Annotated in this window: 48 protein-coding genes (2 of these 48 running past the window's edge); 28 read left to right on the forward strand and 20 right to left on the reverse strand. The window is 73.8% G+C overall.

Going from position 1 to position 57,671, the window contains the following annotated elements; all coding sequences use genetic code 11:
• Together ACIPPS_RS26445 and ACIPPS_RS26450 are read right to left on the reverse strand one after the other, a co-directional pair.
• Positions 1–890, reverse strand: partial view of an AAA family ATPase gene (locus ACIPPS_RS26445; RefSeq protein WP_401436708.1) — the start only. It extends 1,003 nt beyond the left edge of the window; only the first 890 of its 1,893 coding nucleotides appear in the window; its start codon is at positions 888–890; its stop codon lies off the left edge, out of view.
• Between the two features lie 364 nt (positions 891–1,254).
• Positions 1,255–1,899: a uridine kinase gene (locus tag ACIPPS_RS26450; RefSeq protein ID WP_401436710.1), complete on the reverse strand. Its 645-nt coding sequence runs from the start codon at positions 1,897–1,899 to the stop codon at positions 1,255–1,257.
• Between the two features lie 312 nt (positions 1,900–2,211).
• Here ACIPPS_RS26450 and ACIPPS_RS26455 point away from each other — a divergent pair, with 312 nt between their 5' ends.
• The 3 genes from ACIPPS_RS26455 (at position 2,212) to ACIPPS_RS26465 (ending at position 5,163) form a co-directional block, all read left to right on the forward strand.
• Entirely contained in the window at positions 2,212–3,564 is a 1,353-nt protein-coding gene (locus tag ACIPPS_RS26455; RefSeq protein WP_401436713.1) for a peptidase C39 family protein, read from the forward strand.
• Positions 3,565–3,638: 74 nt separating this feature from the next.
• Positions 3,639–3,785 (forward strand): SCO1431 family membrane protein, encoded by a 147-nt coding sequence (locus ACIPPS_RS26460; RefSeq protein ID WP_401436715.1) that lies wholly within the window; start codon positions 3,639–3,641, stop codon positions 3,783–3,785.
• 205 nt (positions 3,786–3,990) lie between these two features.
• Positions 3,991–5,163 (forward strand): acyl-CoA dehydrogenase family protein, encoded by a 1,173-nt coding sequence (locus tag ACIPPS_RS26465; RefSeq protein ID WP_401436718.1) that lies wholly within the window; start codon positions 3,991–3,993, stop codon positions 5,161–5,163.
• Here the strand turns inward: ACIPPS_RS26465 and ACIPPS_RS26470 are convergent.
• Positions 5,126–5,413: a hypothetical protein gene (locus ACIPPS_RS26470; RefSeq protein WP_401436720.1), complete on the reverse strand. Its 288-nt coding sequence runs from the start codon at positions 5,411–5,413 to the stop codon at positions 5,126–5,128. The two genes, ACIPPS_RS26465 and ACIPPS_RS26470, sit on opposite strands and share 38 nt — an antisense overlap.
• Positions 5,414–5,614: 201 nt before the next feature.
• Here ACIPPS_RS26470 and ACIPPS_RS26475 point away from each other — a divergent pair, with 201 nt between their 5' ends.
• Together ACIPPS_RS26475 and ACIPPS_RS26480 are read left to right on the forward strand one after the other, a co-directional pair.
• Positions 5,615–6,736, forward strand: a complete 1,122-nt coding sequence (locus ACIPPS_RS26475) for a hypothetical protein (RefSeq protein WP_401436723.1) — start codon at positions 5,615–5,617, stop codon at positions 6,734–6,736.
• Between the two features lie 134 nt (positions 6,737–6,870).
• A complete protein-coding gene (locus ACIPPS_RS26480; protein ID WP_401436725.1) occupies positions 6,871–7,962 on the forward strand; it encodes a phosphotransferase family protein in 1,092 nt (363 codons plus the stop codon).
• Between the two features lie 46 nt (positions 7,963–8,008).
• Here ACIPPS_RS26480 and ACIPPS_RS26485 read toward each other — a convergent pair whose 3' ends face one another.
• The gene (locus ACIPPS_RS26485) at positions 8,009–8,377 is read right to left on the reverse strand and encodes a hypothetical protein (RefSeq protein WP_401436727.1); all 369 of its coding nucleotides are present in this window, start codon (positions 8,375–8,377) and stop codon (positions 8,009–8,011) included.
• A gap of 247 nt (positions 8,378–8,624) precedes the next feature.
• Between ACIPPS_RS26485 and ACIPPS_RS26490 the strand changes: the two genes are divergently transcribed.
• From ACIPPS_RS26490 to fxsA, 4 genes are all read left to right on the forward strand, one after another.
• A complete protein-coding gene (locus ACIPPS_RS26490; RefSeq protein WP_401436730.1) occupies positions 8,625–9,065 on the forward strand; it encodes an Lrp/AsnC family transcriptional regulator in 441 nt (146 codons plus the stop codon).
• Positions 9,066–9,159: 94 nt separating this feature from the next.
• Positions 9,160–10,782 (forward strand): amidohydrolase, encoded by a 1,623-nt coding sequence (locus tag ACIPPS_RS26495; RefSeq protein WP_401436732.1) that lies wholly within the window; start codon positions 9,160–9,162, stop codon positions 10,780–10,782.
• Positions 10,783–11,247: 465 nt separating this feature from the next.
• Positions 11,248–12,027, forward strand: a complete 780-nt coding sequence (locus ACIPPS_RS26500; RefSeq protein ID WP_401436735.1) for a polyprenol monophosphomannose synthase — start codon at positions 11,248–11,250, stop codon at positions 12,025–12,027.
• Between the two features lie 78 nt (positions 12,028–12,105).
• The gene (fxsA, locus tag ACIPPS_RS26505; RefSeq protein ID WP_401436738.1) at positions 12,106–12,690 is read left to right on the forward strand and encodes an FxsA family membrane protein; all 585 of its coding nucleotides are present in this window, start codon (positions 12,106–12,108) and stop codon (positions 12,688–12,690) included.
• Between the two features lie 140 nt (positions 12,691–12,830).
• On the opposite strand, the gene ACIPPS_RS26510 is transcribed toward fxsA, so the two are convergent.
• The 4 genes from ACIPPS_RS26510 to ACIPPS_RS26525 form a co-directional block, all read right to left on the reverse strand.
• Complete coding sequence (locus tag ACIPPS_RS26510) at positions 12,831–13,205, reverse strand: RNA polymerase-binding protein RbpA (protein ID WP_026278069.1); 375 nt, start codon at positions 13,203–13,205, stop codon at positions 12,831–12,833.
• 256 nt (positions 13,206–13,461) lie between these two features.
• The gene (locus ACIPPS_RS26515; RefSeq protein WP_401436741.1) at positions 13,462–14,817 is read right to left on the reverse strand and encodes an MFS transporter; all 1,356 of its coding nucleotides are present in this window, start codon (positions 14,815–14,817) and stop codon (positions 13,462–13,464) included.
• A gap of 41 nt (positions 14,818–14,858) precedes the next feature.
• Complete coding sequence (locus ACIPPS_RS26520; RefSeq protein ID WP_401436743.1) at positions 14,859–15,623, reverse strand: glycerophosphodiester phosphodiesterase family protein; 765 nt, start codon at positions 15,621–15,623, stop codon at positions 14,859–14,861.
• Positions 15,620–16,336 (reverse strand): YitT family protein, encoded by a 717-nt coding sequence (locus ACIPPS_RS26525; protein WP_401436745.1) that lies wholly within the window; start codon positions 16,334–16,336, stop codon positions 15,620–15,622. The genes ACIPPS_RS26520 and ACIPPS_RS26525 overlap by 4 nt, the downstream gene beginning before the upstream one ends.
• Before the next feature lie 64 nt (positions 16,337–16,400).
• Between ACIPPS_RS26525 and ACIPPS_RS26530 the strand changes: the two genes are divergently transcribed.
• The gene (locus ACIPPS_RS26530) at positions 16,401–17,900 is read left to right on the forward strand and encodes a PLP-dependent aminotransferase family protein (protein WP_401436748.1); all 1,500 of its coding nucleotides are present in this window, start codon (positions 16,401–16,403) and stop codon (positions 17,898–17,900) included.
• 146 nt (positions 17,901–18,046) lie between these two features.
• On the opposite strand, the gene ACIPPS_RS26535 is transcribed toward ACIPPS_RS26530, so the two are convergent.
• Both ACIPPS_RS26535 and ACIPPS_RS26540 read right to left on the reverse strand, forming a co-directional pair.
• Positions 18,047–19,930, reverse strand: coding sequence for a hypothetical protein (locus ACIPPS_RS26535; protein WP_401436750.1), 1,884 nt, complete (start codon positions 19,928–19,930; stop codon positions 18,047–18,049).
• A gap of 37 nt (positions 19,931–19,967) precedes the next feature.
• Positions 19,968–20,162, reverse strand: a complete 195-nt coding sequence (locus tag ACIPPS_RS26540; protein WP_401436752.1) for a hypothetical protein — start codon at positions 20,160–20,162, stop codon at positions 19,968–19,970.
• A 344-nt stretch (positions 20,163–20,506) separates the two neighbouring features.
• Between ACIPPS_RS26540 and ACIPPS_RS26545 the strand changes: the two genes are divergently transcribed.
• The 6 genes from ACIPPS_RS26545 to ACIPPS_RS26570 all read left to right on the forward strand — a co-directional run bounded on the left by ACIPPS_RS26545 (position 20,507) and on the right by ACIPPS_RS26570 (position 29,965).
• Positions 20,507–20,899, forward strand: coding sequence for an ankyrin repeat domain-containing protein (locus tag ACIPPS_RS26545; protein WP_401436754.1), 393 nt, complete (start codon positions 20,507–20,509; stop codon positions 20,897–20,899).
• Positions 20,900–21,165: 266 nt separating this feature from the next.
• The gene (locus tag ACIPPS_RS26550) at positions 21,166–22,581 is read left to right on the forward strand and encodes a HEAT repeat domain-containing protein (protein WP_401436756.1); all 1,416 of its coding nucleotides are present in this window, start codon (positions 21,166–21,168) and stop codon (positions 22,579–22,581) included.
• Between the two features lie 364 nt (positions 22,582–22,945).
• On the forward strand, positions 22,946–24,073 hold the full coding sequence (locus ACIPPS_RS26555; RefSeq protein ID WP_401436758.1) for a glycosyltransferase family 4 protein: 1,128 nt from the start codon (positions 22,946–22,948) through the stop codon (positions 24,071–24,073).
• Positions 24,070–25,248, forward strand: coding sequence for a glycosyltransferase (locus ACIPPS_RS26560; RefSeq protein ID WP_401436761.1), 1,179 nt, complete (start codon positions 24,070–24,072; stop codon positions 25,246–25,248). Before ACIPPS_RS26555 ends, ACIPPS_RS26560 begins: the two co-directional genes overlap by 4 nt.
• A gap of 269 nt (positions 25,249–25,517) precedes the next feature.
• Complete coding sequence (locus tag ACIPPS_RS26565) at positions 25,518–26,381, forward strand: SGNH/GDSL hydrolase family protein (protein ID WP_401436764.1); 864 nt, start codon at positions 25,518–25,520, stop codon at positions 26,379–26,381.
• On the forward strand, positions 26,378–29,965 hold the full coding sequence (locus tag ACIPPS_RS26570; RefSeq protein ID WP_401436766.1) for a hydantoinase B/oxoprolinase family protein: 3,588 nt from the start codon (positions 26,378–26,380) through the stop codon (positions 29,963–29,965). Before ACIPPS_RS26565 ends, ACIPPS_RS26570 begins: the two co-directional genes overlap by 4 nt.
• A 29-nt stretch (positions 29,966–29,994) precedes the next feature.
• On the opposite strand, the gene ACIPPS_RS26575 is transcribed toward ACIPPS_RS26570, so the two are convergent.
• The 4 genes from ACIPPS_RS26575 to ACIPPS_RS26590 are packed head-to-tail and all read right to left on the reverse strand — an operon-like array spanning position 29,995 to position 33,519.
• Entirely contained in the window at positions 29,995–30,858 is an 864-nt protein-coding gene (locus ACIPPS_RS26575) for a biotin-dependent carboxyltransferase family protein (RefSeq protein ID WP_401436768.1), read from the reverse strand.
• Positions 30,855–31,481 (reverse strand): 5-oxoprolinase subunit PxpB, encoded by a 627-nt coding sequence (gene pxpB, locus ACIPPS_RS26580; protein WP_401436770.1) that lies wholly within the window; start codon positions 31,479–31,481, stop codon positions 30,855–30,857. The genes ACIPPS_RS26575 and pxpB overlap by 4 nt, the downstream gene beginning before the upstream one ends.
• Positions 31,478–32,242, reverse strand: coding sequence for a LamB/YcsF family protein (locus ACIPPS_RS26585; RefSeq protein WP_401436772.1), 765 nt, complete (start codon positions 32,240–32,242; stop codon positions 31,478–31,480). Before ACIPPS_RS26585 ends, pxpB begins: the two co-directional genes overlap by 4 nt.
• A complete protein-coding gene (locus ACIPPS_RS26590) occupies positions 32,239–33,519 on the reverse strand; it encodes an MFS transporter (protein ID WP_401436774.1) in 1,281 nt (426 codons plus the stop codon). Before ACIPPS_RS26590 ends, ACIPPS_RS26585 begins: the two co-directional genes overlap by 4 nt.
• A gap of 173 nt (positions 33,520–33,692) precedes the next feature.
• Here ACIPPS_RS26590 and ACIPPS_RS26595 point away from each other — a divergent pair, with 173 nt between their 5' ends.
• The 5 genes from ACIPPS_RS26595 (at position 33,693) to ACIPPS_RS26615 (ending at position 42,508) form a co-directional block, all read left to right on the forward strand.
• Entirely contained in the window at positions 33,693–34,406 is a 714-nt protein-coding gene (locus ACIPPS_RS26595) for a GntR family transcriptional regulator (protein ID WP_401436777.1), read from the forward strand.
• A 125-nt stretch (positions 34,407–34,531) separates the two neighbouring features.
• Positions 34,532–36,067: a hypothetical protein gene (locus ACIPPS_RS26600; protein ID WP_401436780.1), complete on the forward strand. Its 1,536-nt coding sequence runs from the start codon at positions 34,532–34,534 to the stop codon at positions 36,065–36,067.
• A complete protein-coding gene (locus tag ACIPPS_RS26605) occupies positions 36,064–36,777 on the forward strand; it encodes a hypothetical protein (RefSeq protein ID WP_401436782.1) in 714 nt (237 codons plus the stop codon). Before ACIPPS_RS26600 ends, ACIPPS_RS26605 begins: the two co-directional genes overlap by 4 nt.
• Positions 36,774–37,670, forward strand: a complete 897-nt coding sequence (locus ACIPPS_RS26610) for a hypothetical protein (RefSeq protein ID WP_401436785.1) — start codon at positions 36,774–36,776, stop codon at positions 37,668–37,670. Before ACIPPS_RS26605 ends, ACIPPS_RS26610 begins: the two co-directional genes overlap by 4 nt.
• Before the next feature lie 47 nt (positions 37,671–37,717).
• Positions 37,718–42,508, forward strand: coding sequence for a hypothetical protein (locus ACIPPS_RS26615; RefSeq protein ID WP_401436788.1), 4,791 nt, complete (start codon positions 37,718–37,720; stop codon positions 42,506–42,508).
• A 69-nt stretch (positions 42,509–42,577) separates the two neighbouring features.
• Here the strand turns inward: ACIPPS_RS26615 and ACIPPS_RS26620 are convergent, their stop codons facing one another.
• Positions 42,578–43,048, reverse strand: coding sequence for a hypothetical protein (locus tag ACIPPS_RS26620; RefSeq protein ID WP_401436791.1), 471 nt, complete (start codon positions 43,046–43,048; stop codon positions 42,578–42,580).
• 441 nt (positions 43,049–43,489) lie between these two features.
• On the opposite strand from ACIPPS_RS26620, the gene ACIPPS_RS26625 reads away from it, so the two are divergent.
• The 4 genes from ACIPPS_RS26625 to ACIPPS_RS26640 are packed head-to-tail and all read left to right on the forward strand — an operon-like array spanning position 43,490 to position 47,846.
• Complete coding sequence (locus ACIPPS_RS26625; RefSeq protein ID WP_401436794.1) at positions 43,490–46,333, forward strand: nitrate- and nitrite sensing domain-containing protein; 2,844 nt, start codon at positions 43,490–43,492, stop codon at positions 46,331–46,333.
• A complete protein-coding gene (locus ACIPPS_RS26630; protein ID WP_401436796.1) occupies positions 46,330–46,770 on the forward strand; it encodes a roadblock/LC7 domain-containing protein in 441 nt (146 codons plus the stop codon). Before ACIPPS_RS26625 ends, ACIPPS_RS26630 begins: the two co-directional genes overlap by 4 nt.
• 13 nt (positions 46,771–46,783) lie before the next feature.
• The gene (locus ACIPPS_RS26635; protein ID WP_401436799.1) at positions 46,784–47,263 is read left to right on the forward strand and encodes a DUF742 domain-containing protein; all 480 of its coding nucleotides are present in this window, start codon (positions 46,784–46,786) and stop codon (positions 47,261–47,263) included.
• A complete protein-coding gene (locus ACIPPS_RS26640) occupies positions 47,244–47,846 on the forward strand; it encodes a GTP-binding protein (protein WP_401436802.1) in 603 nt (200 codons plus the stop codon). The genes ACIPPS_RS26635 and ACIPPS_RS26640 overlap by 20 nt, the downstream gene beginning before the upstream one ends.
• Positions 47,847–47,963: 117 nt before the next feature.
• Here ACIPPS_RS26640 and ACIPPS_RS26645 read toward each other — a convergent pair whose 3' ends face one another.
• The 3 genes from ACIPPS_RS26645 to ACIPPS_RS26655 form a co-directional block, all read right to left on the reverse strand.
• Positions 47,964–49,151 carry a lipid-transfer protein gene (locus tag ACIPPS_RS26645; protein WP_401436804.1) on the reverse strand — a complete coding sequence of 396 codons (1,188 nt, stop codon included), beginning with the start codon at positions 49,149–49,151 and terminating at the stop codon, positions 47,964–47,966.
• On the reverse strand, positions 49,148–49,675 hold the full coding sequence (locus ACIPPS_RS26650) for a Zn-ribbon domain-containing OB-fold protein (RefSeq protein ID WP_401436807.1): 528 nt from the start codon (positions 49,673–49,675) through the stop codon (positions 49,148–49,150). Before ACIPPS_RS26650 ends, ACIPPS_RS26645 begins: the two co-directional genes overlap by 4 nt.
• A gap of 101 nt (positions 49,676–49,776) precedes the next feature.
• The gene (locus ACIPPS_RS26655; RefSeq protein WP_401436810.1) at positions 49,777–50,664 is read right to left on the reverse strand and encodes a M15 family metallopeptidase; all 888 of its coding nucleotides are present in this window, start codon (positions 50,662–50,664) and stop codon (positions 49,777–49,779) included.
• Between the two features lie 59 nt (positions 50,665–50,723).
• On the opposite strand from ACIPPS_RS26655, the gene ACIPPS_RS26660 reads away from it, so the two are divergent.
• Positions 50,724–51,224 (forward strand): NUDIX domain-containing protein, encoded by a 501-nt coding sequence (locus ACIPPS_RS26660; protein WP_401436813.1) that lies wholly within the window; start codon positions 50,724–50,726, stop codon positions 51,222–51,224.
• Between the two features lie 138 nt (positions 51,225–51,362).
• Here the strand turns inward: ACIPPS_RS26660 and ACIPPS_RS26665 are convergent, their stop codons facing one another.
• Positions 51,363–53,717, reverse strand: coding sequence for a glycoside hydrolase family 31 protein (locus tag ACIPPS_RS26665; RefSeq protein ID WP_401436816.1), 2,355 nt, complete (start codon positions 53,715–53,717; stop codon positions 51,363–51,365).
• 217 nt (positions 53,718–53,934) lie between these two features.
• Here ACIPPS_RS26665 and ACIPPS_RS26670 point away from each other — a divergent pair, with 217 nt between their 5' ends.
• Positions 53,935–55,905, forward strand: a complete 1,971-nt coding sequence (locus tag ACIPPS_RS26670; protein ID WP_401436818.1) for an acetoacetate--CoA ligase — start codon at positions 53,935–53,937, stop codon at positions 55,903–55,905.
• 87 nt (positions 55,906–55,992) lie between these two features.
• Here ACIPPS_RS26670 and ACIPPS_RS26675 read toward each other — a convergent pair whose 3' ends face one another.
• The gene (locus tag ACIPPS_RS26675) at positions 55,993–57,321 is read right to left on the reverse strand and encodes an aminotransferase class I/II-fold pyridoxal phosphate-dependent enzyme (RefSeq protein ID WP_401436819.1); all 1,329 of its coding nucleotides are present in this window, start codon (positions 57,319–57,321) and stop codon (positions 55,993–55,995) included.
• A gap of 48 nt (positions 57,322–57,369) precedes the next feature.
• Between ACIPPS_RS26675 and ACIPPS_RS26680 the strand changes: the two genes are divergently transcribed.
• On the forward strand, positions 57,370–57,671 hold the 5' portion of the coding sequence (locus ACIPPS_RS26680) for an MFS transporter (protein WP_401436821.1). It continues 1,012 nt past the right edge of the window; the window shows 302 of its 1,314 coding nt (coding positions 1–302); the start codon lies at positions 57,370–57,372; the stop codon falls past the right edge of the window.

The following is a 57,671-nucleotide window of genomic DNA, read 5'->3' on the forward strand; positions in this document are numbered from 1 at the left end:
CCGAGCCGGAGGCCGTCGGGGGCGGGGCCGTCGACGTCGGTCTGCGCGGCGTCGGCGGCGGTGTCCTGGCCGATCCCGCCGAGGACCACGGTCGCGAGCCCCGCTGCCTCGTCCGGCCCCTCGAACCCGTCGTACTCGGTGATCGCGGCCAGCCGGGCGGCCGTGTCCATGAAAGCGGGGTCGATCCGGTGCACCGCCCGGTAGAGGGGGAGGGCCGCGGCGCTACGGCCGGTGCCCTCGTGGGCCCTGGCCAGCCAGTAGCGCAGCTCCTTGCGCTGCGGCTGTTCGCTGCGACAGCGCATCAGGGCCGCCGAGAGCAGCGGCTCGGCCTGGGTGTACATCTCCAGCCGGACCCGGGCCATCCCGCCGAAGAGGCCCGCCTCGATGCCCAGCAGGGGATCGTCCACCAGGGTCTCGGTGTGCCGGACCAACTGGTCCCAGTCCTTGACCAGATAGGACCGGCAGGCGTGCAGGAAGCGGACCTGCGGATCGGTGTCGACCGGCGGCAGCCCGGCCAACGCCCGGTCCAGCTCCGGCACATGGCGGCCGTCGAGCCAGTGCGAGGCGTGCGCGAGGAGCAGGTCGCGCGGGGTCTCCAGGACGGGCTGGACCCACCAGCCCAGCCAGTACCAGGAGTTCAGGGTGCGGCGGTGGCGTGCGCGCTGTTCGCCGAACCGGTCGCGGTTGCGGTACATGCGCAGCAGGGCGGTCGTGGTGTCCACCCGCAGCGCGTGCAGCCCGAGCCAGGCGTCCGCCATGGCGGGGTCGATCCGTACCGCCGCCCGGAACTCCTCCTCCGCCTGCGGATAGGCGCCCATCGTGTAGGCGTCGACTCCCCGCAGCCAGGCGAGCTCGGCCGGGGCCGGTCCGCCCTGCGTGCCGATGTCCATCGGGTCCCCCACAAAACGTGCCCCCGTTGCTGTCCCGGCGGGCGGGCGCCCGCCGGAAGCCGTACAGAACCGCCTTCTCGTGGACGGGAATTGACCCCACCGAGGGGCATCGTACCTGCGCAGAGGGGGCGCCACTAAGGAGAAGCGCATGATCCGGTAGCCGTGACCCTGGGTGAGCATCAAGGTCGTCGACGGCTCGGAGAAAGGGATGATCGGGGCAGAACGAAGCCCCCGATCACGGGGGAACAACCGGGGGCTTCGTGTCCGCGGCGGCTCCGAAAAGCCGCACATTGGAAACGTAAGACCTGTACGCCCCCGGGGTCAAGCGGAGTTGAGGCACTTGCGGAAGTCGACTTTCGGCTGCTCAATTCCGCGTACGGGAGCCGTCACGTTCCGTGATGGACTGGTCCGAGCCCGCTGTCACCGACGGCCCAGGAAGCCATTCGTAACCCCCTGGACACTCCCGTATCAGGGTGTCGGCGAAGGGTCGCGAGGGGTCCGTGGAGAAGTGGCGAGTCTCCGCCATCGTCCACCCGTCCCAGAAGGCCGCCTGCGCGGGCCCGTCCCGCCTCCGGCCGCGCAGCCAGGACTCTTCCGGGCCCCGCTCCATCCAGAGCAGCGCCGCGAGGAACGGCCGCAGCGCCCGTCGCCCCGCCCCGACGCCCTCGACCAGGACGACCGGAGCAGGCGGCAGCTCCCGGTGCGCGCCGAAGGTCCGCAGATTCCAGTCGTACGGGTGATAGCGCGCGACCTCGCCCCGGGAGAGGGGCAGGATCACCTGGTCCCGCATCCGCTCCGTCCAGGCGAAGAGCTCCTCGTGGCTGGCGAGGTCGTCGAGGTGGAGGACGGGGGCGTCGAGCCGGGCGGCGAGGCGCGCGGCGAAGGTCGACTTGCCCGAGCCCGCGTGACCGTCGACCGCGATCAGCCGGACGGGCCCCACGGAGGGCGGCAGCGCGCGCAGCGCGGCGGCGGCGCGGTCGAGGCCGGTCACGTCAGTCCCGTCGGTCATGGGCCAAGCGTAACGATTCCGCGTGGCGGCGCCGCAGGTCAGGGGCGTCGCGATGCCATTGGTAGAGACCCATATCGGTGCGGCGACGCGTGCCGAATCGCTGGCCGAAGCGCCCAGGGAGCCGCGATAGTGGACCCACGCTCCCGCCCGTCGCAGTCGCTCCCGCCCGTCGCAGTCGCTCCCGTCCGTCGCCGTCGTCACTGTCTTCGTGCGGCACTGCCGTCGTCCACCGTGGTCAACCGTCGCTCGCCGCTCTCGCTGATCGCTCGCCGCTCTCGATGCTTCGCTCCCGACTGGAGGTCGTCACCGCTCATGACCGACTCCGCTCCGCGCAGAACCGTCCTCGCAGCCGCTCTCGCCGCCGTCGCGGGGACGGCCGTGGCATCCGCCGCGCCGGCCGCCGTCGCGGGCGACCGCGGCCACGCGCCGCAGCCCGAGCTCGTCGACAACCGCTTCTGGGTCTCCTGGGCCGACTGGCGGTCCGGCACCCGCACCGGCACCCGGGCCGTCCTCGCGTCCCGTCCCGGTCTGGTCATCGCCACCCCCGCCGGGCTCACCGACTACACCGACCCGCACACCGGCACGACCTCCACCTGGGAGTACGCGAGCTGGACCTCCCCGGTCCACACCTCCGCGGTCCCCGCCACCGAGGTCATCGCCTCCTGGAACGCGGCGACCCCGCCCGGCACCTGGATCCAGATCGAGCTACGGGGCACCTACAGCGACGCCACCACCACGCCCTGGTACGTGATGGGGCGCTGGGCGTCCGGCGACGGGGACATCCGGCGCACCTCGGTCGACGACCAGAGCGACGGCAGGAGCTCGGTCTGGACCGACACCTGCGCCGTGGACGACCCCGCGAGCGGGCTCCGGCTGACCGCGTACCAGCTCCGGCTGACTCTCCACCGCACCCCCGGCACCCGGCTCACGCCCACCGTGTGGCGGCTCGGCGCGATGGCCTCCGACCTCCCCGACCGCTTCACCGTGCCCGCCTCCACGCCCCGCCTCGCCCGCGAGCTGGCGGTGCCGCGCTACTCGCAGAACACCCACGTCGGCCAGTACCCGGAGTACGACAACGGCGGCGAGGCCTGGTGCAGCCCGACCTCCTCGCAGATGATCGTCGAGTACTGGGGGCGCCGGCCGAGCGCCGAGGACCTGGCCTGGGTGAACCCGGACTTCGCCGACCCCCAGGTCTGCCACGCGGCCCGCTTCACCTTCGACCACCAGTACGACGGCTGCGGTAACTGGCCCTTCAACGCCGCCTACGCCGCCACCTACCCCGCCATGAACGCGGTGGTCACCCGGCTCCGCTCGCTCACGGAGCTGGAGACCCTGATCCGCGCGGGCATCCCGGCCATAACGTCGCAGTCCTTCCGCAAGGAGGAGCTGACCGGCGCCGGCTACGGCACCTCCGGCCATCTGATGACCGTGATCGGCTTCACCGAGGCCGGCGACGTGATCGCCAACGACCCCGCCTCGCCCAGCAACGAGGCCGTCCGCCGGGTCTACCCGCGGCGCGAGTGGGAGAACATCTGGCTCCGTACCAAGCGGTACAACGCGAGCGGCGCTGTGGTCTCCGGCACAGGAGGGGTCTGCTACCTCTACTTCCCCGAGCGCCCCACAGCCGCGCAGCGCAAGGCCCTGGCGGCCGTCGGCGTCCGCTGACGCGCGCCGTACGGCCCCGGGAGCGTGACCGACGTCCTACTCCGGGGCCGTACCCGGCTGGCACTGTGGTCGCCATGACCGCTTTCACCCATTCCGCCACCCGCTCCCGTGCCCGCACCGGAGGCCCCAAGGAGGACGGCCCCAAGATCCTGGAGCACGTCCTCGGCTGGACCCTCGTCGTCGTCCTCGCCATGTTTGTCACCCAGGTCGGCCTGATCTGACCCCGTCCTCTCGGCGCCGCTGACGCTCCAGGGCGTCGCCCGGGGTGACCGGGCGCCGCCGAACGGGCATACTCCCCGCGCCACGGGCGCCGGGCGTCCCCGCGCGCGAACCGTCGGGGGCAGCATCGGCGCAGCAGTGATCACCGGTGGCGCCGCGTGACCCGCGCGCACCGCCGCACTGCCCGAGAGGGAGGAGTGCGCCGCCATGCCCGACCGCGAACCGCAGGGAGTGGAACGCAGGCTGCCGACCGACGAGGCCCGGGAGCTGCTCGCCCTGGTCCGGGAGATCGCCGCGCGGGAGATCGCGCCGCGCGCCGCCGAGGAGGAGGCCGAGGGTCACTTCCCGCGCGAGCTGTTCTCGCTGCTCTCCGACTCCGGTCTGCTCGGCCTGCCGTACGACTCCGCGTACGGCGGCGGCGACCAGCCGTACGCCGTCCACCTCCAGGTCCTCGAAGAGCTGGCCGCCGCGCGCCTCACCGTCGGGCTCGGCGTCAGCGTCCACTCGCTGTCCTGTCACGCCCTCGCGCGGTTCGGTACGGACGAGCAGCGGGCCGCCCATCTCCCGGCGATGCTCGGCGGCGGCCTCCTCGGGGCGTACTGCCTCTCCGAACCGGCCTCCGGCTCCGACGCGGCCTCGCTGCGCACCACGGCGGAACGCGACGGCGACGACTGGGTGCTCACCGGCACCAAGGCGTGGATCACCCACGGCGGGGTCGCCGACTTCTGCACGGTCATGGCCCGCACCGGCGGAGAGGGCCCGAAAGGGATCACCGCGTTCCTGGTCCCCGGGGACGCGCAGGGGCTGAGCGCGGCCCCGCCCGAGCGGAAGATGGGGATGAAGGGCTCGCCCACCGCCCAGCTCCACCTCGACGGGGTACGGGTCCCCGACGCGCGGCGGATCGGCGCGGAGGGGGAGGGGTTCGCGATCGCGCTCTCCGCCCTGGACTCGGGGCGGCTCGGCATCGCCGCGTGCGCGGTCGGGGTCGCACAGGCGGCGCTGGACGTCGCCGTGGCGTACGCCCGCGAGCGGCGTCAGTTCGGCCGGCCGATCGCCGACTTCCAGGGGCTCCGCTTCCAGCTCGCGGACATGGCCACCCGGATCGAGGCGGGCCGCGCGCTCTATCTGGAGGCGGCGCGCCTGCGCGACGAGGGGCGGCCCTTCGGGCGCGGCGCGGCGATGGCGAAGCTCTTCTGCTCGGACGCGGCGATGCAGGTCACCACGGACGCTGTGCAGGTGCTCGGCGGCTACGGCTACACGGCGGACTTCCCGGTCGAGCGGTACATGCGGGAGGCGAAGGTGCTGCAGATCGTCGAGGGGACGAATCAGATCCAGCGGATGGTCATCGCACGCCACCTTGTCGGACCAGAGTCCCACTGACCAGGGTCCCGCTCACGCCGCTCGCCCGCACCGTCCGGTCCGCCCACACGGGTGCGGCGGTCAGCCGGTTCCACTCGTGGTCGGCGCGGCCCGGCAGGGTCCTGCCGTGGCTGGCCCACTGGCTGATCAGGGCCTTGTAGATGGGCGGGTCGGCGAGGAGCGGCGGCGGCTGCGGAACCGATTCTTCATAGCGCGGCTCGGCGAGGCGCCGCCGTCCGCTGCCGATGGGGGCGGTGTACAGCGTCGTCATGCCTCTCCCAACGCGCCCCGCCGGGCCCGGGTCACCGGCGGGCGAATTCGAGGAGGCGTTCGAGGGCTACCCGGGCCCGGGGGCGAGCCCCGCGCCCGCCGCGCCGCCGGGCGGGCGCGTGCGATCGGGCCCGCACGACTCTGGTCTCCGACAGGACTTCTGACTTACCGTCAGATTTCGCTGTCGACCAGGAGGTCACACGTGTCAGACGACCGGCCCGTCCCGCTCGACGAGTACCCCGTGCATCAGGCACCGCTCTCGATGAAGCACCACGTCAGCGGTGACCGCAACGCCTACGACCGGTGCATCTTCCACGTCTTCGACCACCAGGGCCGCGCCCTGCTCATCGCCGGCCTCGGCGTCTACCCCAACGCCGGGGTCGTGGACGCCTACGCGACCCTCCGCACCGGCGACCGGCTGCACGCCGTCCGCGCCTCCGACGCCCTCGGCGACGACCGGACCAACCTCGCCGTCGGCCCGCTCCGCATCACCGTGGACGAACCCCTGAGGACCCTCACCCTGCGCTGCGACCCCGACCCGGCGGACCCCGAGGGGCTCTCCTTCGACCTCACCTGGACCGGCGACTTCCCACCCGTCTGGGAGCCCCACCACACCCAGCGCCGTGGCGACCGGCTCACCCTGGAGGGCCGCCGCTTCGTCCAGGCGGGCCACTGCGTCGGCACCGTCCGCGCGGGCGGTGAGGAGTTCGCCGTCACGGCGGGGGAGTGGACCGGCACCCGCGACCGCAGCTGGGGCGTCCGGCCCCTCCCCGGCGAGGAGCCCGGCCGGGCCGACGAGTTCCGGCCCGAGGGCTTCCACTGGCTCTGGATACCCATGCGGTTCGACGACCGCTTCCTCATGGTCATCGCGCAGGAGGACGCCGACGGCTACCGCACCCTGAGCGAGGCCCTACTGGTACGCAACGGGCAGCGCGACGCCCAACTGGGCTGGCCCCGCACCGACATCACCTACCGACCCGGTACCCGTCACCCCGAACGAGCCGTCGTCCACCTCGCCGACCCGGCCGGGAAGCCCCTGGAGGTCGAGGTCGAGATCCTCGCCTCCTCGCCGCTCGCCGTCGGCGCGGGCTACCCGCCCGCCACGGACTGGCAGCACGGCACCTGGCAGGGCCGCGACTGGACCGACCGCAGGGTCTACGACCTCTCCGACCCCGCCGCCCACCCCATGGCCGCCTACGGGGTGACCGACCACGCGGCCCGCTTCACGCTCGAAGGCCGCACCGGCTACGGGATCTTCGAGCACGGCTCCTTCGGCCGCCACGACCCGAGCGGCTTCACGGACCACACCTCCACCGCCGACTGACCCGTCCCGCAGGCGACCGAACCGCCCGGCAGCCGGCGCCCGCAGGCGCACCGAACCGCCCGGCAGCCGGCCCCCACAGGCGCACCGAACCGCCCGCAGGCGCACCGAACCGCCCAGAAGAAGGGAGTGCGTCCATGGCCACCGCCCCCCGTCCGCGCACCAGCACCCGCGACCCCGAGGAGCTGGGCGACCGGCTCACCCGCTGGCTCGACCCCCGGCTGCCCGGCGCCCGGATCACCGGGCTCGCCGTCCCCGGCTCCAACGGCATGTCCAGCGAGACCCTGCTCTTCGACATCGAGCACCCCGAAGCCCCCGTACGCGGCTGTGCCCTGCGGCTGGCCGCCGACCCCGCCGCGTACACGATCTTCCCGGTCTACGACATGGAGCGGCAGCACCGGGTCATGCGCCTGGTCGGGGAGCACACCGACGTACCCGTCCCGCGCGTCCTGTGGCTGGAGAGCGACCCGGAACCGCTCGGCGCCCCGTTCTTCGTGATGGCGCGCGCCGAGGGCCGGGTCCCGCCGGACGTCATGCCCTACACGTACGAGGGCAACTGGCTGCACGCCGCCACCGACGCCGAACGCGCCCGTCTGGAGGCCGAGTCCGTCTCCGTACTCGCCCGGCTGCACGACCAGTTCCCCGTGAAGGAGGCCGAGTTCCTGCTGCCCGACGGCCCGGGAAGCCCGCTGCGGCGCCATGTCGACGCCCAACGCGCCTACTACGCCTGGGTCGTGCGGGACCTCGCGCGCTCCCCGCTGATTGAGTCTGCCTTCGACCGGCTGGAGGCGCTCTGGCCCACCGACGAGGGGCCCGCCGCCCTCAGCTGGGGCGACGCGCGCATCGGGAACATCGTCTACGACGGGTTCCGGCCGGCGGCCGTCCTCGACTGGGAGATGGCCGGCTTCGCCCCGCGCGAGGTCGACCTCGGCTGGACCGTCTATCTGCACCGGTTCTTCCAGGACCTGACCGTCGGCTTCGGCCAGCCCGGGCTGCCCGGCTTCCTGCGCCGCGACGCGGTCGAGCGGCGGTACGCGGCCCTCACCGGGCACACGCCGCGCGACATGGACTTCCACACCCTCTACGCGGCGCTGCGGCACGCGATCGTGATGCTCAGAGTCGCGTACCGCCAGGCGCACTTCGGAGAGGTCCAGGTGCCGGAGAATCCGGACGGTCTCATCCTGCACCACGCCTCGCTGGAGGCGATGGTGCGAGGGGACTACTGGTAGCCACCACCACCGGCGGCCGGCGGGGCGTCGGTGGCGGCGTCGGCCGTCAGGCCGCGCGCCGCATCTGCGGCACCTTGATCGGACGCGAGCCCGGACCGCCGACGTGCGAGAAGGGCTGCGTCCGCCAGTCGAGCCCCTGGGGGAGCGTCAGGAGCAGGGCGGTGTCCTGCTCCTGGACCTCCAGCGTCTCGTCGGCGGGGCGCGCGTCCGAGGCGGCGCGACCCGTGCCCGGGCAGACCGTCAGCACGAACGGGTTCCAGGGTGACGGGCACAGCGCGTGCTCCGGCAGCGTGTCCTCGTCCGCGAGCAGCGCGATCGGCTGGACACAGTCCGGGCAGATGACGCGGTACATCTCGAATGTGTCGTACGCGTCGAGCTCGTCGGTCGTCTCGACCGAATCAACAGGCTCCTGCATGGAGAATCTCCCCCTCGGGTGGGTCGACCGAAGTACGTATGGCCTCGACCACAGCAAGCAATTCCCATACGGCCGCCCGCATAACCGTGAGGTCTCGATCGAGCCCGCCACGAACCTGTGGCGTTCGTCACATGCCCTTCGCAGGTGCCCCGAGGATGCCCATAGCCGTCTATAGCGACAGGGCGGAGACGAGACGGCGACGTACCCCCGCTGTGCCGAAGGACCCCCGGGGCAATAGGTTGACCGCATGGAGGAGCTGGATCGTCAGATCGTCGAATTGCTCGTCAGGGACGGGCGCATGAGCTACACCGACCTGGGCAAGGCCACCGGCCTGTCCACCTCGGCCGTACATCAGCGCGTCCGCCGACTGGAGCAGCGTGGGGTCATCCGCGGCTACGCCGCCGTGGTCGACCCGGAGGCCGTCGGCCTTCCGCTGACCGCCTTCATCTCGGTCAAACCCTTCGACCCCAGCGCACCGGACGACACCCCGGACCGGCTGGCGGACATCCCGGAGATCGAGGCCTGCCACAGCGTCGCGGGCGACGAGAACTACATCCTCAAGGTGCGCGTCGCGACCCCGCTGGAGCTGGAGCACCTGCTCACCCGCATCCGCACCCAGGCGGGCGTCTCCAGTCGGACGACGGTCGTCCTCTCGACCCCGTACGAAGCCAGGCCGCCGCGCGTCTAGGACCTGATCCGTGGGCGGCCCCAGGGTGCGGCGGACGAGCTCACCGCGGGCCCGGCGTCCGGTCGGGCGCCGGCGCGCATCTAGCCTGGTCACCATGAGCGAGACCTCCATCGAGACCGAGCACCGTACCGTCCTGCTGCGCGGCGGAGACGTCCACAGCCCCGCCGACCCCTTCGCCACCGCCATGGTGGTGGAGCGCGGACACGTCGCCTGGGTGGGCTCGGAGGGGGCCGCCGACGCCTTCGCCTCCGGGGTGGACGAGGTCGTCGACCTCGAAGGCGCCCTCGTGACCCCGGCGTTCGTCGACGCCCATGTGCACACCACGGCCACCGGTCTCGCGCTGACCGGCCTCGACCTGTCCTCGGCCGGCTCGCTCGCCGAGGCGGCCGACCTGATCCGCGCGTACGCCGCCGCCCGGCCCGCCGACCGCATCCTGATCGGACACGGCTGGGACGCCGCGCGCTGGCCCGAGCGGCGGGCGCCGCGCCGCGAGGAGCTGGACGAGCTGACCGGCGGCCGCCCGCTCTACCTCACGCGGATCGACGTCCACTCGGCCGTCGTCACCACCGCCCTGCTGGACCTCGTCCCCGGCGTCCGCGACCGCACCGGCTTCCGCGACGGCGAACCGCTCACCGGCGACGCCCACCACGCCGTCCGCGCCGCCGCCTACGCCGCCCTCTCGCCCGCGCAGCGCACCGAGGCCCAGCGCGCCGCCCGCGCCCACGCCGCCTCGCTCGGCATCGGCACCCTGCACGAGTGCGGCGGGCCCGAGATCTCCTCCGAGGACGACTTCACCGGCCTCCTCGACCTCGCCCGCTCCGAGCCCGGCCCGCGCGTCGTCGGCTACTGGGCCGACCTCGACGTCGCACGGGCCCGCGCCCTCGGAGCCGTCGGCGCGGCCGGCGACCTCTTCGCCGACGGCTCGCTCGGCTCCCACACCGCCTGTCTCCACGAGGCGTACGCCGACGGCGCCCACCGGGGCGTCGCACACCTCGACGCGGCCGCGGTCGCCGCCCATGTCGTCGCCGCCACCGAGGCGGGCCTCCAGGCCGGCTTCCACGCCATCGGGGACGCCGCCGTCGGCGCCGTGGTCGACGGTGTCCGGGCCGCCGCCGAGAAGCTCGGCCTCGCCCGGATCCGCGCAGCCCGCCACCGCGTCGAACACGCCGAGATGCTCACCCCCGAGACGATCGCCGCCTTCGCCGAACTCGGGCTGACCGCCTCCGTCCAGCCCGCCTTCGACGCGGCCTGGGGCGGCGAGGGCGGCATGTACGCCGAGCGCCTCGGCGCCGAGCGGGCCCGCACCCTCAACCCGTACGCCGCCCTGCTGCGCGCCGGTGTGCCGCTGGCCTTCGGCTCCGACAGCCCGGTCACCCCGCTGGACCCCTGGGGCACCGTCCGGGCCGCCGCCTTCCACCGCACGCCCGAGCACCGGATCTCCGTCCGCGCCGCCTTCACCGCCCACACGCGGGGTGGCTGGCGGGCCGTCGGGCGCGACGACGCCGGCACCCTCGTGCCCGGCGCCCCGGCCGACTACGCGATCTGGCGGGCCGACGAGCTGGTGGTCCAGGCGCCGGACGACCGGGTGGCCCGCTGGTCGACCGACCCGCGCTCCGGAACGCCCGGTCTGCCCGATCTGACCCCGGGCGGCGAGCTGCCGGTCTGTCTGCGCACGGTGGTCTTCGGACAATCGGTTTTCGTGCGCCCGAATGCGTGACGTCCGGACATTCCGTACCGCCGATCGATGATCATCCGGCGGGTCGGGCAGCTCGCCACCTTCCCCACTGACCTGCCGGTATCGGTCATCCTCCCAGCTCAAGCGGGTGTTGACAGTGAGCCTCGGGGGGCGGGTAGGTTCTCCGCGTCCACCACAGGACGTCCGACCGGTTTCAAACCTCAGGTTCTGCACCCGCGCCTCGGGGGCGAGGGAAGGTTTTTTCCGGCGGAGGGTGCGACCCGGGTGGGGCCCGGACGTCCAGTAGACAACGGCTCTCGGTCGACCCGCAGCCAGCGGGTTCCAGGTCGGCCCGAAGGGCGCCGGGCCCCGATCCGCACGCCACGCGTGGAGCCGTCCAGGCTGTCCCGAAGGCGTCCCCCCGACGCGCGACGAGCCCCGCCGCGACCGAGCCGCGGGACGGGCTCGCTATGGTGGGGGTTCGCGTAGGTATCCGAAGGGGCAGTAGTGAACGACGGTGGCCAGAGGCGTTACGGCCCGCTCGGCAGAGCCTTGGTGATCATTCCGACCTACAACGAGGCGGAGAACATCAAGCCGATCGTCTCGCGTGTACGGGAGGCCGTACCGGAGGCGCACATCCTCGTCGCCGACGACAACAGCCCCGACGGCACGGGCAAGTTCGCCGACGAGATCGCCGCCGAGGACGACCACGTCCACGTGCTGCACCGCAAGGGCAAGGAGGGGCTCGGCGCCGCCTACCTCGCCGGCTTCCGCTGGGGCATCGAGAACGGCTACGGCGTCCTCGTCGAGATGGACGCCGACGGCTCGCACCAGCCCGAGGAGCTGCCCCGGCTGCTGACCGCCCTCAAGGGCGCCGACCTCGTGCTCGGCTCCCGCTGGGTCCCCGGCGGCCGCATCGTGAACTGGCCCAAGTCCCGCGAGATCATCTCCCGCGGCGGCAGCCTCTACTCGCGCGTCATGCTCGACGTGCCGATCCGCGACGTCACCGGCGGCTACCGGGCCTTCCGCAAGGAGACCCTGGAGGGCCTGGGCCTGGAGGACGTGGCCTCGGCCGGCTACTGCTTCCAGGTCGACCTGGCCCGGCGCGCGGTCGCCGCCGGCTTCCATGTCGTCGAGGTCCCGATCACCTTCGTGGAGCGCGAGATCGGCGACTCCAAGATGAGCCGCAACATCGTCGTCGAGGCGCTGTGGCGGGTCACCGGCTGGGGTCTGACGGCCCGTGCGAACAAGGTCGGCAAGATCCTCGGCCGCGGATCCGCGCGCTGAACACGTCCGGTACGACCGACCGTTCCGGCTGATCATTTCTTTACGACGTTCCGGCGGGGCGCCAGGCACACTGGGGGCATGACGACCGGCGCACCGCCTCCCCTCGCCCCCAAGCGCTCACGCGCGCGTACGTTCCTCCCGCCGGCCCTGGCCGTCTGGATGGTCCTGGAGATCTGGCTGCTCATCGTGGTGGCGGACGCGGCGGGCGGACTGACCGTCCTCGGCCTGCTGGTCGGTGGCGCCGTCCTCGGCGCCGTGGTGATCAAGCGCGCCGGGCGCCGTGCCTTCAAGAACCTCACCGAGACCTTCCAGCAGGCGCAGGCGGCGGCGCGGACGGGGGTCGCGCCGACCGCCACCGAGCGGGCCGGCGCGGGCGACCGCAACGGCTTCCTGATGCTCGGCGGCCTGCTGCTGATGATCCCCGGCCTGATCTCGGACGCGGCCGGTCTGCTGCTGCTCGTCCCGCCGGTCCGCTCCGTCCTCGGCCGGTACGCGGACAAGCTCGCCGAGCGGCGCATGGCCGCGGCTCCTCCCGGCAGCCTCCAGGACGCCTTCCAGCAGGCCCGTATGCACCGGCCGGACGGCAAGGTCGTCCAGGGTGAGGTCATCCGCGAGGACGCCCCTCAGGGCCCGCAGGAGCCCCGCCCCCCGTTGACGCACTGAACGGCGCAGATCCCGCGACCCCCTCGAACCGCAGCCGGAAACCGGACGAGGAATGGGGAACGAGGAACGAGAAACGCCGCGGGGCCCGGTACACAAGATGTGTACCGGGCCCCGCGGCGTCGTGTCGGCCGCGCCGTCCGTCAGGCGGACTTGCGGCTGTCTCGCGGATGCACGGCGATGTTCATGGCGCCGGAACGAAGGACCGCCAGCCTCTCGGCCAGGACCTCCTCCAGCTCCTCGCGGGTGCGCCGCTCCATCAGCATGTCCCAGTGCGTGCGCGCCGGCTTGCCCTTCTTCTCCTCGGGGCCGTCCCCGTCCACCAGGAGTGCCTGGCTGCCGCAGACCTTGCACTCCCACTCCGGCGGAATTTCCGCTTCCACCGAGAAGGGCATCTCAAAACGATGGCCCTTCTCGCATGCGTACTCCACGGCCTGGCGCGGGGCCAGATCGATGCCGCGGTCGGTCTCGTAGCTGGTCACCACGAGGCGCGTGCCGCGAAGAGCTCGCTCACTCATGAATCGTGCCTCCCGGGCTTGTCGCCCACAGGACAGGTGTCGCTGTCGTCGTCATCCGGTCAACGTCCGGTCGGCGGTAAAGATTCCCGTTCCGGGTCAGTGCGTCGCCCGTCGTGCCGCCCCTTGTTCTACCCACCAGTGCCCGGTTTGTCACATCTGGCATGAGATGTCACCCAGCGTCTTCACCGAAGCAGCACGCAGTAACGGTCCGCCTGGCAGGCCAAAGGCGTACACTACCGGCCTTTCACTTCCAGGTCTAAATCCGCTCCGGAACCGGGTTGCCCGCGGCCGCCACCGCACGCCGTACGGGTACCCGCGCGAGCAGGATGAAACCGGCCGCGAAGAAGATCACCAGAGAGATGATGGCATCCCGATAGCTGCCGGTCAGCTGATACGCGAGACCGAACACGAGCGGCCCCAGCCAGCTCAGGCCCCGGTCGCTCATCTCGTAGGCCGAGAAGTACTCCGCCTCCTTGCCTCGCGGCACCAGATGTGAGAACAGCGAACGCGACAGCGCCTGGCTGCCGCCCAGCACCAGGCCGATCGCCGCCGCCAGACAGAAGAACGCCACCGGCGCGCCGGCCGGCAGGAAGTACCCGGCGGCCAGGATCAGGGTCCAGACCGCCAGCGACCCCAGGATCGTGCGCTGGGCACCGTACGAGCGGGCCAGCCGGCCCATGCCGAGGGCGCCGGCCACCGCGAGCACCTGGACCAGCAGCACGGCCACGATCAGCGTCGTCTGGTCGAGCCCCAGCTCCTTGGAGCCGTAGATCGAGGCCTGCGAGATCACCGTCTGCACCCCGTCGTTGTAGACGAGGTACGCGAGCAGGAACGACAGCGTCAGCGGATGGCGGCGCATGTCCCGCAGCGTCGCGATCAGCTGCCGCCAGCCACCGCCGACCGCCCCCTCGCCGCGCGGCTCCACCCGCCGGTCGCGCAGCCGCCGCAGCGGTACGAGGGTGAAGGCGCCCCACCACAGTCCGGCCGAGGCCAGGCAGATCCGCACCGCGGCCCCCTCGGAGAGCCCGAAGGATGCGTGCCCCGAGTACAGGACCAGGTTGAGGATGAGGACCAGGGCCCCCGAGGTGTAGCCGAACGCCCAGCCGCGCGAGGAGACCGCGTCGCGCTCCTCGGGCCCGGCGATCTGCGGCAGGTACGCGTTGTACAGCACCATCGAGACCGCCAGCGAGGCGTTCGCCACGATGAGCAGGAACGCGCCCAGCAGATACCGGTCGCCGCTCAGGAAGAACATGCCCCCGGTCGCCGCCGCGCCCGTGTACGCGGCGACGGCGAGCAGCGGCTTCTTGCGGCCCGTCCGGTCCGCCACCGCACCCACCAGTGGCATCACCAGGACCGCCACGATGATCGAGGCCGAGACGGCGTACGCGAAGAGGGAGCCGGAGCGCACCGGTATGCCCAGCGGATGGACGAAACCCTCCGCGTCCGCCGCCGCGTCGGCGACCGACGTCAGATAGGGGCCGAGGAACACCGTGAGCACGCTCGTCGAGTAGACCGAGCAGGCGAAGTCGTAGAAGTACCAGCCGCGCTGCTCGCGCCTGCGGTCGGCCGGATCGGCTGCGGACCGCTCCGGCTCGGTGGTGTCGGCAGTCAAGACCGCGGCCCCCTCGTTCGTCCCCGTGGCGGGACGCCCGCTCAGACCCACACGCCCCGCTCGGTCAGGACTGTGCGCAGCGTCTCCAGATGATCGGTCATGATGCCATCCACCCCGAGGTCCAGGAGAGTGTTCATCCGCTCCGGATCGTTGACCGTCCACACGTGCACCTGGAGCCCCCGGGCATGGGCCTCGCGGACGAAACGGCGGTCCACCACCGGGATTCCGCCCTGGCTCTCCGGGACCTGCGCCGCGACCGCGCCCGCGCGAACCGCCGCCGGAATGCCGAGCGACCGCAGCCGCAGCCCGAGGACGCCCCTGACGCCGTACGAGGTCGCGAGCCGCGGCCCGGCGAGGCGCTGCGCGCGGGCCACCCGGCTCTCGGTGAAGGAGCCGACGCAGACCCGGTCCCACGCGCCGGTCCGGTGGATCAGGTCGACCAGCGGCACCAGGGACGACTCGGCCTTCAGGTCCACGTTCCAGCGGGCCTCGGGGAACTCCTCCAGCAGCTCCTCGAAGAGCGCCAGCGGTTCCTTGCCCGCGACGCGCGCCTCGCGGACGGCGTCCCAGGGGAGGTCGCGGATCCGGCCGGTGGCGTCCGTCACGCGGTCGAGCGTGGAGTCGTGGAAGGCGACCAGGGCGCCGTCCGCGGTGGTGTGCACATCGGTCTCGAAGTACCGGTAACCGGCCTCCGTCGCCCGCCGGAAGGCGGCAGCGGTGTTCTCCAGGCCGTCCGCCGTGCCGCCGCGGTGGGCGAACGGGATGGTGGACGGGTGGTCCAGGTAGGGATGGCGTACGCGAGTCACGGCCGCAGTATCGCCTGTTCCGGTGTCCCGGAGGCGACGACGGTGCTGCTCGCGTCCTCCTCGGGGACGGCGAACCGGCGCAGGAAGAACTGCGCGAGGGGGCCGATGGCCAGCGCGTACAGGACCGTGCCGACGCCGACCGAGCCGCCCAGCAGGAAGCCGGTGGCGACGACGGCGATCTCGATCGCCGTCCGCACCAGTCGGATCGAGCGGCCGGTGAGCCGGTGCAGCCCGGTCATCAGGCCGTCGCGGGGGCCGGGGCCGAAGCGGGCGGCGATGTACAGCCCGGTCGCCACCCCGTTGAGGACGATGCCGAGGGCGAGGAGGGGGATCCGCACGGCGAAGGCCTGGACCTCCGGGACCATGGCGAGGGTCCCGTCCATGGCCACGCCGATCACGAAGACGTTCGAGACCGTGCCGAGGCCGGGCCGCTGCCGTAGGGGAACCCACAGGAGCAGGACGGCCGCCCCGACGATGATCGAGACGACTCCGATGGTCAGCCCGGTCCGCTCGGCGAGACCCTGGTGGAGGACGCCCCACGGTTCCAGGCCGAGCCCGCCGCGCACAAGAAGCGCCGAGCTGATCCCGTACAGCGTCAGTCCGACGTACAGCTGGGTGAGCCGGCGCGGCAGATGGCGGGCGGTGAGCCGGCCGCGGAGGCCGGTGGCGATGGACAAGGTGGTGCCCCCTGTGGTGGTGGTGGACTGACTCATGACACTCTGTGGCGGGGGATCGGATGCCAACCATGGCCAATTCGAGGAAGGTGGACTGAATTCCATGGCTCAGTGGACCTCGGCCGTCGGGCCGGCTCAGCTCGCCCGACAGCTTCAGGCGCAGCAGCCCCGCCCGGCCGGACCGGGCACCCGCAAGCCGCCCGCCTACCGCGCGCTGGCCGACGGGATCCGCCTCCTCGTGCTGGAGGGACGGGTGCCGGTCGCGGCCCGGCTGCCCGCCGAGCGCGAGCTCGCGGTCGCCCTGACGGTCAGCCGTACGACGGTGGCGGCGGCCTACGAGGCGCTGCGCGCCGAAGGGTTCCTGGAGTCGCGGCGCGGGGCCGGCAGCTGGACCGCCGTACCTGCCGGGAACCCGCTGCCCGCGCGCGGCCTTGAACCGCTGCCCCCGGAGTCGCTCGGCTCGATGATCGACCTCGGCTGCGCGGCGCTGCCGGCCCCCGAGCCGTGGCTGACCCGGAGCGTGCAGGGCGCCCTGGAGGAGCTGGCGCCCTATGCCCACACGCACGGCGACTACCCGGCGGGGCTGCCCGCGCTCCGGCAGATGCTCGCCGACCGGTACACCCGGCGCGGCATCCCGACGATGCCCGAGCAGATCATGGTCACCACCGGCGCCATGGGCGCGATCGACGCCATCTGCCACCTCTTCGCGGGGCGCGGCGAGCGGATCGCGGTCGAGTCGCCCTCGTACGCCAACATCCTCCAGCTCATGCGGGAGGCGGGCGCCCGTCTGGTGTCGGTCGCCATGGCCGAGGGGCTGGCCGGCTGGGACCTGAACCGCTGGCGCCAGGTCCTGCGGGACGCGGCGCCCCGCCTCGCGTACGTCGTCGCCGACTTCCACAACCCGACCGGTGCCCTGGCCGACGAGGACCAGCGACGGCAGCTGGTGGACGCGGCGCGCTCGGCCGGCACGGTCCTCGTCGTCGACGAGACCATGTCCGAACTGAGCCTGGACGACGGTCTGACGATGCCCCCGCCGGTCTGCTCCTTCGACCCGTCGGGCGCCACCGTGCTCACGGTCGGTTCGGCCAGCAAGGCGTTCTGGGCGGGCATGCGGATCGGCTGGGTCCGGGCCGCGCCCGACGTGATCCGGTCACTGGTGGCCGCGCGGGCCTACGCGGACCTCGGCACCCCGGTCCTGGAGCAGCTCGGCGTCAACTGGCTGATGCGCACCGGCGGCTGGGAGCAGGCGGTCGCCATCCGCCGGACCCAGGCGCGCGAGAACCGCGACGCGCTGGTGGCGGCGGTGCGGACGCAGCTGCCGGAGTGGGAGTTCGACGTCCCGGCGGGTGGACTCACGCTCTGGGTCCGCACGGGCGGGCTCTCCGGCTCGCGGATCGCGGAGGTCGGCGAGCGCGTCGGCGTCCGGGTGCCCTCGGGGCCGCGGTTCGGCGTCGACGGCGCCTTCGAGGGGTACGTGCGGCTGCCGTTCACGGTCGGCGGCCCGGTCGCCGAGGAGGCCGCGACCCGCCTGGCGGCAGCGGCCCGCCTGGTGGAGTCGGGCGCGGGCACGGGCAACGAACAGGCGCGGGCGTTCGTGGCGTAACGGGTGACCCGGGGGAGGCAGGTGACCGGGGGAGGGGGCGGGCCTGTCCGGGTGGGCTTCCGGCATCGATGGGGGCGCGTCCGGGTGGGCTTCCGGCGTGGGTGGATGGCGCCTTGCCGGCCCCCGCGCGGGGGCCCGGCGGTCGGTCAGCCCTCTGCGGGGACCGGGGCGTGGCCGAGGTCCAGGGTCGAGCCGGGCCTCGGGTCCGGTGCCTGGGTCGGTGCCGGGGGCGGAGGCGGTGCCTGGGCGGGTGCCTGGGTCGGCGCCGGGGGCAGTGAAGGCGCCTGGGCAGGCGCTTGGGCCGGGGCCGGGGCCTGGGGCAGAAGCGGAGGCTGGGCCGGCGCCGGGGGCGCCGCTGCGGCCGGTGCCGGTGCCGGCGCCTGGGCCGCGGCCGGGGGCGGGGGCGGGGTCTGGGCCGGGGGCACCCCCGCAGCTGAGGCAGGGGCCGGGGCCGGTGCCGGGACCTGGTCCGGGGCCGGGTCCGGGGCTGAGCCCGGGGCCGGGGGGACCGTCGCCGCCGAGGCGTTCTGGGGCTCCGGGAGCAGGGCCAGCACCGCCTGCCGGTGCGCCTCGCTCGTCGCCTCGTCGTACGGATCCGGCGTCGCCGGCACCTGGAGCCGCAGCACCGGCCCCGTACCGAGGCGGGCGTACCCGCGTCCCGGCGGGACGGCCGGGGTCGGGGTCGTGTGCGGCGGGACGCCGAGGACCGCCTCGATCTGCGCGGGCGACGCGGGACCGAGCACGACCCGGGCGCGGGTGTGCGTCCGTACCGTCTCGCCGAGCGTGTCGACGCCGTCGAACTGCTCCGCCACCACCACCGTGACCTGCGCGGCCCTGCCGTGCCGCAGCGGCACCTGGAGCAGGTCCTGCGGGTCGGGACGCCCGTCGGCCGCGGCCAGGTGACCGAGGATGCTCGGCCGGTCGAGCAGGATCCAGAGCGGGCGCCGGGTGTCGTCGGGCGCGGGACGGCCCGCCTGCCGGGCCCGGTTCGCGGCGATCAGCCGCCGCTCGGTCTCGTGCGCCGCCCACTCCAGGCTCGCCAGCGCGCCCGCGAGTCCGCACTCGACGGCCAGGACGCCCGTACGGCCGGTCAGGCAGGCGTACTCGCCGGTGCCGCTGCCCTCGATGACCAGCACGTCGCCGTACGGGAGGGTCTGCAGGGCGAGGGAGCGCAGCAGCGAGGTCGTGCCGCTGCCGGGCTGGCCGACGGCGAGCAGATGGGGTTCGGTGGCGCGCGGGCCCGTCCGCCAGAGCACCGGGGGCGCGTCCGACTCTCCGTCGGCGGCGACGACCGGCACCGTCCGCTGGACGGCGTCCGCGTCGGTGAAGCCGAGGACCGTCTCGCCGGGCACGGTGACGAAACGCTGGGCGGCGATCGTGGTGGGCAGGGCGGGCAGCACGCTCATGACGAGCTGGTTGCCCTCCTCGTCCCAGTCGAAGAGGTACTCGCGACCACGGCCGGACTTGGCGTGCAGCAGCTGTTCGATCCGGGCCCGGGAGTCCGCCTCGCCGTCCGTGAAGTACGCGGGGTACCGGATGCGCAGCTGGGTGAGGCGCCCGCCCTCGTCGAAGGTGAAGTCCCCGAAGGCGGCGTTCCAGTCGCCCCCGTGGGCGAAGAGGGGGGCGGGGTCCTCGGGGACGGCGAAGTACGGCACCAGCGCCTCGTAGAGGCCCTTGAGCCGCTCGACCTCGGCGTCGTCGGGCCCGGTCTTCACGACCGGACGCTCACGCCCCTTCCACGCGGCCGCTGCCATCACCGAGACGAGCGCGAGGAGCGGCCCGTACGGAGCGAGGGCGACGACCAGGACGCAGGCCGCGACCAGGAGCAGCGTGGGACCGCGCCGTTCCTTGGGGGTCGCGGCCCACTTGGCGCGCGCGAGCGCGGCCAGCTTCCGCAGACCACGCGAGATGGTGATCAGCGGATGGAGCACATCGGTGGCGCTGTCGGCGGCCGTGCGCGCGATCTCTCGACTGCGAGCGATCCGGTCGCTGCCGCTGGTCAGAATGCGGGGGAGTGGTCGCCGGGCCACGTCGTACTCCTGGAGTTGTGGAAGGGGCAGTGGAGCGTCAGAAGTTGATCCCGCCCAAGAGGCTGGCCAGGCTCTGGCCGCCCGCGGTGATGCTCGGTGCGATGGCGGTGCCCGCGAGGTAGAAGCCGAACAGCGCGCTGACGAGGGCGTGGGAGGCCTTCATCCCGTCCTTCTTGAAGAACAGGAAGCAGATGATGCCGAGCAGGACCACGCCTGAGATGGACAGGATCATGAGGTGTTCTCCTGGGTGAGGGGACAGTCACCATGAGTCCTTCCAGGTTCACAGCAAGTATCTATGCGATTAAAGGTGCATACGGGTGAAAGTCGGGCGATTTCACTTGACTGGCCGACGTGGAGGGGTCGCCCGAGTGGCGATACGCGCGGAGCGCGCTAGCGCGAGCGACCTTTCCGCCCGGGTGAGCTGCGGTGATCTTCGGTGATCTTTGCCTTGGACGCCTCACGTCATGTCGGCGGACGGGCAGTACCCTGTCGATTCACTCGTACGGCTCCGATTGCCGTGCGCAGATCAAGGTGGAACGTCCAGGGTTCCGAGGAACGAAAGGCGGGTAGGTCGGGATGAGCGAGACTCCGGACCCCGAGGTCATCGAGCTGGCGAGCAAGGTCTTCGACCTGGCGCGCACCGGGGACGCGGAGGCGCTGGCCGCCTATGTCGACGCGGGCGTCCCGGCGAACCTCACCAACGACCGGGGTGACTCGCTCGTCATGCTCGCTGCCTATCACGGCCACGCCGACGCGGTCACCGCCCTGCTGGCCCGTGGCGCCGACGCGGACCGTGCCAACGACCGGGGCCAGACCCCCCTCGCGGGTGCGGTCTTCAAGGGCGAGGACGCCGTCGTGCGTGCGCTGCTCGCCGGCGGCGCAAATCCGGAAGCGGGGACTCCGTCTGCCGTGGATACTGCTCGGATGTTTGGGAAGGCAGAACTCCTGGAGCTCTTCGGCGCCTCGTGAGCATTCCGGTGAAGATCCGGGTGAACGGGCACTGAACCCCAGGTGAGAGCGGTGTCGTAAATGTGGTCGCGGTGGCGAAATGGCTGGGTCATCATGACGTCGGGCCCGCAGCGGGCCACCGACGAGAGGCAGAGGAAGATGGTCAACACCAAGCGAAGGACGACGGGCGGCCCCACATGTTGCTGTGCGGCGTAGGCGATCACCAGTTCCCGGTATCCACCCGGTACTCCCCGGTCGTGTCGACAGCTTGATGTGAGGCGTCTTCCATGTTCGATCCAGTCATAGCGCCGAGCGGCACCCTGCTCGGTCTGCTGCAGAGGGGCCGCGGCGACGGCACCCTGCACGCGCTCGCCGCGCCACGTGCCGAGGCCCTCGCGGCCCTGAACCACTGCGTTCTCAGCGACCCCCGCCACGACTGGCAGGTCGAGAACCGCTCCCTCTACTACGCACGGCTCTACCTCGACCTCGCCGGCGGGCTCGACGAGATCGAGGGCCACCTCTTCGGGGCCGAGGACCACCTCGACACCGAGGAGAACCGGACCGGCCTCGCGCTCGCCGTCCTCGGGCACCTCGCCTCCTACGGCCGCCGGGACGCCCTGACGCTGCTCCGGCGGTACGCCGCGACCGGCACCAACTGGGCGTGGGCGCTCGACGAGCTCGCCCTGCGCGACGACGACACCGGGCTGCGCTCGCTCGCCCTCCCCGTCCTCGCCCGCTTCCCGGCCGACCCGGAGGGCGACGCCGAGCTGGCCACCGCCGTACGGGACGCCTTCGAGCCCCGGCCGTGGCGGTTGTGGGCGGAGGACCAGCGGGACGCCGTGGGCGCCCGGGTCAGGGCCGCCCAGGAACAGGGCTCCTTCGACCGCTGGCAGCGCCAGATGCGACCGAGCGGCCCCCGGCCCGGCTGGAGCGTCCAGGCGGTCTTCGACTGGGCCCAGGAGGGCCTGGAGCGCGGCGCCGCGCTGCACGGCCCCGCCGCGCGCTGCCTGACCGCCGTCGCCGGCCCCGAGGACCGGCCGCGGATCGTCGAGGCCGCCCGCAGCGGACCCGACGGCGCGCGCTGCGCCGCCCTGCACTACCTCGCGGAGGCACGGGACCCCGCCGTCCTCGACCTGATCGAGGCCGCGGCCGGCAGTGACTCCCGTACCGTCGCCGAGGTCGCCGTCGCCGCGTTCGAGCGGATGTGCGGCGAGGCCGCCGTCGACCGCGCCCGGGGCTGGGTCCACCGGCCCGACGCGCTCGGCGCCGCCGCCGGTGCCGTCCTCGCCTGCCGGGGCGGGGTCCAGGACTCGCTCCTCGTCCTCGGCGCGCTCCGCGAGACCGTCCGGGCCGAGGGCCCCGACGCGACCGCCCTCTACACCCTGGTCGACGGCGCCGGACGGCTCGGCATCGGCTGCGCCGCGCCCGTGCTGCGCCACGTCTACCGGGAGACCGCCTCCTCCCAGCTCCGCGGCAGGACGGCCCGCGCCCTCGCGGCCACCGACCCGACCTTTCCGACGGGCTTCGCCGTCGAGTGCCTCTGGGACTGCGAGGAGACCACGCGCGAGGTCGCGGCCCTGCACGCCGAGACGGGTGACGTCCGCGTCGCGGACCGCCTGCGCCGGCTGGCCGCCGACCCGGCCGAGGAGGCCGAGGTGCAGACCGCGGTACGCAACCGGATAGGGCCGGACCTCCAGGTCTGAACCGGCCGGCGGACGGCGCCCGTCGGCGGGCGGGGCCCATCGGTGGGCGGGGCTGGTGGGCGGGGCTGGTGGACGGCGCCCGTCGGTGCACGGCGGGCGCCGGGCCGGTCGGGCGCCGGCGTCGGTCGGGCGCCGGCGTCGGTCGGGCGCCGGGTCGGTCGGGCGGTGGCTCGGCGGGCTGGGTGAGGCTCGCGCGGAGCGCCGAGGGGCGGTCCGGCGGACGGGGGTCCCCGGCTCCCTACGAGCCGGCTCGGCACCGGGCCACGGGCGGCCCGCCGGGCCGGGGGCAAACGCTCATGGGACGTTCCCCGGCCGTCCAGATCCTCGTCGGCGGGAACACGCCGGGCGCGACGACAACACGGGTATGCGTGTCGTCATCGTCACCGAATCCTTCCCACCCGATGTCAATGGTGTGGCGCACTGCGCCCAGCAGACCGCGCGCCACCTCGTACGCCGCGGACATGACCCGCTCGTCATCGCCCCGGCCGGCGCCGGAGCCACCGACACCCCGGACGCCGACGCGCCCTGCCCCGTCGTACGCGTCCCCTCCCTCCCCCTCCCCGGCTACCCCCAGGTGCGCGTCGCGCTTCCCAGCCGCCGCCTCGCCACGGCCATCGCCGCGCACCGGGCCGACGTCGTCCACCTCGCCGGCCCCTTCGTGCTCGGGGTGCGCGGCATGGCGGCCGCGACCCGCCTCGGACTGCCCGCCGTGGCCGTCTACCAGACCGACCTCGCCGGATACGCCCGCACCTACGTGGGCACCGGGGAAGGGGCCGCCTGGCGCCGGCTCCGGGCCGTCCACGGCGCCGCCGACCGCACCCTCGCGCCGTCCACCGCCGCCGCCCGCGACCTGGAGACGCACGGCATCGGACGCATCCGCCTCTGGCGGCGCGGCGTCGACACCGTCCGCTTCCGCCCCGACCTGCGCGACGAGGCCCTGCGACGCGAACTCGCCCCGAACGGCGAACTCCTCGTCGGCTACATCGGCCGCCTCGCCCCCGAGAAGCACGTCGAACTGCTCTCCGGGGTCTGCGGACTCCCCGGCATCCGGGTCGTGGTCGTGGGCGACGGCCCGAGCGAACCCGCCCTGCGTGTCGCCCTGCCCGGCGCCGTCTTCCTCGGCCGCCGCACGGGCGACGACCTGGCGCGGATCTTCGCCTCGCTCGACGTGTTCGCCCACACCGGCCCGTACGAGACCTTCTGCCAGACCGTCCAGGAGGCCATGGCCAGTGGCGTTCCGGTCGTCGCGCCCGCCGCCGGCGGTCCGCTCGACCTGGTCGACCACCGCAGGACCGGTCTCCTGGTCCCGCCGGACGACATCACGGCCCTACGGGACGCGGTGGCCTCCCTCGCGGAGGCACCGGCCCTGCGCGGCGCCTACGGGCGGGCGGGCCGGACGGCCGTCGAGGGCCGGACCTGGGAGGCCGTCGGCGACGAGCTGATCGGCCACTATCTGGAGGTCCTGCGCGAGCGGACGGCGGTGGCGGCATGAGAGGCCCCGCGACAGCCCGCCCGCTGCGCATCGTCCGGCTCGCCAACTTCGTCACCCCCACCTCGGGGGGCCTGCGCACCGCCCTCGAACAACTCGGTCGCGGCTACCTCGCCGCCGGGCACGAGCCCGTCCTCATCGTCCCCGGCGACGAGGAGAGCGACCGGATCACCGACCAGGGCCGGGTCATCACGCTGCCCGGGCCCGTCCTGCCCGGCACGGGCGGCTACCGCGTGCTCGCCGACCGGCGCCGCGTCCGCCGGATCCTGGAGCGACTCGCCCCGGACCGCATCGAGGTCTCCGACCGCACGACCCTGCGCTGGACGGGGGAGTGGGCCCGCCGCGCACGGGTGCCCTCGGTGATGGTCTCCCACGAGACCACCGACGGCGTCCTGCGGACCTGGGGCGTGCCGACGGCCGCCGCCTCCCGCGCCGCCGACCGGCTCAACCGCCGTACCGCGTGGGCGTACGCGCGGATCGTCTGCACGACGGAGTGGGCGGAGCGGGAGTTCGTACGGATCGGGGCGAGCAACGTCCTGCGCGCCCCGCTCGGCGTGGACCTGGCGCGCTGCCGGCCGGGACGGCACAGCGCCGACCTGCGGGACCGGCACGCCGCCGGCGAGGGGGTGCTGCTACTGATGTGCTCACGGCTCTCCGTCGAGAAGCGCCCGGGAACGGCCCTCGACGCCCTCGCCCACCTGCGGGGCCTCGGGATCAGGGCCACGCTCGCGGTGGCCGGCGAGGGGCCGCTGCGGGGCGCGTTGGAGCGTCGGGCCCGGGAGGAACGGCTCCCGGTCCGCTTCCTGGGACACGTGGCCGACCGCGAGGCCCTGGCCGACCTCCAGGCCTCCGCCGACCTGTGCCTGGCCCCCGGCCCCGCCGAGACCTTCGGGCTCTCCGCCCTGGAGGCGCTCGCCTGCGGAACTCCGGTGGTGGTCAGCGCCTCCTCGGCGCTCCCGGAGGTCATCGGCGACGCGGGCGCGTCCGCCGCGGACGACGGGGCCGACTTCGCCGCGGCCGTGCGCGCCCTGCTCGACCGCCCGGAGCCGCTCCGCCGCGAGGCGGCACGCGCGCGTGCCGAACTCTTCGGCTGGGACCGCTCGATCGCCGCCTTCCTCCACGCCCACGACGCGGTCCCGGCCCCGGTCCTCGTCCCGCCGCAGGAGGTGCGGACATGACGACCGGAGGCGCGGACCTGACGACCGGTCCGGCGCCCGCCCCGAACCGCGCCCCGGTCCCGGTCGCCGACCGGACTATGGATCCATCCCCTCGGACAGTGGAGCCGTCCCCTCGGATACTGGATCCCGCGCGCGGGATATTGGATCCAGTGTCCTGGACATCGGATCCAATATCTGATTCGGCGGCCCTCGCCCCCGACACCTCCGCCCCACGCCGCGATGCCATCCCCGCCCCACGCCGGGCAGCCGACGCCGAAGCCGACCCGCCGATGCCCCCACCGGTTCGGTTCGCCGTGCTCGGCGACTCCCTCAGCGAGGGAGTCGGGGACCGGGTCGACGGTGCCTGGCGCGGCTGGGCGGCCCTGCTCGCCGAGGGCCTGGCGGGGCCCGGCCGGCGCCTGGAGTTCCGGAACCTCGCCGTCAGCGGGGCCCAGAGCCGGGAGGTCGCCGAGCACCAGGCCCCCGAGGCGGTGGAGTTCCGGCCCGACCTCGCCTCCGTCGTCGTCGGCGTCAACGACACCCTCCGGCGCACCTTCGACATCGAACAGCTCGCCCACCGCCTCGACCGCGTCTGCGCCGACCTCACGGCGAGCGGAGCCGTCCTCCTCACCGCCTGCCTGCCCGACCCCGGCCGGATGCTCGCGCTCCCGGCGCCGCTCGCCCGCCCGCTCGCCCGGCGCCAGCACGCCCTGAACAGCCTCGTCCACGCGCTCTCCGCCCGTTACGACGCCGTCCACCTCCACCTCGCCGACACCACCTGGACCGACGACCGGACCCTGTGGAGCGCCGACCGGCTCCACCCCGGCGAGCGTGGCCACCGGGCGATCGCCGCGCGCTTCCACGACCTCCTGGTCGCCCGGGACCTCGCCCACGGCACACCGCCCTCGCCCGACCCACGGCAGCCGCCGCCCACCCGTGCGGAAGCGGTGGTCTGGCTCGCCACCGCCGGGACCGGCTGGGTGCTCCGGCGCTGCCACGACCTGCTGCCCCAGCTGCTCCACCTGGCCGGCGCGGAACTGCGGCACCGGGCGAGGGGCACCGACACGCGCCTGGACCGGAAGGCCGAACACGCGCTCGCGGCCGCGCTCGCGGCCGTGTCCCTGGACGCTCCGGTGGCCACAATGGGGGAATGACCGGGCGCTGGGAGTTCTGGATCGACCGAGGCGGCACGTTCACCGACATCGTGGGCCGACGGCCCGACGGGCGGCTCGTCACCCGCAAGCTGCTCTCCCACGACCCCGCCCGCCCCCACGACGCGGCCGTCGCCGGGATCCGCCTGCTTCTCGGGCTCGGCCCCGACGAGCCGGTCCCCGCCGACCGGGTCGCCGTCGTCAAGATGGGTACGACCGTTGCCACCAACGCCCTCCTGGAGCGGCGCGGGGAACCGACGGTCCTCCTCGTCACCGAGGGCTTCCGGGACGCCCTGCGCATCGCCTACCAGAACCGGCCCCGGCTCTTCGACCGCCACATCGTGCTCCCCGAGGCCGTCCACGAACGCGTCATCGAGGTGCCCGAACGGGTCGACGCCCAGGGCAGGACCGTACGGCCCCTCGACGAGGACGCCGTCGCCGAGGAGTTGAGGGCCGCCCACCGTGACGGCTACCGCTCCGCCGCCGTCGTCCTCCTGCACGGCTACCGCGACCCCGCCCACGAGAGCCGTGTCGCCGCCCGCGCCCGCGAACTCGGCTTCACCCAGGTCAGCTGCTCGCACGAGGTCAGCCCGCTGATCAAGCTCGTCCCGCGCGGCGACACCACCGTCGTCGACGCCTACCTCTCCCCGATCCTGCGCCGGTACGTCGACGAGGTAGCCCGCGAACTCGCCGGCATCCGACTCATGTTCATGCAGTCCAACGGCGGTCTGCGGGAGGCCGCCCACTTCCGCGGCAAGGACGCCGTCCTGTCCGGACCGGCCGGTGGTGTCGTCGGCATGGCCCGCACCTCGGGGCAGGCCGGGTTCGACCGGGTCATCGGCTTCGACATGGGGGGCACCTCCACCGATGTGTCGCACTACGCGGGCGAGTTCGAGCGTGAACTGGGTACACAGGTCGCAGGCGTCCGGATGCGCGCCCCGATGATGAACATCCACACCGTCGCGGCGGGCGGCGGCTCCGTCCTCCACTACGACGGCCGCCGCTTCCGCGTCGGGCCCGACTCGGCGGGCGCCGTCCCCGGCCCCGCCTGCTACGGCCGGGGCGGGCCGCTGACGGTCACCGATGCCAACGTGATGCTCGGCCGCGTCCAGCCCGCCCACTTCCCCGCCCTGTTCGGACCCGACGGCGACCGGCCGCTCGACGAGACCGTCGTCCGTGAGGGGTTCGCCGCCCTCGCCCGGGAGATCGGCGACGGCCGCACCCCCGAGGAGGTCGCCGCCGGCTTCCTGGAGATCGCCGTTCTCAACATGGCCAACGCGGTCAAGAAGATCTCCGTCCAGCGCGGCCACGACATCACCCGCTACGCCCTCACCAGCTTCGGCGGCGCCGGCGGCCAGCACGCCTGCGCCGTCGCCGACGCCCTGGGCGTCGACACCGTCCTCGTACCGCCCCTGGCGGGTGTCCTGTCCGCGTACGGCATCGGGCTCGCCGACGCCACCGCCATGCGCGAGCAGTCGGTCGAGGCCGAGCTCGACGCGGCAGGGACGCACGCGCGCGTGACGGAACTCTGCGCCGAACTCGCCGAGCGGACCACGGAGGAACTGCGCGCCGACGGCCTGCCCGACCGCGCGATCACCACGCACGCACGCGTGCTCCTTCGCTACGCCGGCACCGACGCCGGCCTTCAGGTCGACCTCGCCGACGCCGAGCGGATGCGCGGGGCCTTCGAGACGGTCCACCGCGCGCGGTACGCCTTCACCATGGACCGGCCGCTCGTCGTGGAGGCCGTCTCCGTGGAGGCCGTGGGGACCACCGGACCGCACGGCCCCGTGCTCGTCGAGACGGGTGACAGCGCCGGCCGGACCGCCCCTCGCGCGACCGTACGGATGCACAGTGGCCGCACCGTCGCCGACACCCCGCTGCACCGACGGGAGGACCTCCGCCCCGGTACCACCGTCACCGGCCCCGCGATCCTCGCCGAGGCCGACTCCACCACCGTCGTCGACCCCGGCTGGCGGGCCGAGGCCGGCGACGGCGGCCACCTCGTCCTCACCCGCGCCACACCCCGCCCCGCGCGCGTGGCGGTCGGCACGGACGTCGACCCGGTCCTCCTGGAGGTCTTCAACAACCTCTTCATGGGGATCGCCGAGCAGATGGGCGTACGCCTGGAGAACACCGCCCACTCCGTCAACATCAAGGAGCGGCTCGACTTCTCCTGCGCCCTGTTCGACCCCGAGGGCAACCTCATCGCCAACGCGCCCCACATCCCCGTCCACCTCGGTTCCATGGGCGAGTCCATCAAGGAAGTGCTGCGGCGCGGCGGCGACACCCTGCGCCCCGGCGACGTCTACGCCATCAACGACCCGTACCACGGCGGCACCCACCTGCCCGACGTGACCGTGGTGACCCCGGTCTTCGACGAAGCGGGCCGCGAGCTGCTCTTCCTCGTCGCCTCGCGCGGCCACCACGCCGAGATCGGCGGCATCACCCCCGGCTCCATGCCCGCCTTCAGCGAGACCGTCCACGAGGAGGGCGTCCTGTTCGACAACTGGCTGCTCGTCCGGGACGGCCGGCTGCGTGAGGACGAGACGCGGGAGCTGCTCACCGGCGCCCGGTACCCCTCCCGCGACCCCGACACCAACCTCGCCGACCTCCGCGCCCAGATCGCCGCCAACGAGAAGGGCATCGAGGAACTGCGCGCCATGGTGGACCAGTTCGGCCTGGACGTCGTCCACGCCTACATGCGTCACGTGCGGGCCAACGCCGAGGAGTCCGTCCGGCGGATCGTGGCCGGCCTCCAGGACGGTTCGTACCGCTACGAGACGGACGGCGGCGCGGTCGTCCAGGTGGCCGTCCGGGTCGACCGCGCACGTCGCTCCGCCGTCCTCGACTTCACCGGCACCTCACCGCAGCTGCCCGGCAACGCCAACGCGCCCACCTCCGTCGTCATGGCCGCCGTCCTGTACATCTTCCGGACCCTGGTCGACGACGACATCCCCCTCAACAGCGGCTGTCTGGAGCCCCTGGACGTCCGCGTCCCGCCCGGCTCGATGCTCGCGCCCCGCTACCCGGCGGCGACCGTCGCCGGGAACGTGGAGACCTCCCAGGCGGTCACCGGGGCCCTCTACGCGGCCCTCGGCGTCCAGGCCGAGGGTTCGGGCACGATGAACAACGTGACGTTCGGCAACGCGCGCGTGCAGTACTACGAGACGGTCGCGAGCGGCTCCGGCGCGGGCGACGGCTTCGACGGGGCCGACGCCGTGCAGACCCACATGACCAACTCCCGGCTCACCGACCCGGAGATCCTGGAGTGGCGCCACCCCGTCCGGGTGGACTCCTTCGCCGTACGGACGGACAGCGGCGGCGACGGCCGGTGGCACGGCGGCGACGGCGTCGAACGCCGGATCCGGTTCCTGGAGCCGATGACCGTGACCCTGCTGACCGGCCACCGCCGCGTACCGCCGTACGGAATGGCCGGCGGGCAGCCGGGCGCCCTCGGCGAGAACCTCGTCGAACGCGCCGACGGCACGGTCGAGCGTCTCGACGGGGTCGACAGCACCGACGTCGCCCCCGACGACGTCCTCGTCCTGCGGACGCCGGGCGGCGGGGGCTACGGCACGCGCTGAGTACCGGCGCCCGTCAGCCCGTCAGCCCGTCAGCCCGTCGGGACGAACCGGACCACCGTCCCCGGGACGGCCTGCGCCGCGGCCGCCAGGTCCGCCTCCCGGACCACCGCCACCACCGGATAGCCCCCGGTCGTGGGGTGGTCGGCGAGGAAGACCACCGGCCGGCCGTCCGGAGGCACCTGGACCGCGCCCAGGACCATGCCCTCACTGGGGAGTTCGGCCGTCACCAGCCGCGTGAGGGGCGGGCCCTCGGTGCGCAGACCGATCCGGTTCGACGCCGGCGAGACCCGGTACGCGCGCGTGGCCAGGGTGCGCAGCGCCGACGGGGCGAACCAGTCGTCACGCGGGCCCAGCCGGACCCGGAGGACGAGTTCGTCCACCGGACCCGGCCAGGGAGGAGCGTCGACCCACCCCCGCGGGGCCGACTCCGCGCCCAGCGGCAGCACGGCCCCTTCCGTCAGCGGCGCCGGGCCGAGCCCGGACAGCAGGTCGGTGGAGCGGCTGCCGAGGACGGGTTCGACGGCGATCCCGCCGCCGAAGCCCACGTACGCGCGCAGGCCACGGGTGGCCGGACCGACCTCCAGGAGCGCCCCCGCCGGAACCCGTACCGCCGTGCCCCAGGCGGTCGGCCGGCCGTCGACGGTGACCGGGCAGGGCGCGCCGCCCACCGCCACCGTGACCGGGCAACGGGGCCGCACCGCGCACCCGTTGACCGTGGTCTCCAGGACCGCCGCGCCCTCCGGGTTGCCCACCAGCCGGTTCAGCAGGCGGGCCGCGCCCGGATCCAGCGCCCCGGAGCGGGGCACGCCCAGATGCGCGTACCCGGTCCGCCCCAGGTCCTGGACGGTGGTGAGCGCTCCCGCCCGTACCACCGCGAGAGCACGATCGGTCACCGGCTCTCCACCACGAAGCGCACCCGCGCGCCGGGCGTCAGCAGCGCGGCGGGCTCGCGGTTCGCGTTCCACAGCACCGCGTCCGTGGAGCCGATCAGCTGCCAGCCGCCGGGGGAGGAACGCGGGTACACCCCCGTGTACGGCCCCGCGAGCGCGACCGAACCCGCCGGGACGGACGTCCGCGGAGTCGCCCTGCGCGGCACCTGGTACTGCTCGGCGAGCCCGGTCAGATAGCCGAAGCCCGGCGCGAACCCGCAGAAGGCGACCCGGAAGTCGGTGGCCGAGTGGATCCGGACCGCCGTCTCCACGGACACCCCCCAGAGCGCGGCGACCTCGGCGAGGTCGGGACCGTCGTAGCGGACCGGCACCTCGACCGCCCGCTCCACGCGCGCGTGGAGCGGCGCGATCGTCCACTCCCGCAGCTGCCCCGCCAGCAGGTCCGGCGCGTCGACGCCGTCCAGGAGCACCGTCCGCGCCGCCGGGACGATCTCCCGTACGGACGGCAGGGCACCGCCCGCGCGTCGCCGCATCAGCTCCGCGTGGAACGCCTCGGTCTCCGAGCCGCTCCCCAGCTCGACGAGCAGCGCCCGCTCGCCCACCCGGTACACCCGCCGCGCCTTCACAGGAAGGCCTCCACCCGGACTCCGGCGGCCTCCAGTTCGGCCCGCACCCGGCGGGCGAGGCCCACCGCGCCCGGGGTGTCGCCGTGCAGGCAGAGCGAGCGCGCCCGTACGGCGACGGAACGGCCGCAGTGCGCGGTGACCACCCCGAACCGGGCCATGGACACCGACCGTTCGACGACCTCGGCCGGATCGGTGACGACGGCCCCCTCCTGCCCCCGTGGCAGCAGGGAACCGTCCGCCGTGTACGCCCGGTCGCCGAACGCCTCGGGCACCACCGGCAGCCCCGCGCTCCCGGCCGCCTCGTGGAGCCGTGAGCCGGGCAGCCCGAGGACCGGCAGCCCCCCGCCCGCCAGCAGCACCCCGTCGACGACCGCCGCCGCCTGGACCTCGTCGCGCACCACCCGGTTGTAGAGCGCGCCGTGCGGCTTGACGTACGCGACCCGCGACCCGGCCGCCCGCGCGAAGACGTCGAGCGCGCCGATCTGGTACGCGACCTCGGCCGCCAGCTCGTCCGCAGGAACGTCCATCGAGCGGCGGCCGAATCCGGCCAGGTCCCGGTAGGACACCTGGGCCCCGATCCGTACGCCCCTCGCCGCCGCCAGCTCGCAGACGCGGCGCATGGTGACCGCGTCACCCGCGTGAAAGCCGCAGGCCACGTTGGCGCTGGTGACGACGGAGAGCAGCTCCTCGTCGTCGGTGAGCGCCCAACGGCCGAAGCCCTCGCCGAGGTCGGCGTTGAGGTCGATCGAGGCCCAGGTCATACCAGTTCCTTCCCGCGGGTCTCCGGCAGTCCGAGCAGGGCGATGACCGCGAGTCCGTAACCGATCGCCCCGAAGACCAGCGCGCCGCCGACGCCCCAGCTCTCGGCGAGGAAGCCCACCAGGGTCGGGAAGATCGCGCCCACCGCGCGCCCGGTGTTGTACGTGAAGCCCTGGCCCGTGCCCCGTACCGCCGTCGGGTACAGCTCGGCGAGGAAGGAGCCGAAGCCGCTGAAGATGGCCGACATGCAGAAGCCGAGCGGGAATCCGAGGACGAGGAGGAGCGTGTTCGCCCCGGACGGGATGTTCGTGTACGCGAGGACGGAGAGCGCCGACAGGGCGGCGAAGAGCGCGATGTTCTTCTTCCGGCCGAGCCGGTCCGTGAGGTACCCGCCGGTCAGATAGCCGATGAAGGCGCCCGAGATGAGGAACGTCAGATAGCCGCCGGTGCCGACCACCGTGAGCCCCCGCTCGGTCTTCAGGAAGGTCGGCACCCAGGTCGCGAGGGTGTAGTAGCCGCCCTGCACACCGGTCGAGAGCAGCACCGCGAAGAGCGTGGTGCGCAGCAGCGGACCCTTGAAGATCGCGGTGAACGAACCGCGTTCGGCCGAGCTGCGCCGGATCTCGGCGGCCTGCGGGGCGTCCTCGACGTTCCGCCGGACGTAGACGACCAGGAGCGCGGGCAGAGCGCCGGTCCAGAACATGACCCGCCAGGCGGTGTCGGCGTCGACGAACGCGAAGACCAGGGTGTACACGATCACCGCGAGCGCCCAGCCGGCCGCCCACGCGCTCTGGATGCCACCGAGCGTACGCCCCCGGTGCTTGGCGGAGGCGTACTCGGCGACCAGGATCGCCCCGACCGCCCACTCGCCGCCGAACCCGAGGCCCTGGAGAGCCCGGAAGACCATCAGAGTCTCGTAGTTGGGCGCGAAGCCGCACAGAACGGTGAAGAGCGCGTAGGTGACGACCGTGATCATCAGCGCCTTCACCCGGCCGATGCGGTCGGCCAGGACGCCGGCCAGCGCGCCGCCGATCGCCGAGACGACGAGGGTGACGGTGGTCAGCAGGCCGGTCTGGCCCTTGTCCAGGCTGAAGTAGGCGGCGATGGCCACCATCGAGAGCGGCAGGGTGAAGAAGTCGTAGGAATCCAGGGCGTATCCGCCGAACGCGCCGCCGAACGCGCGGCGGCCGCGCGGCCCGAGGGCGCGCAGCCAGGCGAACGCACCCGTGTCGTCGGGCTGTTCGCCCTGGGTCTGCTGCTGGGTCTGTGTCGTGCTCATCTGCACCTCGCAGTGGGGGAGGAGCGTGCCGGAGAGACGTACCGGAGGACCGTGCGGTGTCGCCAAGGTAGGGGATTGTTGAACGATCCGACAAGAGGCGTGTCGTCATGTTCTTGTTTCCGGAGAGGACCTGCGATTGACTCGGCCGCGTACGACGAGAGGAACGAGGCACGGTGGGCGAAATCGGCGCGATCGGCGAACTCGCTGACGACCGGGCGCTGCTCGGGCGCACCAGCACGGCGGAGCGGGTGGCGGACATCCTGCGCACCCGGATCGCCGAGGGCTTCTTCCCGCCCGGCACCCGGCTCTCCGAGGACGGCATCGGCGGCGCGCTCAAGGTGTCCCGCAACACCCTGCGCGAGGCGTTCCGTCTGCTCACGCACGAGCGGCTGCTCGTCCACGAACTCAACCGGGGCGTCTTCGTCCGGGTCCTGGCCGTCGAGGACGTCGCCGACATCTACCGCACCCGCCGACTCGTCGAGTGCGCCGTCGTCCACGCCCTGGGGGAGCCACCGTTCGCGGTCGACGGTCTCATGGCGGCGGTCGAGGAGGGTGCGGCGGCGGCCCGCGCGGAGGACTGGAAGGGTGTCGCCACCGCCAACATCCACTTCCACCGCGAACTGGTCGCCCTGGCGGGCAGCGCGCGCACGGACGAGCTGATGCGGGGCGTCCTCGCCGAACTCCGGCTCGCCTTCCACATCGTGGCCGACCCGCGCGGCCTGCACGAGCCTTATCTCGTGCGAAACCGGGAGATTCTGGACGCTCTGCGCGCCGGTGAACGGGCGACGGCGGAACGCCTCCTGGCCCGCTACCTCGACGACTCCCGCACCCGGATCGTCGAGGTGTACGCGAAGGCCGTCGACGAACCGGAGCGCGCGGAGGCCTGAGAGCGGCCGCACGACGGTCCGGTCCCGCCGTTCGCCGCGGCCGACGCGTCCTCGCGGGTCCTGCCCGACGGGTGGTATCTGCGCCGTTTCGACCGTTGTCAGTTCGAGGACCTAATCTGTGCACCGTGACTTCGCCTGCCTCGACGGACCTCGTTCCGCCCCAGCTCAGCGCGGGGCCGCGGCCCGCACCGGGCCCGGCCGCCGACGAAGGGCTCGCGCGGCGCCTCCGCGCGCTCGCCTGCACCGCCCCGCTGCACGACCTGGACACCCGCAAGGCGAACCTGGCCGGTGAGTACTCGGTCTACGCGATGGCCGAGGTCGCCCTCTCCGCCATCGACCTCGTCACGCTCAACATGGACTTCGACACGGGCGCCGACCACGAGCAGATCGTCGCCCGCCTGCTGCCCCGCGTCGCCGCCCAGGCACCGGCCCGACCCGCCGCCGAGCACGAGCGGGTCGCCCGCTGGGTCCTGGAGAACCTGATCAACGTCGGCAGCGTGGACCGCGGCTTCCGCGCCGTCTACGGCACCTTCGGTGCGGACGGCGTCTACACCCGCCGCGACTACGACTTCAAACTGCTCGAAGAGGTCCCCGGCTACGGCGGCGGGGTCTACCTCCGGACGACCGACGAGGCGGTCAACGTCCTCGTCGGCGCCCTCGACACCGATGTCACCAGCGCCCAGATCGCCGCCGAGGTCAAGCTGGAGGTGCTGATCAACCGGGGCCGGCTCGCCGACGCCCAGCTCGCCGCCGAGCAGGCGCGGTACCGCACCGTGCAGTACGCCGAGACCCTCCGCAAGACCCTGGAGGCGACCCGCCGCAACGTGCGCGCGGTGGACTGGCTCCAGGCCGTACCGGACATGATCGCCGAGGCCCTCGACCACGTGGCCGACCGCTACCGCCACGAGAACGCGATCCTCACCAACATCCGCAAGGCCCGTGACGAGGCCGAGGACCCCGAGCACAAGCGCCGCGCCGCCGAGCTCGTCGACATCGTCAAGGACTGCATCCGCCGCCACACCCAGCTCCAGTCCCGCCTCCTGGAGGCGGGCCCGCTCTTCCGCGCGGAGCAGGACCGGCAGGCCTTCGCCGCCCCGACCTCGTACACCGGGATAGACCTCTACGGGCAGCTGGTCGCACCGATCCTGCCGCTCCCCGTCGAGCAGGCGACCAGGGTCACGGACGCGTTCTTCGCCCGGGGCACCGGGCTGCGCACCCCCGCGTCCGTGCGCGTCGGCGACCTCGTCGACATGCTCCTCACGCCGCCCGTCGAGCGCGAGCACCTGGGCGCCGAGATGCCCGAGCCCGACCTGATCGCCACGCCCGACGACAGCCGCTTCAGCGAGGAGCAGCTCGCGACCGCGCGGGAGCTGCTCGACCTGGAGCACGACGCCCCGCGCCGCCTCTCCGGCCTGCTCGCCGAGGCCCGCCTCCGCGACCCCGGCGACACCGACCTCCCGTACCTGGTCGCTCTCCTCGCCGTGCACGCCGCGAGCCCCCCGGTCGGCACGGCGTACCGCCAGGGCGAGGAGCGCCTGCTCTTCGCGGTGGACGACGGCACGCAGCTGGACGACCCGGAGTTCGGCGGCGCCGACCTGATAGTGGGTACGGCGCTCCTCGACGCACTCGGCATGGCGGCGGACCGCTCGGAGGCCTCATGACCACCGGCCAGACGGTCCCCCGAACGACCCCCGAGCCCCGGCCCGACCGGCCGGCCGACCCCGAGATGCCGGCCCTGCCCGACCGGGAGCCGGACACCGAGGTCCCGGCCCTGCCCGCCCGGCCGGTCGACTCCGAGGGCCCGCTCCCCGCGGGCCCGGAGGCGCCCGGGGCCCTGGGCGCCGCGCCCGCCCCGGGGGCGGCCCAGGTCGCCATGGTCCTGGGTGTCGTACCCGTGCCGCCGCCCGCGCCGGCCCGGCGGAGCCCCGCGCCGTACGTACGGGCCATGCGGCTCGCCGTCACGCGCCCGGCGGAGCCGGACCGGGCGGCCCCGCCCCGCCGCCCCGCCGTGTGGGTGACCCCGGTCCGCCTCCCGCTGTCCCGCCCCGAACCGGCCGCGCCCCCGACCGCCCCCACCGACCCGACCGGCCCCGAATCGGCCGCGCCCCCGACCGGCCCCGAACCGGCCGCGCCCCCGACCAGCCCCGAACCGGCCGCGCCCCCGACCGGCCCCGAACCGGCCGCGCCCCCGACCACGCCCCCGACCGCCCCCACCGACCCGACCAGCCCCGAACCGGCCGCGCCCCCGACCGGCCCCGAACCGGCCGCGCCCCCGACCGGCCCCGAAGCGGCCGCACCCCCGACCACGCCCCTGACCGCCCCCACCGCCCCCACGGACCCGACCGTCCCCACCGAGGAGCCCCAGCCGTGAGCGAACACCACGCCGAGCACGCCGACGCGTGGAGCGAGCCGGAGCCCCCGCACACCCCCGCCGCACCGCACGCCGTCACCCCCGCCGACGCGGCCGACGCCGCCCGGCTCGTGTCGTTCGGGCTGCAGCCCAAGCTGCTGCCCGCCCGCGACGCCGAGTACACCGAGCTCCTCCGGCGCTACCGCGAGGACGCCGCCTTCGCGCGCCTCGCCGACGCCGTCGCGACCGGCCTCGGGCTCGTCGTCCTGGAGGTCTCCCCGCGCGCGGGGATGGCCGTCACCGCGGGCGAGGACTCCGTCTTCGCCGTCCGCATGGGCGACTACGCCCGCCGCGCCAACACCGACTCGGCCGACCGCTTCCTGCACGGCCTCGCCCACCTGGCCGTGGCCGCCATGGCCTTCCCCCGCCCCGAGGACCTCGCCGACGACGGCTACATCGGCCGCCTCACCGTGAACGGCGTCGACGCCTTCGTACGCCAGGCCTGCCGCCGCCTCGAAGAGCGCGCGGAGGAACAGGGCGAGAACACCGACCCGGCCTCCGACGCCCCCGGCCTGGAGGCCGCCTGGCGGATCTACGCCCGCCGCAGCGCCACCGGCGCCACCAAGGACGCCCGTCGCCTCGCCGGCTCCACCACCGGCATCGTCGGCAAGGCCGTCGCCTTCCTCACCGAATCCGGCTTCCTCCAGCGCACCGGCGACGACGCGGGCGGTGCCTACCGCACCACCGCCCGCTACCAGCTCCAGGTCCGCGACATGGCCGGCAGCGCCGCCATGGCCGAACTGATCGACCTCGGCGTCGTCCCCGTCAGCGACGGCAGCGCGACCCTCCTGCCGCCGCCCGACGGCGACGACCTGGAGCTCGCCGCCGACGCCGGCCTGCCCTTCCACGCGTAACCGCCAGACTTCAGCAGCTTCAGAAGACGACTGAGAGCACCGCCGCCATGTACGAGTTGTCCCGGGTCCGTCTCTACTCCATCGGCCCCGCCGGTGCGCGCTACGCCGACACCGTCCTGGACCTGCGCGGAGTCGGCGCGCCCGTGCCCCACCCCGCCCCCACACAGGCGGAGTTCTTCGAGGAGGAGCCGGTCGGCCCGCCGCGCCGCCCCGCCCCCGCGGGCGTGCTCTTCCTGGAGAACGGCGGCGGCAAGTCCGTCCTCCTCAAGCTGATCTTCTCGGTGATGCTCCCCGGCCACCGCAACACCCTCGGCGGCGCCAGCTCCGGCGTACTGCGCAAGTTCCTGCTCGCCGACGACTGCGGCCATGTCGCCCTGGAGTGGCAACACACGCTCACCGGTGAGCTCGTCGTGGTCGGCAAGGCCAGCGAGTGGCGTGGACGCCAGGTCTCCAACGACCCCCGGAAGTTCGCCGAGGCCTGGTACTCCTTCCGCCCCGGACCGGGCCTCAGCCTGGACAACCTGCCCGTCGCGGAGGCCACGTCGGTCCGCCCGCCCGTCGAGGGCGCGTCCGGCGCGCAGGGCCGCCGCCGCACCATGAAGGGCTTCCGCGACGCCCTGACGGAGGCGGGCAAGGCGTACCCGCACCTGGAGGTGTACTGGGAGGAGATCCACGACCGCTGGAACGAACACCTCGGCGATCTGGGCCTCGACCCCGAACTCTTCCGCTACCAGCGGGAGATGAACGCCGACGAGGGCGAGGCCGCCGGCCTCTTCGCGGTCAAGAAGGACTCCGACTTCACCGACCTGCTCCTGCGGGCCGTCACCGACACCCGTGACACCGACGGCCTCGCCGACCTGGTCAGCGGCTTCGGCAACAAGCTCGGCCGGCGCGCCGAGCTCACCGCCGAGCGCGACTTCACCGCCGGGTCCGTCGACCTCCTCGGCCGCATCGTCGAGGCCGCCAGCACCCGGGCACGCGCGCGTGAGGTGCACGCCGGGGCCGAGCGCCGTACGCGCACACTCGCCCGCCGGCTCGCCGCCCGCGCCACCGAGGAACGCGTCCGTACGGCAGAGCTCGCCCAGCAGGTCACCTCCGCCGCGCACGCCGTCTCCGAGGCGGAGACCGCCCGCGGTCGCAGCTCCCGCATCGCCGCCGAACTCGCCTTCCGCCACGCCTCGCTCGCCCTGACGGTCGCCGAGAAGGGCGCCGCCTCCCAGCGCCGCGAGCTCATCGAGGCCCGGACCCTGCACTCCGCCTGGCAGGCCGCGGAGGCCGTGCTCCGCCACCGGGCCGCGAGCGACCGCTCCGCGCGCGTGGCCGCCGCGATCCGCGAGGCCGAGATCGACGCCGCCCCCGCGCTGGCCGCCCGCGCCAAGGCCGCCGCCGATCTCGTACGGGCCCTGCACGCGGCCGCGGAGGACGGCGCGCGCCACGCCGCCGAGGAGGAGGAGCGCTCCGCCGCCCTCCAGGAGGCGGGCGAGACCGCCCACCGCGACGCGACCGTCGCCGCGACCGAGGCCCAGCGCGCCCGCAGCGAGGCCGGGCACCTGCGCCAGCGCCTCGCCGAGGTGGAGCAGGAGACGGCCGAGGCGGTACGGGCGGGCTGGCTCGACGACTCGGCCCCGGACGCCGACCCGGCCCGCGCCGCCCTCGCCGCGAGCGACGCCGAGAAGACCGCGGTCGCCGCCTGGGACGCGGCCCGCGACGCCGCCCGCGCGGCGGCCGACCGCGCCCGCGAGGCGGCCGCCGCGGAGTCCCGCGCCGAACTCGCCGCGGCCCGCTCCACGGACGCGGCCGACGCCGCCGAGAACGCCTATGACGCGGAGCGCCGCGCGGCGGAGTCCCTCGCCGGCGACGAGCGTCTCGCCGAGCTCCTCAGCCTGCCCCCACAGCCCCCGTCGCCGCTTCCTGGCCAGCGCGCGGGCGAGGCCGGGGGAGCGGATTCCCAGGGCGCCGTCGCAGCGGGCCAGGGCTTCCCGCCGCGCGAACCCGCCCCCGGCGGCATCACCGCCCCCGACGGCACCACCGCTACCAACGGCACCGACCGCGCCACCGGATCGCACCGCACCACCGCCTTCGAGCGCGCCACCGGCCCCGAAGGCGCCCACGGCCCGCTCACCGTCACCGAGTTCGACCGGTACGCGGACGAACTGCGGCGCCTGCTCGACCAGTCCATCGCCTCCGCCGAGCGCCAGCTCTTCGACCTGCGCACGGCCGCCGCCGACGACTCCCGCATCCTCGGCGCCCTCGGCGACGGCGGCCTGCTGCCGCCCGGACCGGACGTCCTCGCCACCGTCGAGTACCTCGGCGAGCAGGGCATCCCGGCCCTCCCCGGCTGGCGCTACCTCGCCCAGGCCGTCGACCCCGCCGACCACGCAGCCGTCCTCGCCGCCCGCCCCGAGCTGGTCGACGGTGTCGTGATCACCGACCCCGTCTCGTACGCCCGCGCCCGCGAGGTGCTGTCCACCGCCGCTCTGCTGCCGCGCTCCGCCGTCGCCGTCGGCACCGCCGCCGCGCTCCTCGCGCCCGTGCCGAGCCCCGAGTCCGGCGACGACACCGGGGTCTTCCTCGTGCCGCCGAACCCGGCCATGCACGACGAGCACGCCGCCGACGAGGAACGCCACGCCCTGCGCGCCCGCGCCGCCGCCCGCGACGAGGAGATCCGCACGCTCGCCGCCCGGCTCACCGGCGACCGTTCGCTCGCCGCCCGGATCGGCTCCTGGCGCGCCGACTGCCCGCCCGGCATGCTCGCCGAACTGGCCGCCGTCGCCGCCACCGCCCGCGAGAGCGCCGAAACGGCCGCGGCCACCCTGACCGAGGCCCGTACGGTACGGGCGGAGGCCGACGAGGCCGCCGCCGACGCCGCCTCCGTACGCGACGAACGGCAGGAGGCCGCCCAGCGCGCCCGCCGCGCCGCCGACGCTCTGGCCGGCCTCGCGTTCCGGCTGCGCGAGCGCTCCGCCTGGCAGGCCAAGCTGCGCGAACTGGCCGACGACGCCACCGAGTCCGAGGCCCGCGCCCAGACCTGCCTGGAGCGCGCCCGGGCCGCCGACGAGGACCGCCGGGCCGCCCAGCGCGCCGCCGACGACGCCCACCGCACCGCCCGCGCCCTGCGCGCCGAGCGCGCCGAGATCGCCGGCGCCCCCGACCAGCTCCCCGAGGAGGACGCGGACGCCCCGCGCACCGCGCTCCCCACCCTGCGCGAGGCGTACCGCGCCGCGTCCCAGCTGTACGAGAAGGTCGGCGTCGGCGCCGACCTCCGTGCCGAGCAGGCCCGCGCCGAGAGTGACGAGTCCGCCGCCCTCGCCGAACTGGACCGCCTCACCAACAAGGTCCGGGTCCGCGCCGAACAGCTCCTGGAGTCGACGGACGGCGCCGACGGACCGTCCCGCCAGGCCGCGGCCGCCCGCGCCGAGTCCCTCGTCCAGATGCTGGAGACCCGCGCGACCGAGGCGAGCGAGAAGCTCGGCAGGCTGCGCGGCGAGTCCGAGCGGCTGGCCCCCGAGGACGGCGCGTCGCACACCGAGCTCCCCGAGGAACTGGTCCCCGCCGACGCCGAGCACGCCCAGACCCTGCTCCGTACCGCGACCACCGAACTCGCCGCCCGCAGCGACGCCCTGGAAGCCGCCCGCACCGCGCACGCCGGCCTCCTGCGGTCCCACCGCGCCGCCGAGGACGCGGCCGGCGGCTTCGACGAGACGGCCGCCCTCCTGCGCGACCTGCTCCGCGACCACGCCGAGGACGAGGAGGACGGCCCGGAGCCGTACCCCGGGACCCTGGAGGAGGCCCGGCAGACCGCCGCGGAGGCCCGTCGCTCGCTGCGCGGCTGCGCCGCCGACCTCTCGGGGGCCGACGCGGCCGTCCGCGAGGCGAGCGACATCCTCGTCCGGCACGCCAACTCCACCCGCTACGAGCAGGTCCGCACCCCCGCCCGCCAGCAGATCCGCGAACTGCCCGCCGCCGCGCTCCCCGAGCACGCGGCGAAGTGGGCCGACGCCTTCGCGCCCCGGCTCCGAGTCCTCACCGACGAGCTGGAGCAGCTGGAGCGCAACCGCGACTCCATCGTCGACCGGCTGCGCGGCCTCGTGGAGTCCGCGCTGACCACCCTCCGCTCCGCACAGCGGCTCTCACGCCTTCCGGAGGGCCTCGGGGAGTGGTCGGGCCAGGAGTTCCTGCGCATCCGCTTCGAGGAGCCGGACCAGGCCACGCTCACCGAGCGGCTCGGCGAGGTCATCGACGAGGCGACCCGCGCCGCCGTCAAGAAGAACGCGGACATGCGCCGGGACGGTATGTCCCTGCTCCTGCGGGGAGTTCAGGCGGCGCTGGAGCCGCGCGGCATCGCGGTCGAGATCCTCAAGCCCGACGCCGTGCTGCGGGCCGAGCGCGTACCGGTCGGCCAGATGGGCGACGTCTTCTCCGGCGGCCAGCTCCTCACCGCCGCCATCGCCCTCTACTGCACGATGGCCGCCCTGCGCTCCAACGACCGCGGCCGCGACAAGCACCGTCACGCGGGCACCCTGTTCCTCGACAACCCGATCGGACGCGCCAACGCGACGTACCTGCTGGAGCTCCAGCGGGCCGTCTCGGACGCGCTCGGCGTCCAGCTGCTGTACACGACCGGCCTGTTCGACACGACCGCGCTCGCCGAGTTCCCGCTGGTCATCCGGCTGCGCAACGACGCGGACCTGCGGGCAGGGCTGAAGTACATCAGCGTGGAGGAGCATCTGCGCCCCGGCCTCCCGCAGCCGACCGCCGAGAACGCCGCCGTGCACGGCGAGATCACGGCGACCCGGATGTACCGCCGCTCGCAGACGGAGGAGCCCGCCGCGCGCTGAGCGGTGCTCACGGGAACGGCCCGACCCCAAGGGGTCGGGCCGTTCCCGTACACGCTTCCTCAGACCGGTTCAGGCCGCTCGGGCCGCCTCGGTCAACGCCGGTGCTTCCGCGCGCCGTGCGCCTGCCGGGGCCGCGTGGACGCTCGGGTCGCCTTCCGCCCGGGCCCCGGGAGCGCCCGGGTCGCCTTCCGCCGCCCGTGCGGCCTTCTCCGTCCGGCGCCGCTCGCGCCGCGACGGACGCGCCGTGCTGCTCGGCTCGGACACCACTCCGTTCCGCTGCCGCCACACCTGACGCGTCACCCACACATCGAGCACGCTCCAGGTCGCCACGACCGTGCTGCCCACCGTGGACAGCAGCATCGGGAACGCGAGCCACGAACTCGTGACCGCGGAGAAGAAGGCCACCATGGCCTGTATCACCGTCACCGAGGTGATCAGCACAGCCCGTACGGCGGCGGTACGCACCGGGTCCGGCATACGGCGCCGGCCCCTCTCGTCCTCCACCCACAACTGCCGCGCGGACCCTGCCTCGTACTCCATCGTTTCGTCACTCCCCACCACTGACGTCCTCATGGGTGGCTGCCCGCCTTGAGTGGCTTTACACGGACACACCCCTCCCCGTACCCAAAGACGATCGACAGGGGGAAAAGGTTTCGCCACTCACGTATCGAAACGTATGTACCGGAACGAAAAATTCCAGCCATCCGTTCGACAGCCCACCGCAAGGTCCGACCGGGTGTCCTGCGCCACACTCCGGAACGCCAACTCCTCGGATAGCGGGACATCTCCTGATCAACACTCACTCAGGAGGCTGAAAATCGCCGGGATGCACCTTCGAGATGGCTGTGATGCAGTAGTAGGCTCGCGCCGCCGATTGTTGAAGCTGAGGGTTGACGCCCTGTGTTGACGCTGTGTGTTGACGCCGCGCGTCGCACAGGAGGTCTCCGCGCCGGGCGGAGGCCGGCCGAACTGGGGGAGGCCATGCGCTTTCGCGGGAAGTCCATCCGCCGGAAGATCGTGGCGTTGCTGCTCGTACCGCTCGTCTCCCTGACCGGCCTCTGGGGCTTCGCGACCGTGCTCACGGGCCGCGAGGCCGACCAACTCCTCGACGTCGGCTACATCGTCGACAAGGTCGGCTACCCGATCGAGGACACCGCGCGCGTCATCCAGAAAGAACGCCGCGAGTCGCTCGTCTACCTCGCCGACCCCCGTGGCGCCGACGCCCTCACCACCCTGCGCACCCAGCGCGAGGCCACCGACCGTCAGATCGTCCTCCTCCGGCGGAACGCCGCCGAGACCGCCGTCCGGGACGAGATGCGGCCCGTCGCCTCGCAGCGCCTCGACTCGCTGCTCACGGCCCTCGACGGTCTGGACGCGCTGCGCCGCTCCGTGGAGAACCGCAGCATCGGCCGGATCCAGGCGCTGGAGTTCTACAACCGCCTCGTCGACCCCTGCTACAGCTTCCTCACCACCCTCCACGCACTGGAGAACGTGGAGATGGACAAGCAGGGCCGCGCCCTCGTCGGCGTCACCCGTGGCCGCGAGATGCTCGCCCGCGAGGACGCCCTCGTCCTCTCCGCGCTCAAGTCCGAGCGCGTCACGGCCGAGGAGATCCGCGCGGTCAGCGATCTCGTCGCCCAGCGCAAGCTCCTGTACGAGGTGAACCTCGAAGTCCTGCCGACCGTCGAGCGCGAGCGGTTCGAGCGGTACTGGGGCAGCCCCGACACCGAGCCGCTGCGCAGCGCGGAGGAGGACCTGATCGCCGCGGGTCCCACCGAGAACCCGCGCGCCGTCACCGCCGCCCGCTGGGAGGAGCGGTCCACCCCGGTCCTCGACGACCTCGCCCGCGAGAACACCGCCGCCGGCGACCGCTACCAGGACCGCGTCCAGCCCGCCGCGTACAGCGTGCTGCTCAAGGCCGGGGTCGCCGGCGTCCTCGGCTTCCTCGCTCTGCTCGTCTCCGTCGTCGTCTCCGTCCGGGTCGGCCGTGACCTCGTCCGCGACCTGCGGCGGCTCCGCAAGGAGGCCCAGGAGGTCTCCGGCGTCCGCCTGCCGAGCGTGATGCGCCGCCTCGCCGCCGGAGAACTCGTCGACGTCGAGACCGAGGTGCCTCATCTGCGGTACGAGGACGACGAGGTCGGCCAGGTCGGGCAGGCCCTCAACACCCTCCAGCGGGCAGCCGTCGAGGCCGCCGTCAAGCAGGCCGAGCTCCGGCGCGGTGTCTCCGAGGTCTTCGTCAACCTCGCCCGCCGCAACCAGGTCCTGCTGCACCGCCAGCTGACTCTGCTCGACACCATGGAACGGCGCACCGAGGACACCGAGGAACTCGCCGACCTGTTCCGGCTCGACCACATGACCACCCGCATGCGCCGCCACGCCGAGGGCCTGGTGATCCTCTCCGGCGCCGCGCCCTCCCGCCAGTGGCGCAAGCCCGTCCAGCTCATGGACGTGGTCCGGGCCGCCGTCGCCGAGGTCGAGGACTACGAGCGGATCGAGGTACGCCGACTGCCCCGGCTCGGCGTCGGCGGCCCCGCCGTCGCCGACCTCACCCATCTCATCGCCGAACTGCTGGAGAACGCCACGGTGTTCTCGCCCCCGCACACCGCCGTGCAGGTCCTCGGCGAGCGGGTCGCGAACGGCTTCACGCTGGAGATCCACGACCGCGGCCTCGGGATGAACCCCGACCTGCTGCTCGACGCGAACCTCCGTCTCGCCGAGACGCCCGAGTTCGAGCTCTCCGACACCGACCGCCTCGGCCTGTTCGTGGTGAGCCGCCTCGCCCAGCGCCAGAACGTCCGGGTCTCGCTGCAACCTTCGCCGTACGGAGGGACCACCGCGGTCGTCTTCATCCCGGCCGCGCTGCTCACCGACGCCCCCGAGACCGAGGGCAGCGGCTTCCGCCTGGACCGGACCTCGACGGTGGGCCGCGCGCCCCAGGGCCGGTCGAACGGCGTGGGGAGCGACCCCTCGGGCCGCCGACCCGCGCTCACCAAGGTGCCGGGCGGGGTTCTCGACGACGCGCCGGGCGCGCCGCTCGACGGGCCCGTCGAGCTCGAAGCGTCCCTGGGCCCGGCCCACCTCGACGAACTGCTCACCCCCTCCGCGGGCGACCTGGAGGACTCCGAGAGCGAGCGGGGCGGCCTCTTCCGCCCCCGGGGTCGCCGCCGCGGCCTGGCCCCCGCCCCCGCGCCGGACGGCGAGCAGCACCAGCAGGCCCCGGACCAGTCGCCCGACCGGTCCCAGGACGCCGTACCCGTACCGCTGCCCCGGCGCCGGCCGCCCACGCTCGTGGTGGACCGAGGCCGCCGCGTCGACGAGCCGGGCCGCGCCCACCCGGTCTCCGCCCAGGACACCGAGACGCGGGACACCGGCTCGGGCGCCGCGGCGGGCGGCGGCTCGGGCTCGGGCGGCGACTTCGGCTCGGGCTCCGGCCCGGGCGCCAGGACCGGCACCTCCAGCGGTACAGGCACCGGCACCGGCGCAGCCGGGCGCACCGGGTCCGGCACCGGCCCGGGCTCCGGCACCCGCCTCCCCGGGCTGCCGCCCACGCTGGTCCCCGTACCGCCCGACGGCCCCGCGCCGTTCGGCGGGCTGCCCCGCCGGGTCCGGCAGGCGAGCCTCGCGCCCCAGCTGCGCGAGACGGACGAACGCACCGACGCCACGGCCTCCACGGGCTCCACCGCCCCGGCCGCCAAGGACTTCGAGCGCGACGCCGAGGAAGTGCGCGACCGCATGGCTTCGATGCAACGGGGCTGGCAGCGCGGACGACGGCAGAACGCCGAGACGACAGCACCAGGAACGACACCCGAGGGGGACGGTCGATGACCGCACCGAACGCCGCAGGAACCCACACCTCCGGAAACGGCAACGGCGAGCTGAACTGGCTCCTCGACGAGCTGGTCCAGCGGGTCGGGTCCATCCGCAAGGCCTTGGTGCTCTCCAGCGACGGGCTCGCCACCGGCGCGTCCGCCGACCTGACCCGTGAGGACGGAGAGCACCTCGCCGCCGTCGCCTCCGGCTTCCACAGCCTCGCCAAGGGCGTCGGCCGCCACTTCGAGGCGGGCCGGGTCCGGCAGACGGTGGTGGAACTGGAGGACGCGTTCCTCTTCGTCACGGCGGCGGGTGACGGCAGCTGCCTCGCCGTGCTCGCCGACGCCGACTCGGACGTCGGCCAGGTCGCGTACGAGATGACGTTGATGGTCAAGAGGGTCGGCATCCACCTGGGGACGGCGCCTCGCTCCGGTCTTTCCGCCGGAGGATGAGTGGGGGGAGACCATGACTGACGGCACGACGCAGGGCACGACCGACGGCACCGCCGGGCCCGCGGCTCTCGATGGCACCCGTGACACCGGGGGCCCGTGGGACCAGGGTCCGCAGCCGGCCCACCACTGGTTCGACGACGACGCCGGACCGGTGGTCCGTCCGTACGCGATGACCCGCGGCCGGACCAGCGCCGCCACCCGCCACCGTCTCGACCTGATCGCCCTGGTGGTGCCCGAACCCGCCGCCGACGACCCCGGCCGGGACCAGACGCTCTCCCCGGAACACGTGGAGATCGTCGAACGCTGCTCGGACACACCCCAGTCGATCGCCGAACTGGCCGCCGGACTCGACCTCCCCGTCGGGGTCGTCCGGGTCCTCGTCGGCGATCTCGTCGAGGACGAACTCGTCCATGTGACCCGCCCCGTTCCGCCGGCCGAGCTGCCGGACGTGAGCATTCTCCGCGAGGTGATCAATGGCCTTCGGGCGCTCTAGCCGCAAGAAACCGCTTGTCGAACCGGTGACCTTGAAGATCCTGGTCGCGGGCGGTTTCGGAGTCGGCAAGACGACGCTGGTCGGCGCCGTCAGCGAGATCAGGCCGCTGCGCACCGAGGAGATCCTCAGCGAGGCCGGCCGGCCCGTGGACGATCTGCACGGCGTGGAGAACAAGTCGACCACCACGGTCGCCATGGACTTCGGCCGGATCACGCTCCGCGAGGACCTGGTCCTCTACCTGTTCGGCACGCCCGGCCAGGACCGGTTCTGGTTCCTCTGGGACGAGCTCGCGCAGGGCGCGCTCGGCGCGGTCGTCCTGGCGGACACCCGCCGTCTGGAGGACAGCTTCGCCGCGATCGACTACTTCGAACGGCGCGGCATCCCGTTCACGGTCGCGGTCAACTGCTTCGAGGGCGCCCAGCGGTTCCCGACCGAGACCGTCCGGGGCGCGCTCGACCTCGACCCCGAGGTCGAGCTGCTGATGTGCGACGCGCGCGACCGCGAGTCGGTGAAGAACGTCCTCGTCGCGGTCGTCGAGCACGCCCTCGTCCTGGCCGACCAGGGAGCGCCCGTGGCCACCTGACGGAATCGGGCAGCTCCCCTGAGTCGGGCAGCCTTACGCAGTCGGGCAACCGGAGTCGTGCCACCTGAGGGAATCCGGCCGTCGGGCGGTGCGGTCCCGACGGCGCCGCAGGCGGCCTCAGCGCACCGCCACGACCGCCGAACCGTGCCCGAACAGCCCCTGGTTCGCGGTGATCCCGGCCCGGGCGCCCGGCACCTGCCGGTCCCCGGCCGTGCCCCGCAGCTGCCAGGTGAGCTCGCAGACCTGCGCGATGGCCTGGGCGGGCACGGCCTCGCCGAACGACCCCAGGCCGCCGCTGGTGTTGACCGGGACCCGGCCCCCGAGGGCGGTGACCCCGTCCCGTACCAGCTTCGCGCCCTCACCGGCGCCGCACAGGCCGATGTCCTCGTACCACTCCAGCTCCAGCGCGGTCGACAGGTCGTACACCTCGGCGAGCGACAGGTCCTCGGGCCCGAGCCCCGCCTCCTCGTACGCGGCGCGGGCGATCGACGCGCGGAAGGTGTGCGGCGCCGGGGAGACCGCGACGGCCGAGTCGGTCGCGATGTCGGGCAGATCGAGGACGGCCTTCGGATACGTCGGCGTGACGGTCGAGACGGCCCGGATACGGACGGGGTCCGGGTGCCCGTGCCGGCGGGCGAACTCCATGCTGGAGAGCACCAGCGCCGCGCCACCGTCCGAGGTCGCGCAGATGTCGAGCAGCCGCAGCGGATCGGCGACGACGGCCGAGGCCGCGACCTCCTCGGCGCTGACCGGCTTGCGGTAGCGGGCCATCGGGTTGAGCGCCCCTGCCGCCGCGTTCTTCACCTTGACCTGGGCGAAGTCGTCCACCGTGTCGCCGTACAGGCCCATCCGGCGGCGGGCGTAGAGCGCGAAGTACGCGGGGTTGGTCGCCCCCAGCACCCGGAAGCGGAGCCAGTCGGGGTCGTCGGGCCGCTCCCCGCCCGCCGGGGCGAAGAAGCCCTTCGGCGCGGAGTCCGCGCCGACGACGAGGACCACGTCCGCGAGGCCGGCCAGGATCTGGGCCCGCGCCGCGCCGACGGCCTGCGCGCCGGAGGCACAGGCCGCGTACACGCTGGTGACGCGGGCGCCCTGCCAGCCGAGCGCCTGGGCGAAGGTCGCCCCGGCCACGAAGCCCGGGTAGCCGCACCGCACGGTGTCCGCCCCGACCACCGCGCCGACGTCCCGCCAGCCGATGCCGGCGTCCGCGAGCGCCGCCCGCGCCGCCGCCGTACCGTACTCGACGAAACTGCGGCCCCACTTGCCCCAGGGGTGCATCCCGGCACCGAGGACGGCGATGTCGTTCACGACCGCTCCTCCGCCCGCCGCGCCTCCGGCGCCGCCACGCGCGCGGGGACGGGCCGCCAGTGCCAGGTGGTCCAGATGTGCTCGTCGTCCTCGTAGAGGACGCCCGGCACCACCTCGACCTCCATGCCGATCGCCAGGTCCGTGGTCCGCACCCCGGGCGCCGCCTGGCCGAGCACCACCATCGCCTCGGCCGCCAGCTCGACGGCGACGAGGGTGTACGGCTCCCAGGGCGCCTCCGGGTCGGAGACGTAGGGCGCGGGCGGACGGTAGCGGCCGTCGGTGTACGACCACACCCGGCCCCGTCGCGAGAGCGGCGTCTCGACCATCGTTCCGCCGCCCGGACAGGCGGGGTTACGGCACCACCCGTCCTCGCGCGGGAAGAAGACGGAGGCACAGGCCGTACAGCGGGTGCCGAGGAGCGAGAACTCCACCGCTTCCTCCGGTTCACCCGCTCCGCCCGGCCCGGCCCCGCCGCTGTCGCCCGTGAACCATCCGGCCACCACCGGCCTGCGCGTCCGTGTCACGACGGCCTCCCCGACCCCGAGATCACCCTTACCTGACGAAGCGTCAGGAAGTCTGGCACGGATGTCGAGCGCTGAGAACCGTACGCACCCTTATCGCGTCCCTACGTACGGAACGGGTGGCCGGGGCCCACGGGGGTGGTTCCGGCCGCCCGTTCCGTACGTCCGGGTGTCAGGTGGCCCGCGACCGAACCGCGCGCCACCGGGAAGTCGAAGAAGGTGCTCGGGAACGGCTCCGGCTTGAAGGTGAAGTGCCACCACTCCTCGGGCAGGTTCACGAAGCCCTGCTCGGCCAGCGTCTCCTTCAGGAGCTGCCGGTTGGCCCGCTGGACGCCCTGGATCCGTGGGTCGTCGGTGTGCGAGAGCGTGTCGAAGCAGTCGAACCCGGTACCCATGTCGACGGAGTTGTCCGGAAAGCGCTCCGCTCGCGGCTTGAAGCACTCCACCAGCTTCTCGCCGGGCACATAGGGGCGGGTGGGCCGGGCGGGCAGTCGCACGATCGTCACGTCGAGCGTCGAGCCCCGACTGTGGCCCGACTTCTCGGCGATGTAACCGTCCGCGAAGAGCCTCGACTTGTCGACCTGGGGATAGAACTCCTTCTTCATCCGCTCGTCGGCCAGGTCCTTCGCCCAGCGCACGAAGTGGTCGACGGCCCGCTGCGGCCGGTAGCAGTCGTAGACCTTCAGGGTGTACCCCTGCGTCCGCAGCCTGACCTGGGCACGGTGCAGCGCCTCGGCGGCGGGGCGGGTCAGGATGCAGACCGGCTGCCGATAGCCGTCGACCCGCTCGCCCAGGAAGTTGTGCGCCGTGGTGTAGCGCATCTCCTGAAGGATCGTCCGGTCCACGGAGCTCAGCGCCACGAACTCCTTCGGCGCCTTCGGCGCCTTCGGCTCCGACCTGGCCTGCGCGGACGGCACGGCGGCGGTGGCGGCCAGCAGGCCCGAGGCCGCGAGCACACCGAGCGTACGGAATGCGGAAGCAACTCTTGTCATGCCCACCGTCTATCAGGTTTCCCGGGGCGCGGGAAAGAGTGATCGCGTACGGTCCTGACGTGAAGGACACCTACTGCTCCAGCTGCGGCACCCGCTACTCCGAGTCGGCCGACTGGCCCCGCGCCTGCGCCGCCTGCGGCGCGGTCGTCTACCGCAACCCGCTCCCCGTCGCCGTCGCCCTGCTCCCCGTCACCGACGCGCAGGGCACCGGCCTCGTCGTCATCACGCGCACGATCGAACCCGCCCTCGGCGGCGTCGCCCTCCCCGGCGGGTTCATCGACCAGTCCGAGGACTGGCGGGACGCCGTGGTCCGCGAACTCCGCGAGGAGACCTGGATCGAGGCGTCGGCCGAGGACGTACGGCTCGCCGACGCGCTCAGCTCCCAGGGCGGCCACCTGCTCCTCTTCGGCCTTCTCCCCACCCGCGCGGCGGACGAACTGCCGCCCTCCGCCCCGACGGACGAGACCAGCGGCAGCCACCTGCTCCGCGCCCCGGCGGAACTGGCCTTCCCGCTCCACACGGAGGCGGTACGACGCTGGTTCGCGGGGAGATACGCCTGACGGCCGACGCGCGGATCCTGGATACCGGAGAGTGGATCCAACATCCAACATCCGAAAGCCAATATCCAAAACGCAATATCCGATGTCCCCGCCCAGATATCCAGGATCCGGAGCGGACCCCGACACCCCGCGCCCCCCTTACCCCCCACCACCCCGCACCCGCACCGGCAGCTCCACCTCGACCGCCCCGTCGTCCGTCACCCGCTCCACGACCACCCGGCCGTCCACCAGCCGCGACGTGTACCGCTCGATCTCCCCGACCTGCCACCCGTCACCGCTGTCCCGTACGACGAGCCCACCGCCGGTCCGCCCGGCGGCCGGGGCCCACACCTCCAGTTCGAGCTCCCCGTCCTCACCCCGCACCGGAATCACCGCCCCGGCCCGCGCGAGCACCGGGATACCGGACCAGGGCGCGTCGAGCAGCACCTGCCCCGGCCCGTCGTACGCCTGCCCCGTCGCCGTGTCGTACCAGCGCCCGCGCGGCAGCCGCACCGCCCGCCGGTCGGTCCCCCGGGCGAGCACCGGGGCCACGAGCAGCGCGTCGCCCACGAGGAACGCGTCGTCGCAGTCCCGAAGGACCCGGTCCTCCGGCGACCCCCACCACAGGGGCCGGATGTACGGCGCACCCGTCAGCCGTGCGAGCTGGGAGAGGGTCACGAAGTAGGGCCGCATGCGTTCCCGTTCGGCGAGCGCCACGCGCGCGTGCTCCAGAACCTCGGGGCCGAACTCCCACGGCTCGCGTCGCCCCGCGTCGAACGCCGCGTGCGTGCGGAACAGCGGCATCCACGCCCCCAGCTGGTACCAACGCAGGAACAGCTCGGGCGAGGGGCTACCGTCGAAGCCGCCCACGTCCGGCCCCGAGTACGGCACCCCGCACAGCCCGAGCCCCAGGACGAGCGACAGGGAGGCACGAAGCCCCGGCCACCCGGTCGCCACATCCCCCGACCACGTCCCTCCATACCGCTGCATGCCGGCCCACCCCGAGCGCGAGAAGAGGAACGGCCGTTCGTCCGGACGTAGCCGGCGCAGCCCGTCGTAGCCGGCCCGTGCCATCGTCAGCCCGTACACGTTGTGCCCCTCGCGATGGTCGCCGCCGCGCCCCTCCAGGGCATGCCGCGCCGAGCGGGGCAGCGACTGGTCGCCGAAGGGGGCGAAGGAGACCGGCTCGTTCATGTCGTGCCAGACACCCGAGAACCCCTGCGCGAGCCGCTCCTCGTACAGCCCGCCCCACCACTCCCGTACCGCCGCGTCCGTGAAGTCCGGATAGGCGCACTCGCCCGGCCACACCACCCCGTGCACCTCGCTGCCCCGACCGTCGCGGATGAAGGCCCCGCAGGCGGTCCCGGAGTCGTACACGGCGTTCCCCGGCTCCGCCTTCACCGCCGGATCGACGATGGACACCAGCCGTACGCCCTGCTCCCGCAGCTCGCCCGCCAGCCCCGGCAGGTCGGGGAACCGCTCGCGGTCCACCGTGAACACCTGGTGCGCGTCGTAGTGGTCGATGTCCAGGTGGAGCACCGACAGGGGGAGGCCCCGCTCGCGGTAGCCGGCCACCACGCGCCGCACCTCCCGCTCGCTGCCGAACCCCCACCGCGCGTGCTGCGGACCCAGTGCCCAGGACGGCGGCAGCGCCGGTGCCCCGGTCAACGCCGCCCAGCCGTGCAGCACGCGCGCGGGGGTACCGACCACCACCCAGCAGCGCAACGGCCCCCCGCCCATCCGGACCTCGCTGGTCCCCGGCCGGTCGTGCCCCGACCCGGCCCCCTCCTCACCTTCGGTGAGGGTGACCCGCCCCTCCCAGGAGTTGTCGTGGAAGGCCAGATGGGTCCCCGCGTCCGCGACGACGAACTGCACCGGCATCGTGATGTACAGCGGATCGTCCCCGGGGGAGAAGCTCCCCTTGGGATCGGTGTTCCACAGCCGGTACGTGCCGTCGCGCAGCCGCGGACCCGACGACCGTCCACCGAGGCCGAAGAACCGCGCGTCCGCGGGCACCTCGCTGCGCTGCGCCCACCGCGCGGGGCCGCCGGAGACCGGCTCCCACCAGCGCGGCGGCAGATCCCGGCGCAGGACCACCCCGCCGGGCGTGCGGATCTCCACCGCGCCGTGCCGGGACACCGCGACCGTCACCCGTTCGGAGACGACCCGCCACCCGCCGTCGGTGTCCGGCTCGAGGCGGGCCCGGGGGTCCGGGTCCGGCGCCTGTCCGGCCAACGCGTACGACGGCAGCTGCTCGGCCCCGTCCCAGCCCCAGAACACCGTGCCCCCGGCCGACACACTGATCCGCAGCTCCGAGCGGGCGAACCGGACGATCCCGCCGCCCGGCGACGGCTCCGCCTCGCCCACCGGCCCCGGCACCCGTGCCCGCTCCGCACCCCTCGGCGGCAGCCCCCACGCGTCCGTCCTGCGCTGCCGCCACGCCGAACGCACCGCCCGCAACCCTTGCACCGAACCGAACACCCTCACCGAACGCACCAGCTCACGACCGTCCATGCTGCTCAGCCTGCCAGTCGGTCCGGCCTTGGCGAGCTTCGTTCAACTGCCGTTCACCCGTGGTGGGAGCACATATTCAGCATCCCGACCATGGGCGGGGAACCCTGGTGCGAACGCCGCTCCCATGGCATCGTCCGTGTCAGCCGCGTCACGCGCACACCCCAGCACGTGCGCGGGACACACGCAGACCCCGCGTACGCCCAGGGAGCCACCCCACATGACATCAGCGCACACCGAGCCGCTCTGGCAGCCGGACGAGCCCCGCATCGACGCCGCAGCGGTCACCCGCTTCCAGGCCTGGGCCGCCGAGCGTCACGGAGCCCCGGCCGCAGGCGGATACCCGGCCCTGCACCGCTGGTCCGTCGAAGACCTGGAGTCCTTCTGGCAGGCCGTCGTCGAGTGGTTCGACGTCCGCTTCTCCACACCGTACGAGCGCGTCCTCGGCGACCGTTCGATGCCGGGCGCCCAGTGGTTCCCGGGAGCCACCCTCAACTACGCCGAGCACGCCCTGCGCGCCGCCGCCGAGCGACCCCATGACACGGCACTGCTGCATGTGGACGAAACACATGAGCCACGCCCGATCACCTGGGCCGAGCTGCGCCGCCAGGTCGGCTCCCTCTCCGCCGAACTCCGCGCACTCGGCGTGCGACCCGGCGACCGCGTCAGCGGCTACCTCCCCAACATCCCCGAGGCCGTCGTCGCCCTCCTCGCCACCGCCGCCGTCGGCGCCGTATGGACCTCCTGCGCGCCCGACTTCGGGGCGCGCAGTGTCCTCGACCGCTTCCAGCAGGTCGAGCCGGTCGTCCTGTTCACCGTCGACGGCTACCGCTACGGCGGCAAGGAGCACGACCGCCGCGAGACGGTCGCCGAGCTCCGCGCCGAACTCCCCACGCTCCGCGCCGTGGTGCACATCCCCCTCCTCGGCACCGAGCCCCCCGAGGGAGCGCTCGCGTGGTCGGCCCTCACGGCGGCGGACACGGAGCCGCTCTTCGAAGAGGTGGACTTCTCCCACCCCCTCTGGGTCCTGTACTCCTCCGGCACGACGGGCCTGCCCAAGGCGATCGTGCAGTCCCAGGGCGGCATCCTGGTCGAGCACCTGAAGCAGCTCGGCCTGCACTGCGACCTCGGCCCGCAGGACGTGTTCTTCTGGTACACCTCCACCGGCTGGATGATGTGGAACTTCCTCGTCTCCGGCCTGCTCACCGGCACCACGGTCGTCCTCTACGACGGCAGCCCCGGCTACCCCGACACGGCCGCCCAGTGGCGCATCGCCGAACGGACCCGGGCCACCCTGTACGGCACCTCCGCCGCGTACGTCATGGCCTGCGCCAAGGCGGATGTCCACCCGGGCCGGGACTTCGACCTCTCCGCGATCAACTGCGTCGCGACCACGGGCTCCCCGCTCCCGCCGGACGGCTTCCGCTGGCTCCACGACGAGGTCCGCGAGGACCTCTGGATCGCCTCGGTCAGCGGCGGCACGGACGTCTGCTCCTGCTTCGCCGGAGCCGTCCCCACGCTCCCCGTCCACATCGGCGAACTGCAGGCGGCCGGCCTCGGCACCGACCTGCAGTCCTGGGACCCGTCCGGCAAACCGCTGATCGGCGAGGTCGGCGAACTCGTCGTCACCAACCCCATGCCGTCCATGCCGATCCGTTTCTGGAACGACCCCGACGGCAGCCGCTACCACGACAGCTACTTCGAGATGTTCCCGGGCGTCTGGCGCCACGGCGACTGGATCACGATCACCGATCACGGCTCCGTGGTCATCCACGGCCGCTCCGACTCCACCCTGAACCGCCAGGGCGTACGGATGGGCAGCGCGGACATCTACGAGGCGGTCGAACGCCTCCCGGAGATCCGCGAGTCCCTCGTCATCGGCCTCGAAGAGCCGGACGGCGGCTACTGGATGCCGCTCTTCGTCCACCTCACGGACGGCGCGACCCTGGACGAGGCACTGATCACCCGCATCAAGCGGACGATCCGCGCCGAACTCTCCCCGCGCCACGTCCCCGACGACATCATCGAGGTCCCCGGCATCCCCCACACCCTCACCGGCAAGCGCATCGAGGTCCCGGTCAAACGCCTCCTCCAGGGCACCCCGATGGCCAAGGCGGTCAACCCGGGATCGGTCGACAACCTGAGCCTGCTCGACTTCTACGAGCACCTGGCCCGGTCCCGCACCCGCTGACGCGCACCCGCGCCGCGGGGCGGGCCGGCGCCCGGCCCGCCCCGCGACGCGAAGCAGCCGCGCGGGTTCCGGGGCGGCGGCAGCCCCCTACCCCCCGTACGTCGCCTGCGCCTCACCCAGGACGTCGGCGAAGTCCGAGGCCAGCCGCCGCGCCGCCGCCGCATCCAGGGTCGCCGTCGTGATCCGCACCGCCGTGGGCGCCGCGATACGGAACCGCGCCCCCGCGGCCACCCACCACCCGCGCGTCCGCAGCCCGTTGACCACCGCCGACTCGTCCCGTACGGGCACCCACACATTCAGCCCGCCCGCACCGGAGCCCCCGGCCGACCGGACACCGTACGAGTCCAGCGCGTCGACCAGCGCCGCCCGGCGTTCCGCGTACGCCGCCTCTCCGGCCGCCACCAGCCGCGCGACCGCCGGGTCGGAGAACAGCCCGAGCACCGTCTCCTGAAGAACATGGCTGACCCAGCCGGACGTCATCAGCATCCGTCCGTCGTGCCGTGCGAGCGTCACCGGGTCACCTGCGACCCCGGCCCACCGCAGGTCCACCCCCAGACGCTTGGAGACCGTCCGCACCTGCGCCCACCGCTCCAGCCCCGCCGCGGCCAGCGTCGGGGCCACCGGACCCGCGATCTCCACGTGGTAGTCGTCCTCGACGACCAGGACGTCGGGGAACTCCCGCAGCATCGCGGCCAGTTCGTCCCGCCGCCCGACGGAGAACGACGCCCCCGTGGGGCACTGGGCCCGCGGACTGCACACCACCGCCCGCGCCCCCGCCCGCAGCGCGCCCCGGAGCGCCTCGGGCGTGATTCCCTCGCCGTCCACGGCCACCGGCACCGTCCGTAGGCCCAAGGCCGGCACCAGGTCCAGGAGATGGTGGAAGCCGGGGTCCTCCACGGCCACCGCGTCCCCCGGCCGCAGCTCGACGGCGAGCAGCCGGGCGATGCAGTCGAGCGCCCCGTGCGCGAACGTCACCCGCTCCGCCGGTACGCCGTCGCGGGCGTACCAGGCGCGGGTCAGCTCCTCGAGGCCCGCGATCCGGGGCGCGGCGCGATGCGACCCGTACACGGGCCTGACCTCGCTCGGCGGCCGCAGCACCGGCAGGAAGGCCGGGTCGGGCAGGCCACTGGCGAGGTCCACCACGCCCGGCGGCACGCGCGGCGGCCGCCGCGAGGCGACCGAGGGCGCCTCCGCGACCACCGTGCCGCCCCGGCCCCGCGTGACCACCAGACCGCGCCCCCGCAGCTCCTTGTACGCCGTCGCGACCGTGCCGGGACTGATCCCCAACTCGTCGGCGAGGCGCCGCACCGGAGGCAGCGCGTCGCCAGGCGCGAGCTCGCCCTCGGCCACGCCGCGCTCGACGGACGCGGCAACCCCCTTGGCCGTCGTCCCCTGGATCGAATATTGTGTCACCACGTACTGAACTATGTATCAATACAATACTCGCGTCAAGGGGGAACCGAGTTGAGCCGCACGACTTCCTGGCACAGCGCCGTCAGCGAGCGCATACCCGGAGGCCGCGACGGCCGCCGGATGCTCGTCGTCAGCATCATCGACAAGACCGGCACCGGCCTCTGGGCCGGCTGCGCCGTCCTCTACTTCACCTACGTCTCCGGCCTCGGCCTCGGTCAGGTCGGCCTCCTCATGACCGTCTCCGGGGGAGTCGGCATCGCCGGATCCCCCCTCGCCGGCCGGCTCGCCGACCGCTACCCCCTCGTCACGATCATCGTCGGCGCCCAACTCATGCGCGGCGCCGCCCTCCTGCT

The sequence above is a fragment of the Streptomyces sp. NPDC090127 genome, from assembly GCF_044746945.1.
Classification (GTDB): domain Bacteria; phylum Actinomycetota; class Actinomycetes; order Streptomycetales; family Streptomycetaceae; genus Streptomyces.

Coding starts and splice junctions, on each gene's coding strand:
- ACIPPS_RS26450 (WP_401436710.1), bottom strand. CDS start 1,899: ATGACCGACGGGACTGACGTGACCGGCCTCGACCGCGCCGCCGCCGCG.
- ACIPPS_RS26455 (WP_401436713.1), top strand. CDS start 2,212: ATGACCGACTCCGCTCCGCGCAGAACCGTCCTCGCAGCCGCTCTCGCC.
- ACIPPS_RS26460 (WP_401436715.1), top strand. CDS start 3,639: ATGACCGCTTTCACCCATTCCGCCACCCGCTCCCGTGCCCGCACCGGA.
- ACIPPS_RS26465 (WP_401436718.1), top strand. CDS start 3,991: ATGCCCGACCGCGAACCGCAGGGAGTGGAACGCAGGCTGCCGACCGAC.
- ACIPPS_RS26470 (WP_401436720.1), bottom strand. CDS start 5,413: ATGACGACGCTGTACACCGCCCCCATCGGCAGCGGACGGCGGCGCCTC.
- ACIPPS_RS26480 (WP_401436725.1), top strand. CDS start 6,871: ATGGCCACCGCCCCCCGTCCGCGCACCAGCACCCGCGACCCCGAGGAG.
- ACIPPS_RS26485 (WP_401436727.1), bottom strand. CDS start 8,377: ATGCAGGAGCCTGTTGATTCGGTCGAGACGACCGACGAGCTCGACGCG.
- ACIPPS_RS26490 (WP_401436730.1), top strand. CDS start 8,625: ATGGAGGAGCTGGATCGTCAGATCGTCGAATTGCTCGTCAGGGACGGG.
- ACIPPS_RS26495 (WP_401436732.1), top strand. CDS start 9,160: ATGAGCGAGACCTCCATCGAGACCGAGCACCGTACCGTCCTGCTGCGC.
- fxsA (WP_401436738.1), top strand. CDS start 12,106: ATGACGACCGGCGCACCGCCTCCCCTCGCCCCCAAGCGCTCACGCGCG.
- ACIPPS_RS26510 (WP_026278069.1), bottom strand. CDS start 13,205: ATGAGTGAGCGAGCTCTTCGCGGCACGCGCCTCGTGGTGACCAGCTAC.
- ACIPPS_RS26525 (WP_401436745.1), bottom strand. CDS start 16,336: ATGAGTCAGTCCACCACCACCACAGGGGGCACCACCTTGTCCATCGCC.
- ACIPPS_RS26530 (WP_401436748.1), top strand. CDS start 16,401: ATGGCTCAGTGGACCTCGGCCGTCGGGCCGGCTCAGCTCGCCCGACAG.
- ACIPPS_RS26540 (WP_401436752.1), bottom strand. CDS start 20,162: ATGATCCTGTCCATCTCAGGCGTGGTCCTGCTCGGCATCATCTGCTTC.
- ACIPPS_RS26545 (WP_401436754.1), top strand. CDS start 20,507: ATGAGCGAGACTCCGGACCCCGAGGTCATCGAGCTGGCGAGCAAGGTC.
- ACIPPS_RS26550 (WP_401436756.1), top strand. CDS start 21,166: ATGTTCGATCCAGTCATAGCGCCGAGCGGCACCCTGCTCGGTCTGCTG.
- ACIPPS_RS26555 (WP_401436758.1), top strand. CDS start 22,946: ATGCGTGTCGTCATCGTCACCGAATCCTTCCCACCCGATGTCAATGGT.
- ACIPPS_RS26560 (WP_401436761.1), top strand. CDS start 24,070: ATGAGAGGCCCCGCGACAGCCCGCCCGCTGCGCATCGTCCGGCTCGCC.
- ACIPPS_RS26565 (WP_401436764.1), top strand. CDS start 25,518: ATGCCCCCACCGGTTCGGTTCGCCGTGCTCGGCGACTCCCTCAGCGAG.
- ACIPPS_RS26570 (WP_401436766.1), top strand. CDS start 26,378: ATGACCGGGCGCTGGGAGTTCTGGATCGACCGAGGCGGCACGTTCACC.
- ACIPPS_RS26585 (WP_401436772.1), bottom strand. CDS start 32,242: ATGACCTGGGCCTCGATCGACCTCAACGCCGACCTCGGCGAGGGCTTC.
- ACIPPS_RS26590 (WP_401436774.1), bottom strand. CDS start 33,519: ATGAGCACGACACAGACCCAGCAGCAGACCCAGGGCGAACAGCCCGAC.
- ACIPPS_RS26605 (WP_401436782.1), top strand. CDS start 36,064: ATGACCACCGGCCAGACGGTCCCCCGAACGACCCCCGAGCCCCGGCCC.
- ACIPPS_RS26615 (WP_401436788.1), top strand. CDS start 37,718: ATGTACGAGTTGTCCCGGGTCCGTCTCTACTCCATCGGCCCCGCCGGT.
- ACIPPS_RS26620 (WP_401436791.1), bottom strand. CDS start 43,048: ATGGAGTACGAGGCAGGGTCCGCGCGGCAGTTGTGGGTGGAGGACGAG.
- ACIPPS_RS26625 (WP_401436794.1), top strand. CDS start 43,490: ATGCGCTTTCGCGGGAAGTCCATCCGCCGGAAGATCGTGGCGTTGCTG.
- ACIPPS_RS26630 (WP_401436796.1), top strand. CDS start 46,330: ATGACCGCACCGAACGCCGCAGGAACCCACACCTCCGGAAACGGCAAC.
- ACIPPS_RS26635 (WP_401436799.1), top strand. CDS start 46,784: ATGACTGACGGCACGACGCAGGGCACGACCGACGGCACCGCCGGGCCC.
- ACIPPS_RS26640 (WP_401436802.1), top strand. CDS start 47,244: ATGGCCTTCGGGCGCTCTAGCCGCAAGAAACCGCTTGTCGAACCGGTG.
- ACIPPS_RS26655 (WP_401436810.1), bottom strand. CDS start 50,664: ATGACAAGAGTTGCTTCCGCATTCCGTACGCTCGGTGTGCTCGCGGCC.
- ACIPPS_RS26665 (WP_401436816.1), bottom strand. CDS start 53,717: ATGGACGGTCGTGAGCTGGTGCGTTCGGTGAGGGTGTTCGGTTCGGTG.
- ACIPPS_RS26670 (WP_401436818.1), top strand. CDS start 53,935: ATGACATCAGCGCACACCGAGCCGCTCTGGCAGCCGGACGAGCCCCGC.